The sequence below is a fragment of the Bacteroides sp. 2_2_4 genome (genome assembly GCF_000157055.1).
GTDB classification, from domain to species: domain Bacteria; phylum Bacteroidota; class Bacteroidia; order Bacteroidales; family Bacteroidaceae; genus Bacteroides; species Bacteroides ovatus.
In genome coordinates this window covers 462619-519785 of the sequence record NZ_EQ973358.1, presented here as the reverse complement: position 1 = coordinate 519785, position 57167 = coordinate 462619, and the positions used below count along the sequence as shown (strand labels likewise).

Genomic DNA, 57167 nt, shown 5'->3' with positions numbered 1-57167 from the left:
AACTGCAACAGGAATTACGTACCATGCTGGAAATTATGGAACCGGACTTACTGGTTCCTGCCATCCGCTCTGTACGAAGAAACACCCTAAAGGCTATGAAAGCAAAGAAAAATTGATTATTTTTATCACTTTCATTTCAATAAGTACAAATACGTATTTAGCTGTCAAATAAGAATATGCCTATCAATCAGAGTATATTCAGATGGAATATTTGAGATATACCCGTCACTGAAATCTGAATACCGATACAGAAAGTAAAAAAGGCTACGAGCTTATTAATGATTTGATTTCCCACAGGTCCCAATTTCTGAATGAACCTCTGTCCTTGCGAAAGAAACACATAGAAGATGGCCGCCATACAGATAATGACAAGCGCAATGACCAAATAATTAATTCCGGTTTGCAATAGTTTGCCTTTGACACTGGCGGACGCCATCAAAGTAAAGATAACCGATATGCTGCCCGGTCCGATGCTGATAGGAAACGTGATGGGATAAAAAATCTTCTGCTCTATATTCTTCCATCTGAAACCATCCACATTCTGACTGGCTTCTCCTTTATCAGAAGAACCCGAATCGCCCAACAACTCCATTGCCGTCTTACAGATCAGTATTCCGCCTCCCAACTGAATAACGGGAATAGCCAAACCGAAAATCAATAGAAACAGATGCCCTATCACCAACGTCCCTACACCAATCATTATAAAATTGAACGTCAGTTTCTGAATAGCCGCTTTCCGTTGTTGAGGATCGAGGTCTGTAAAAAATCCATTAACAACAAAACCGTTTCCCAGAGGATTTATCACCGGAAAAAGCGCCATAAACGATGACGAAAATATGATGAGAAGATTACTTAATGACATAATTCCTGTTTTTTGATACTTTATTAATATCTGATACTTATCTAAAACATAAATGGAACGTTATTGTTTTGAGAATATGCTTTTGCGAGATGAATCCGCATCCGTTGGATTCCCTGTAAAAGCAGCTTATAATAAACCTTTAACTAGAAATTAAAATTATGTGTACAAGAGTCGTTTATTCGGGAAAGAATGGAATGGTGGCAACCGGCCGGTCTATGGACTGGAAAACAGAAATGCACAGCAATCTTTGGGTATTTCCCAAAGGTATGGAAAGAAATGGAGAAACGGGAGCCAACTCCCTGAAATGGACGTCCAAGTATGGCAGCGTGGTAACTTCGGCTTTCGAGATTGCCAGTACAGACGGGATGAATGAAAAAGGGTTGGTTGCCAATCTGTTATGGTTGCCCGAAACGGAGTATCCGGTCAGAGATCAAAGTAAACCGGGACTTGCCATTACTGCATGGGTGCAATATATGCTGGATAACTTCGCCACCGTAGACGAGGCTGTCGCTTTCATTGATGAAAACACTTTCCAAGTGGTATCGGACCTGATGCCGGATGGTTCCCGCCTGGCAACCTTGCATTTATCTATTTCCGACGCAACGGGCGATTGTGCGATATTCGAATATACGGGTGGAAAGCTGACTGTTTACCACAGCAAGGAGTACAAAGTAATGACCAACTCCCCTACCTACAACAAGCAACTGGCACTAAACGAATACTGGAAATCAATAGGAGGATTGAGCTTCCTGCCCGGAACCAACCGTCCGTCCGACCGTTTTGCAAGAGCCAGTTTTTATATCAATGCCCTGCCCCAAACAGATGATGTGAGAATAGCCATAGCAAGCGTATTCAGCGTTATCCGTAATACTTCTGTTCCTTATGGCATATCCACTCCCGAATTTCCGGAAATTTCCACCACACAATGGAGAACGGTATCGGATAGTAAGAATTTGCTCTACTTCTTCGAATCAAGTCTGACACCTAATACATTCTGGGTAAACTTACGGGAAACAGACTTGTCGGAAGGAGCTCCGGTACTCAAATTATCTATCGCCAACGGTGAAACTTATCATGGAAATGCAACGAAAGAGTTTAAACCGGCACAGCCGTTCAGATTTATGGGAGTAAAAGGATAAAATTATCCCCGGAAACGATCCATCTGAAGCACATCCCAAAAGTTTTTGTATCTAACTTTTGAGACGTATTTCGATCATTTCCGGGGATAAAATCTGTTTCTTTAACAGCTTGCCATTAATTGAAATAATAAAGGAACACAGCAATTCCTTCAAGTGCTTTTTTCGGTTGGTCTTTTATTTCGATAGCAAACTTGATTTCCGCTTTTGCCACACCACGCAGATTAGTCAGCGAGTGCAAAGTAGTCACCAGACGGATGCTCTGCCCTGACAATACAGCCTGACCGAATTTCATTTTGTCCATACCGTAGTTAATCATCATTTTCAGGTTATTCATCTGGATAATCTGATTCCACAAATAAGGAAGCATAGACAATGTCAGGTAGCCGTGAGCAATCGTGCTATGATAAGGGCTGTCTACTTTAGCACGTTCCGTATCTACATGAATCCATTGATGATCCAGCGTTGCATCAGCAAAAAGATTGATACGTTCCTGCGAGAGTTCCACATAATCGGAAACACCTATCTGTTGGCCTACTAGTTTTTCGAATTCTTCGTACGAATTGATAATTACTTTTTCCATAAGTCTTATCGTTTTTATGGGGGTTATTTACTATTAAATTGGGGACAAAAATAGGAAAAATAAACTGATATGCCACCAAATTTATAAATAAAAGCAAGGAATGAAGTATTTAGGTATGTTTTACAAACCGGAAGCCTGTTTCAGTGCTTCTGTCAGAATACTGTACCCCTTACCATTCAAATGTAAATCGTCGAGAGTCAACTCCAGATTCAGCCTGCCATCCTGCAATAAACGATTGAATACGTCCAGATAGACAATATCTGTTCCCTGCAATTTTTCGTGTATCTTCCGGTTAAGGATCTGGATAAATTTATTCACAGCCGTACTGTAATCATCGTAATCATTACGCGGAAAAATACAGAAAAGATATGTTTTCAGTGAAGGAACGGCAAGAACCGCTTTTACATAACGCTCTACATATTCATCTATATTTTCATCGTTCAACTGATAAATATCATTGGTTCCGAATTGAACAACGACCTGGCAATCGGAAGTGTCTACCGCAAAAGACTCCACATAGGCCAGCCCTTCACCGGGAGCACCATAGTTCAGACATTCCCATTGCGGGAAATAGATATCCAGTGCCCAAAAAGCCATGTGACTGTTGCCAAGAAAGGCAAATTTTGGTTTTTCTTCTATCCTATCCATACAATTTCATTCAAACGTCCACGTTATCTCACTCAAACTCTCAAACAAATATAGAATAAAATTCGCGGATTTACGTTACTTTTGCAAAGGTAATCACATTCATTCATATATATAAACCGATGATACATTTTTTCAAGAAACCCGTTTCTTACCTTGCGTTGCCGGAGAAATTCACTTATCCTTTCCATTATACACCTCATCCATTGTGTGTGTTGGCTGCGGAAGAAGTGAAAGCATATATTGCAAGCCGGAAAGAATGGCAAGAGGAATTGGCTTCCGGAAAGATGTTTGGAGTGTTGATTGTGCAAACGGACAACAGAATAACAAACAACGAAGAAAATCAGATTGGTTATCTTGCAGCTTTCTCCGGCAATCTGGGCGGAAAGAATCTGCATCCTTATTTCGTTCCTCCTGTTTATGACCTATTACAACCGGAGGGATTCTTCAAAATTGAAGAAGAACAGATTTCTGCCATTAATATCCGTATTCGTGAATTGGAAAACAGTAGTTCTTATCTCAATTCAAAAGAGAAATGGAAGATAGAAACGGAACAGGCTAAAGCTGTTTTGAATCAAGCAAAAGCGGAGCTTAAAATGGCAAAGGAGGCGAGAGAGATTCGCCGCCAGTCATCTCCGGAGCTTTCCGAAGAAGAACAAGCCTCCCTGATTCGGGAAAGCCAATACCAAAAGGCGGAATACAAACGACTGGAAAAGGAATGGAAGAAACGATTGGAAGAGCTCGAAACGGAAGTCAGGCACTTCGATATTGAAATAGAACGACTGAAAACCGAACGAAAAGAACGTTCGGCAGCTTTACAAAGAAAATTATTCGAGCAGTTCCGGATGCTAAACGCCCAAGGAGAGGTGAAAGACTTATATACTATTTTTGAGCAAACGGTTCAGAAAGTTCCTCCTGCCGGTGCGGGTGAATGTGCTTTGCCTAAGTTATTGCAATATGCGTATCTTCATCAATTAAAGCCATTGGCTATGGCTGAATTCTGGTGGGGCGACTCTCCTAAAAACGAAATCCGGCATCACGGATATTATTATCCTTCCTGCAAAGGAAAGTGCGAACCGATCCTGCAACACATGTTGCAAGGATTGGAGGTAGACGAAAATCCACTGCTGAATCCTGTTCATGAAGAGGAAGAACTGGAAATCGTGTTTGAAGATGAATGGTTGCTGGTAGTCAATAAACCGGCAGGGATGTTGTCCGTTCCGGGAAAAGCAGAGGACAGAGATTCAGTCTATCATCGTTTGAAGAAAAAATATCCCGAAGCTACCGGCCCCATGATTGTACACCGGCTCGATATGGCTACTTCAGGATTATTGCTCGTTGCCAAAACAAAAGAGGTACATCAGGATTTACAGGCACAATTTGCAAACAGAAGTATCAAGAAACGCTATGTGGCTGTGCTGGATGGGGCGATAATAAAAACAGAGAAGGAGACAAAGCCAATAACAGAGAAAGCTATATTAATAGCAAAGGAAACTGTATCAACAAAAAAAACAGCAAAAGCAGAAAGAACAGGAAATACAGGAAGAATCGAACTCCCTCTTTGTCTGAATCCTCTCGACCGTCCTCGACAAATGGTTAGTAGCGAACACGGGAAAGAAGCGATTACAGAATATCAGATCATCAGTGAGTCTGAAAGAATTACCAGTGAATCTGAAAACACTTTCAACGAATCAAACAGGATTGATGAATCAGAAAAGAGTATCAATGAGTCAAGAAAATACACCCGGATTATCTTCTATCCATTGACCGGACGCACACATCAGTTACGGGTACACGCTGCTCATCCGGAAGGCTTGGGATGCCCCATACTTGGAGACGAACTCTACGGAAAGAAAGCAGACAGACTATACCTCCATGCCGAATATATAGAGTTCCGCCATCCCATATACGGAGACATTCTCTGCATACAGAAAGAGGCCGATTTCCATAAAAAATATGATTAAGCCATGAACCAAATTCTTTTTGAAATGTATATAGGGGTAATTACTAATTTTCAAAAAGAACCTGACTATGGACATCAAATTCCGCATTACAAAGTATTTAGCCGTATCTGCTTTAGCAATGCTGCTACTGGGAGCCTGCTCCAAAAACAATATCTACATCAACTATCCTGACGAAGAAAACAACGGAGGTCCATCCGGCTCCGGCAATGATGACAACAACGGCAACCCGGCCAAAGAGAATGCGCTGATTACTTTCAGTGCTTCCGTAGAAGGACGAAACATCACACGAGCCATGTCCCCCATGGGAAAAGGACTTCAAAGCTGGCTGTGTGCCTATACAGCCAACACATCGAACAATATCACAGGCGCTCCCGTTGCTCAAGGCAACTATGTCACCTCCTCCCCCGGTGTACTGACAGGAAATCTAGGATATAAAATGTATTTGAGCAATGCTATCTATAGCTTTTATGCCGTATCATGCAATTCCACCAGCCCGGCGCCTACTTTCACCAACGGACTATCCGAACCTTTATCCAACGGAGTAGATTATCTTTGGTGGCACGCAGTTCATCAGGACATCGCCAGTTCACAGATAAATATCCCCATAACCTACCAACACGCAGCCACGCAAGTAGTTGTAGCGATCGCCGGAGGAGAAAATATCACTTTAAACAAGATACTTTCCGCTACCATCACCCCACCGAAACCAGGCGCAATCATGGATTTGTCAACAGGTATCATCACTTCGGAAGTCAGCTATGACAAAGCAGCCGATATGGGAATCAACGACTTCACCGTACAATATATCATGTTACCCGTAAAGAGCTCCTCTCCCATGACTTTGACACTGGAGCTGATGGTAAACGGAGAAAGCTTTTCACGTACCTACACCACTCCGCTCACTCCACCCAACAACCTCCTGTCAGCCGGAAATTCATACCTTTTCCGGGCAGTTATCAATGAAAACTCCATCTCATTCGCCAATGTCAGTGTGAAAGAATGGACAGAGGTAGACGAAAGCGGAAACCCGCTATACCCTGTACAAGATTAAAATATCCGAAATAAAATCAAAGCAAACCAGGTTACGCAAGCCACAAACCGGGTTATGCAAACTGCAAGTCGGGTTACGCAAGCCACCAACCGGCAATCATGCCACCGTTTGCGTAACTTGGCTATTTGTAAACACCTGCTTCTTCAACCTGCGATAAACGTAGATAAAGGCCGGCACGAGGAATAAGTCTGCCGCTATCCAAGCCATCGGATCACCGTAGCAGACAGCTATAAAACCGAATACCGGTACGGCATAAAGACTGACAAGAATACGAGCAATCATCTCCGCCACTCCGGAGAACATGGCAAGATTGGTAAAGCCCACTCCCTGAATGGTATAACGCAAGATGCACAACAAACCAAGCATTGGGAAGAACATACAGGAGACATGCAGGAACAACTCCGTATCCAGCAGAATTTCCGTTTCCGACGGGTCTACGAAGATCAACGCGAAATATTTAGCCCCTACCATCAGAAGAAGGAACGTGAAAGCCGCATAAATAATCATCATCAGAGCACTAGCCTTGATTCCCAACCAAATACGTTCCGGTTTACCCGCTCCGTAATTCTGTCCGCTATATGTAGCCATCGCAATGCCCAAACTCTCAAACGTACAGATAAAGAACATCTTGATGCGCATAGCAGACGTAAAGGCTGCCACACACGCCGTTCCCAAGGCATTATTCGCACTCTGAAGCATGATGCTGCCGATAGCCGTGATAGAAAACTGCAATCCCATAGGCACACCGATGTAGAGCAGCGTCTTAGCCAGTTTCGACTGGAACCGGCGTTCTTTCGGAGTACCCTGCAATATTTCAAACTTCCGGTACATATAAATGTAGCAGAGAACAGCCGACAATCCTTGCGAAAAGACAGTAGCAATAGCAGCTCCCGCCACTCCCCAGTCAAGTACCAGAATACAGAACAAGTCGAGAATGATATTCAGAACAGCAGCAAACAGCAGAAACCAGAAAGGCGTCTTACTGTCTCCCAACGCACGGATAATGCTCGAAAGAAGATTGTAGAAGAAAGTACACGGCACACCAATAAACGTGACAAGCAAATAAGCATACGCCCCTTCGAAAATATTCTCCGGCGTACGCATGATCCGAAGAATATCCTCACATAAAATACAGGTGAGAAGAGCAATCACCACAGACATTCCCGCAGCCAGTTTCAGACTGACGGCCACATAACTGCGCATCGTACTGTAATCCCGCGCCCCAAACTTCTGCGCAACGGGTATTCCGAAACCTCCGCAACATCCATTGCAGAACCCGAGAATAAGAAACACCACCGATGTGCTAGCTCCAACAGAAGCTAACGCGTTAATTCCTAAAAACTTTCCTACAATTGCAGCATCAACAAGCGAATACGTTTGTTGCAACAGATTGCCGAGTAAAAGCGGCAGCGTAAACTTTAAAATGAGAGGTAATGCCGGCCCTGCCGTCATTTCTTTAGAAGTTGCCATACGTCTATGTTCTAAAATCGGATGCAAAGATACGGAAAATTCAATGAATTAGTTCTTGATTTGCGTTCCTCTTTTAGTTGACATAAAGCAAAAAAATCAGAATGAGAGCATGAATGCCCCCGGTCTATCGTTTCACCAACCGCTTAGGTGAACCATGCCACGAGCATCCCAGGCAGAAGACTTCTGTCAAATCGAACCCCTCCATCGAATCTTCCGGATATTTGGGAACGACTTCACCATCTTCGAGCACATAAACCAGCAGCCTGTCACCCTGTTCATTCTTCACATACATAGCTGCAATCTTGCATTGCGGACACAATAACTTTTTCATGCTGCAAAGATACAGATTGTTTCCGTCAACCACAAACCCTTCCAACGATGTTTCAGAAGTCCGTTCATGATTTACAGTTTATCTATTCTTCCAGAATCCCGGATAAAACAACAGGAGTACACTAAACAATTCCAGACGTCCCACCAGCATCAGAAAAGAAAGTATCCACTTTGCCAGATCAGGTAAAGAATTCCACGAATATGCAGGCCCGCAAGTTCCCAATCCCGGACCGACATTGCCTATACTCGAAATAACCGTACTGACGGACTCGGAAAAGCCAACTCCCAAAAACAAAAGAGCCGTCCACCCAATCAGGATCAGAACCAGATAAAAAGCAAAGAAAATCAATACGGTAGTTACGATAGAAGAAGACACCGTCTGCTTATTGATACGTACGGGAAGCACGGCATTCGGGTGGAGCAGATGTTTGAACTCATTCCGGATGGCACGCGCCACAATCAGCAACCGCATATTCTTGATACCTCCACTGGTAGAACCCGTACACCCTCCCGAAAGCATCGCAATAAACAACAGTAACCACGTGAAAGGAGGCCACATATTATAATCATCCGTAGCAAAACCGCAGGAAGTATGCACCGTAGACACCTGGAACAATGCTTTCCGGAAAGCCAGTTCCCAGTCATAATGATTTTGAAAGACGAGCGCCAACGTGATAAGAAAAGTCAAGATACCCACTGACGCCAGAAACCAGTGTAACTCTTCATCTTTGAATAAACGACCGACTTTTCCTTTCAAACACATCAGAAACAAAGAGAAGTTGATACTGGAAACAATCATAAAGATAGCCACCACATATTCTATATACGGAGAATTCCAGTAAGATATACTGTTCTGCTTGGTAGAATATCCGCCCGTAGCAGTAGTGGCAAACGACTGGCAAATGGCATCAAACAAGCTCATGCCCCCAAACATCAATAAGACAGTTTCCGAAACTGTCAATACCAGATAAATTGTCCACAACCACTTGGCCATGACATTGATTTTCGGATGGGTACGGTCGTGCGTCACTCCCGTAGATTCAGCAGAGAAGAGTTGCACTCCTCCCGTGGTAAAGATAGGAAGAATGGCAATCGTGAAAAACACAATCCCCAAACCACCGATCCACTGCGTCAGGCTTCGCCAGAAAAGCATACCGTGGGAAAGGGATTCAATATCATCGAGAATAGTAGCTCCTGTAGTGGTAAACCCGGACATGGTTTCGAAAAAGGCATTGGTTATCGTATCAATGCTTCCGCTAAAATAAAAAGGAAGCATGCCGAAAAAGGTAAAAAACACCCATGAAAGAGTGACCACACAATATCCGTCTCTCCGGCTCATCTTATTCTCCGCTCCCCGTCCGTAGAGCAGTAACAATCCGCCTACCACAGCATTGATGATACAGGTGTAAAGAAAGTATTTATAATCACTTTCCCCGTAACCAGCCGACACTCCGGCACAAAGTAAGAACATCCCCAATTCGATGAATAGCAACATACCCAGCACGCGCCCTATCATCTTCCGGTTAATCATGCTATTATTCTTACTCCGAATATACAGACTGTTATCTGAAATGTACTCTTCCATAACTCATGAATTATTTTGTATGTTCCCCTCATAGCCAAGAGTATGCCAAAATGAAAAGGATTCTGATAATTAGCTTGTAATCAATGCAATATTTTTTTCATTTTGAAAAAGTAATCTCTAAACACCCTACCAAAATGAAAGGGTGCTTTTCAAAATAGAAAAAAGAAGAAGGTGTATTTTAACAGAATACGCCTGCATTTCTGCATAATCTTCGCTATCTTTGTCATTCCAAAGTGTAAAAAAGAAAGAGATGAAAGCATCACGCATTGCGCACGAAAAGAAAACGGTAGAGTTGATGATCCGCCTCTATTGCCGGAAAAAAGAAAAAAATACAATTCTTTGTGCCGACTGTGAAGAGTTGCTCCGCTATGCCCACGCACGTCTCGACCATTGTCCGTTTGGAGAGAAGAAGAGTGCATGCAAGGAATGCACCGTACATTGTTACAAACCCGTCATGCGCGAACGAATGCGACAGGTGATGCGTTTCTCCGGACCGAGGATGTTGCTTTATGCACCCTGGCAGGCCATACGACATTTATTGAACCTATAACTTACTAAAAAAATCAGTAATGAAAAAAGCCATTATCATTGGCGCTACCTCCGGCATCGGACAAGAAGTTGCAAAATGTCTGTTACTGGATGGATGGCAAATCGGAGTAGCCGGCAGACGGCAATCTGCTCTCGAAAACCTGCAACGGGCAGCACCGGATCAGATTCAAATTCAAACGTTGGACGTAACCCAGGAAGATGCAGGCGAGAAATTGAATATGCTCATCGACAAGGTGGGCGGCATGGATTTGTTTCTTCTTAGCTCGGGCATCGGTTTCCAGAATACGAATCTGAACATGGAGGTGGAGCTGAACACAGCATACACGAATGTAGAGGGATTTATCCGCATGGTGGATACCGCTTTCATCTATTTCAGGAAAAGCGGAGGCGGTCACCTGGCAGTCATCAGCTCCATCGCGGGAACGAAAGGACTTGGAGTGGCTCCTGCCTACTCTGCCACCAAACGCTTCCAGAACACTTACATAGATGCTCTCGAACAACTTTCATATTTACAAAAACTGAATATCCGTTTTACTGATATCCGTCCCGGATTTGTTGCCACCGACTTGCTCAACGACGGGAAACATTATCCGCTATTGATGGATGCAGCGAAAGTGGGACGTCACATCGCCTGGTCACTGGAGCGGAAACAACGGATAGTAGTGATCGACTGGCGCTACCGGATACTGGTCTTTTTCTGGAAAATGATTCCCCGTTGGATGTGGAAACGGCTGCCCGTGAAAACCAATTAACACCAAAAGCAAACCAGGAAAGAAATAAATGAATAAATAGCAAGACCGGATTACTTCTTTTCCAATATTTCTACTTACATTTGTCTTGTAACATAAACTTATAATCTAACAAAAAAAGATGGAACAAAAATTTTGTCAAAGTTGCGGTATGCCGATAGACGACTCAACTTTTGGAAAAGAAGCGGACGGTAGCAAGAACGAAGATTATTGCCACTATTGCTATGCGGACGGACATTTCACGAAAGAGTGTACCATGGACGAGATGATCGAGCTTAATCTGAATTATCTGGATGAGTTCAATAAAGACTCGGAAGTGAAATACACAGTGGAGGAAGCACGGAAAACGATGAAGGAGTACTTTCCACAGTTGAAGAGGTGGAAACAGTAATTGAGAAATAAAAGGAGCTTTCAGGCATGAATACATATTCAGACCTGAAAGCTTATCTACTTATTTTCTTTTATAAAATCCGTAAAGTTCGACCAGTCTTCTACACGAAACGCACGAAGATCACGAACTGACGCCTGAAACCAAGGAATACGTTTCAAAGCGTCAATTGCACGAAAAAGATTTGCCATATCAGTTTTCTCTGTTAGATATACACTACCCTGCGTATTATAAAACTCATACTGACGCAACACTTTATTTATTTCAAAATAGCATTGTTATAAGGCTCTCCATAATTGGCACGTAGGTCTGTAATGACCATATCAAAGGCTATTGCATACATACATTATCCTCATTTACAGGAATAAAATATTTCTGCTCACCAAAGAAAATACGGTTAAATTTATCACGAATCGCTATAACTAAGCCTTTGAACGGATTATGTTCAATATCAATTACTGTACCCTCTATCCATTCATCGAGTCCCGTTAATCTAGGATCCACTTTTACCTTTTCACCTTCTTTTATCATAACACTATTTTTCTTCATTGATTTCCAATTACAAAGATAATATTATTTCCTTTTCCGACGAATCAAAAGCGAGTATTTAACCATTTATTTCCGGGTGTCTTTCCAACCACTTCACTGCATAAGAGCACGTTGCTTTCGGCTTCATCCCGTTAGCTAATGCATAGGCGTAAGCAGCTTTTACCAAAGCAGCGGCAATCCCCCGCCCTTCAATGGGTTGTGGCACAATTGTGTGGATAATATCAAGAGAATCACCTATCAGGCGATATTGTACAAAGGCGGTGCGACCGTCTACTTCTGTCTTGAACAATTTTTGTTCGGGCTGATGAATAATTTCGTAATCCATAATTTCTGTTGTTTTAAAGTTGGTTTATCGTCCGTTAAATACTTTCGCTAAACAATCTTATATTATTTATTAGGTGCGGATTGCATAAACTGATATATGTATATGCCTGCGATCAGAGTTGCTCGATCCACTTCAACTGGCTCGTATCGTATCCACGACGTTCGGCAGCGGTGACGAGTTTCTTCTTGATTTCTTCCGGCAGTTGGGGTGTACGGCTTAGTATCCAGAGATATTTATCAGTACTGCTGCCTACCAGGGCATAATTGTAATTCTCTTCATCCAGTTCCAAGACATAATAATCAGAATAGAAACTAAGGAAGAAAGACACTTTCAGTTTGCCCGGCTGTGTGGGATCGGGTATTTTGGCGTGTCCGTTGGCAGTCTTGCAGATGTCGTAAGGAGAATTACGTTTGCATCCCCGGTTCTCCACACGAATCATGCCGTCGGGACGGAGCGTGTAAGTAGCCGTGACGTCTACAAGTCCGTATTCAAAACGATTCTCGTAGCGGGCTATTTCATACCAAAGTCCCATATACCGGTGCAAATCAAGAGAGGTAACCGTACTATGGTCCGTACCTCTGAAAAGACGTCCGACATTGGGAATGGAGAAATGAAATCCCGCCTCCGTAAGACGCGTTGAGCGAACTCTCTGGCCAGCAGTCAGGAAAGATGCCGCTTCACCATATAAGATACGGAAAATTCGTTGCGGAGCTACCATCGTTGTCCATGCCCGATAAGCCTTTCCCATCGCACGGGTGAAAGCATATTGCGAGATCTGCTGCGGAGCAACCAGGTTATATACCCCATGTGTCTCTTCGTGAGTGATAAAGAACTCCATTGCACGGCAAAGATCCCGTATCGATATCCACGGAAAAACCTGTGTACCGGGACCGATGGCGGTGGCTATCTTGGTGGCTTGCAAAGGGCGAAGCATCTGCTGCATCGCTCCCCCGTCCGGAGAAAGCACTACGCCGAAGCGTGTAATAACGAGCCTTGTAGGTTCGGGACAGTGTTTCGCCTCTTTTTCCCACGCATAGCAAAGATCGGACAGAAAACCTTCTCCACGGGTACGGGTATATTCGTCCACCTCCGCTTCCGAAGGATAATAACCTACGGCAGAAGCCGAAATCATCAGTTTCGGTTTCGTTTTGACTGCGTTCAAAGCGCGGATAATACGATTGGTTACAACAATACGACTGTTGAAAAGCTCCTGTTTATATTCCGGTGTCCAACGTTTATTGATAGGTGCACCTGCCAGGTTGATGACAACATCACAATGGGTCAGTGTCTGAATCAAATAACCGGACATACCTTCGCGAAACATCGACCTTCCTAGAGGAATGATCCGATGTCCGCCCTTTTCTGTAAGATAATTAGAAAGATGTTTACCTATATATCCGGTAGCTCCGGTCATTGCTATATTCATCTTGATTCGTTGTTTATTTTAACTCTATTAGAAAAACGTATAAAATGCAAGAAAAGTTCTTTGAAAAAAGCAAAATGAGGTTATCTTTGCAAGATAGACGTAAACATTGAAGCATCCAAAAAGGTTATAAAATGAAAAGACAAATGAAAATCAACTATATTCTTACACTTATATTAGTATTTTGCATCGGTGCTTCCATCCCAATATTGACAGGCAGCAGCCAAGTGAACGAACAACATTCCGCCAAATCGGAAGTGCCTTATTGTGTCACTCCGCCTACTGTTCCCGCACAGGTCACCTTCGACGGGGAAACGATCGACCTCCGGCGCTATGACCGCCGCGAACGGATGGACCGCGAGATGATGGCCTTCACCTATATGCACTCCACCACCATGCTATTAATCAAGCGCGCCAACCGTTACTTCCCCATCATCGAACCGATACTGAAAGCAAACGGTATCCCCGACGACTTCAAATACCTGATGGTCATCGAGAGCAATCTGAATAACATCGCACGCTCTCCGGCAGGAGCAGCAGGTCTATGGCAATTTATGCCTGCCACCGGACGGGAATTCGGGCTGGAAGTGAACGATAACGTAGACGAACGCTATCATATTGAAAAAGCAACCGTTGCCGCCTGCAAATACTTCAAACAGGCGTATGCCAAATATGGCGATTGGATGGCTGTCTCCGCCGCCTATAACGCCGGACAGGGACGTATCTCCTCCCAACTTGAAAAGCAGTTGGCAAGTCATGCCATGGACTTATGGCTGGTAGAGGAAACTTCCCGCTACATGTTCCGCCTGCTGGCAGCCAAAGAGATATTCAATAACCCGCAACGTTACGGATTCCTCTTGAAACGGGAACATCTGTATCCGCCTATTCCTTATAAAGAGGTAACCGTCAACACTTCTATCGACGATCTGAACGACTACGCAAAATCACAGGGAATCACCTATGCCCAACTTCGTGATGCCAACCCCTGGCTGCGCGACACTTCATTGAAAAACAAGACCGGAAAGACATACATTCTCTATATTCCTACACAAGAGGGAATGTATTACAACCCGCAAAAGACCGTTGCCTACAATAAACAGTGGGTCATCGACTAAAAAGGCTTTTTCTTTAATTCCGGCCAAACACTATTGATATGAAACTGAAAGAAAGAATCCATCGTTTTTTGCATGACGAGAAACTGAAACGAAAGTTATACGTCATCATCTTCGAATCGGACACCCCTGCCGGGAAATTGTTCGACGTGATTCTTATCGCCTGTATTCTGGTCAGCGTATTGCTCGTCATCATCGAAAGCCTGAAAGGACTTCCCACCTATCTGACGACTCCGTTCGTCATTATGGAATTCCTTTTCACCGGCTTCTTTACTTTCGAATACCTGACGAGAATCTACTGTTCACCCCGTCCCCGGAAATACATATTCAGCTTTTTCGGTATCGTAGACTTACTGGCCACATTGCCTCTTTACATCGGTCTGCTCTTTCCGGGCGCCCGCTATCTACTCATCATCCGTGCCTTCCGCCTGATACGTGTGTTCCGCGTCTTCAAGCTTTTCAACTTTCTGAATGAGGGGGAACGGCTGCTCACTGCCTTGCGTGAAAGTAGTAAGAAGATTGCAGTGTTCTTCCTGTTTGTCGTCATTCTGGTGACTTCCATCGGAACGCTAATGTATATGATTGAAGGAACGCAACCCAACTCCCAGTTCAACAATATCCCGAACAGCATCTATTGGGCTATCGTCACCATGACTACCGTAGGTTATGGAGATATTACTCCCGCCACCGGCCTCGGAAAATTCCTTTCCGCCTGTGTCATGCTGATCGGTTACACGATTATTGCCGTACCCACAGGTATCGTATCTGCCTCCATGATGAAAGAGTATAAACGCAGGAGAGACAAAGAATGTCCCAACTGCCATCGCTCCGGACACGAAGATAATGCAGAGTTTTGCAAATATTGCGGCCACAGCCTAAACCCATCCGAAACCAAAGCGGAAGAGAAATAAATCCTCTACGATCTACGCCGGACGAAATGCTCGAATAAGACAATGAAAACGCATCCCACAGCATAGCAGGCAATATCTCCCCAATCGAACGTAGAACCCAGCACAATTCGGGCTACGCGGTTCGTGACACCCAATGTTTCCACCAGCTGGAAGTATTGCAAGACTTCTACAAAACAGGCAAAAAGAAAGACATAAAACGGCATCCGCGGAATCCCCGTCGGCAGAAAGATACGTACAAAGCTATATACCAGCACTACAACCAGCATATCTCCGACATAGGGACGTATGAAACGGTCGCGCACATACAAAGCTATCAACACCTCCATACAGAAGATCACCAGAAAGCTGATTATATAAAAAATTCTTTTCTTCATTATTTGCTCGGTCGCGGGATTAAACATTTATTTGAATCTGCGAATATACGATAAAATGAATTGGATACGTTCAAATATTACTAAATGATTGATACAAAAAGGGGAAATAATTGTATATTTATGGTCCTAAGCATTTTTCCACAAACAATAAAAAACAGAAAGGAGATTGAACACATGATGTTGAATATGGATTTTGTAATCCGTTTATTGGTCGCCGGAATACTGGGAACCATCATTGGACTGGATCGTGAATACCGTGCCAAAGAAGCCGGATACCGCACTCATTTTCTCGTGTCGCTAGGTAGTGCTTTGATTATGATTGTTTCCCAATACGGATTTCAGGAAATTATAAAAGAAAGTAGTGTCACACTCGATCCCAGTCGGGTGGCGGCACAGGTTGTCAGCGGTATCGGATTTATCGGTGCAGGAACCATCATCTTTCAAAAACAGATTGTACGCGGATTGACTACCGCCGCAGGAATCTGGGCAACAGCAGGTATCGGCTTGGCGGTAGGTGCAGGAATGTACACCATCGGTATTGCCGCCACGGTGTTAACCCTCGTCGGACTGGAACTACTTAGCTATCTATTTAAAAGCATCGGAATGAAAAGCTCGATGGTTTCTTTCTCAACTCCCAACAAAGACATACTGAAACAGATAGCGGACAGATTCAACTCTAAAGACTACCTGATAGTCTCTTACGAGATGGAAACGCAACACACGGGTGAAACAGAATATTATCAGGTTACGATGGTTATCAAGTCGAAACGAAATAATGATGAAGGGCATCTGCTTTCGCTGATACAGGAATTTCCGGATGTAACGGTGCAGCGAATTGAATAGTCAGACTTTCGCTCCTCTCCCAAAATGGAAATCTACTTTTGCTTTTCCGTCAGATACTTCCAATAACGTACAGGCATATCCTGCCTGTGCTTCCTCGGATTCATGCGTTCTTTGATACAAATGGCCTTGAAATATGTCTTCCAAAGTTGTTGGAAAAGCTTCTCATCCTTGTCCATCAGACTTTCGTCCAGCATCCCCGTAATCAAATGGGATTCACGACTGTCATCATCAAACGAGATAGTCGTCACCTCCTGCAAGTCATAATAAAATCCGTAACGGCGTTTCATGTCGTAAATAATCCACTTCTGATCGGCAAAACGGTCTTTGAAATGGTGAACCGTCAGCGGGAGCGCATTATACTGCGGTTCGAAAGCGGCAAAGAATGTACCGTCGGCAGCTTTCTGGAAACGGACAAACTGCATCAGGTGCACACGTTCGCCATCCACCTTCTTCCATATTTGCACCAATTGCAAAACGTCCGGATCACCAAAATTGGTTTCAATGGACCGGGGCGCGTCGATCGCTTTACGGATATAACGAAAAATAAGCATCCCTACTTCCGGAAGTTCCGACAGCCAACTTTGCGTGAGGCACCCCAAAGCGGAAGAGGAAACTTTCTTCTGTAATCCCCGCCACACACGCCCGGCCTTTTCTTCATCGGTCACTACCGTATGCAGCTCATCACAAAATAAAGGCAAAGCATCTCCTTCCGACAGCAAAGCATCGGGGAAAGTCTTGCGGAAATAGGCGTCGAACACAGCCGTCAGCAGACCATCAAAGGTTTTATCGTAAATATAAACACTAAACATATTTACTATTAGACAATTTACGATTTACTATTTAAGTTACTATTAGACAATTTACAATTGAATTTACTATTAGACGATTTACGCTTGGTATCACTTTTGAATAGTAAATTGTCTAATCGTAAATTATTCTTATTCGCCAAAATCAAGCAACAACTGGCGTTCATCCACTTTCTTTTTTGGTTTCGGCAACAATAAGCTGCGCACTCGTTGCGGAGAAAGTTCGTTCACCGTCTGCATCTGAAGAGGCAGTTCTTTGCAAGTGATGAAATATTGCGCTTTCTTCATCACCACTCCTATCTTCTTCAGTTCATAAAATCCCAGCCGCGAAAAACGACGGGAAGCAACAATCAGTTTCGCCGACTTCACCCCTACTCCCGGCACACGGAGCAACATTTCGTAGTCTGCCTTATTGATGTCAACAGGAAACTGTTCGGGATGGCGCAAAGCCCACGAAAGTTTCGGGTCTATTTCGAGATCGAGATCCGGATAGGAATCATCCACAATTTCATCTACCTTGAATTGATAAAAACGCAATAACCAGTCAGCCTGATAGAGCCGGTTTTCACGTACCAGAGGCGGCTGTTTCAATGCCGGAAGGCGCTTATCATACGTATTCACGGAAACGTAGCCCGAGTAATAGACACGTTTCATGGTGGGGCGCCCATAAAGTGCCGACGAAAGAAAAAGAATATCTTTATCCGATTCGGAGGTAGCTCCCACAATCACCTGGGTACTTTGTCCCGCAGGTGCGAAACGCGGTGCGTGGCGAAACTTCTGCCGTTCTTCTTTACTCTCCAACACGCCTTGTTGAATGTATTTCATCGGAGCAAATACGCTTTTATGGTCTTTTTCCGGTGCAAGCAGTTTCAAATTTTCTTCTTTGGGAATTTCGACGTTGACGCTAAGACGATCGGCATACAATCCGGCTTCATTCACTAATTCGCGACTGGCTCCGGGAATACTCTTGAGATGGATATAACCGTTAAAACGGTACACTTGCCGCAAATCTTTGGCTACACGCACAAGTCTCTCCATTGTATAGTCCGGATTACGGACCACTCCGGAGCTAAGAAACAGCCCTTCGATATAGTTACGACGGTAGAATTCCATTGTCAGCTCCACCAATTCCGAAACGGAAAAGGTAGCGCGGGGAAGATCGTTGCTACGACGGTTGACGCAATAGGCACAATCGTAAATGCAATAATTGGTAAGCATGATTTTCAATAGCGAGATACATCGACCGTCCTCGGCAAAACTGTGGCATATCCCCCATCCTCCCACAGTGTTTCCCAGCGTTCCCGGCTTATTGGAACGCACCGTACCACTGGAAGAACAGGAAACATCGTACTTGGCAGATTCTGCAAGTATCTTCAGTTTAGCTAAGACGTTTTCGTTCATCATTCCCGATCTTGATTCTTTTCGCAAATATACGATTTAATTTGAGATGCGTATAGAAGAAAAAAGTTTGCCCCCTACAAATTGCAAATAAATCATTTAAAAGAACCACAAAAATATAAAAAGCCCGGACTTACATCTTGGGAGACATCTCTTTTCTAAAAAAGCGATTCACCCAAACGAACCGCTTTTTATGCTATAAATAATTGCCACTATCCGTACTAAAACAATAAAAAGTCATTCCGCATTAAAACAAAAAGAGGGCATATCGCTTCACGATATGCCCTCTTTTTCAATATCCTAGTAGTCTTCTAAATTATTTTTTAGAAGCTTCCAAAGATGCTTTACGGAATTCTTTCATTGCTTTTTCGATTTCCAAAGAAGCTTTACGAGCGCGAGTTCCTGCTGCTTTGTTACCGTTTTCGATCTGTGCGTTAGCATCTTTTGAGAAGTCAGCATAAAGAGCTGCTACCTTTTCTACCAATTCTTTCATAATCCTTTTATTTTTTTCGTTAATAATGTGCCGCAAAAATACACTGTTTCCCGAAATAAAAGCATAAAATCAATATTTTTTTTGAAATAATCTTCGAAAAATATCTAAAAAAGGGGCTTTTTACCTTTTTTACCTACCTTTGTAGCCATGAAACTGCTTACAGATACCGATTATATACATGCACTGATTGCTGAAGGAGAGCACCAGCAACAGGACTTTAAATTCGAAATTTCCGACGCACGCAAAATAGCCAAAACACTTTCGGCCTTTGCCAACACGGACGGAGGACGATTACTTATTGGCGTTAAAGACAATGGTAAAATCGCAGGAGTACGCTCCGAAGAAGAAAAATATATGATTGAAGCCGCCGCACAACTTTATTGCGTGCCGGAAGTGGAATATTCTCTGCAAACATACATAGTGGAAGGACGGCAAGTGTTAGTGGCAACCATCGAAGAAACTCCACATAAACCGGTTTACGCCAAGGACGAAACCGGAAAACCCCTAGCCTATCTCCGCATCAAGGACGAAAATATTCTGGCAACTCCCATACATCTCCGTGTATGGCAACAGAGCGATAGCCCCCGTGGAGAACTCATCCGCTACACCGAACGTGAACAGCTCCTGCTCGATCAACTGGAGCACGGAACTTTACTCTCACTCAACCGTTACTGTCGACAAACCGGACTTTCACGACGTGCCGCTGAACATCTGCTCGCCAAATTTGTTCGTTATGATATTGTGGAACCTGTATTCGAAAATCATAAATTTTACTTCCGAATAAAAGACGAATAACCACAAACAATGCTTTATACTTAATACTTAACTATGACTTTTATCAACGAGATTAATGACATACTTTGGACGTATATTCTAATTATTATGTTATTAGGATGTGCTGTCTGGTTCAGCATACGGACACGCTTTGTACAATTTCGCATGATCCGGGAAATGATCGTGCTGTTAAGCGAATCCGCCGGCAAAGGAAAACAGGGAGAGAAACATGTATCTTCTTTTCAGGCATTCGCTATTTCTATCGCCAGCCGTGTGGGTACGGGGAATCTTGCGGGAGTGGCTACTGCCATTGCCATCGGAGGTCCCGGGGCTATTTTCTGGATGTGGGTCATCGCACTGTTAGGGGCTTCGAGTGCTTTCATAGAGTCTACTTTGGGACAATTATACAAAATACGCGGAAAGGATTCGTTCATCGGAGGACCTGCTTATTATATGAAGAAAGGGTTGAAACAACCGTGGATGGGAATGCTTTTTGCCGTATTAATAAGCATTACTTTCGGGTTTGCTTTCAATTCTGTACAGAGTAATACGATCTGTGCTGCGGCAGAGCATGCTTTTGGGTTCAATCATATTATATTGGGAGGTGTGCTGACTTTGCTGACATTGCTTATCATCTTTGGAGGTATTCAACGCATTGCCCGCGTCAGCAGTATTATCGTGCCTGTTATGGCTTTGGGATATGTAGGGCTGGCACTGGTTATTGTTGCACTCAATATCACTCATTTACCGGGTGTTATCGCACTGATTGTCAGCCATGCTTTCGGTTGGGAGCAGGCATTGGCAGGAGGAGTTGGTATGGCATTAATGCAGGGCATCAAGAGAGGACTTTTCAGCAATGAGGCCGGTATGGGTTCGGCCCCGAATGCGGCTGCCACGGCTCATGTCAGCCATCCCGTAAAACAAGGGTTGATACAGACTTTGGCGGTATTTACAGATACATTATTGATATGTACCTGTACGGCTTTTATCATCCTCTTTAGTGGGGCTCCTCTGGATGGTTCGGCTAATGGAGTGCAGCTGACTCAACAGGCGTTGACAAACGAAATAGGTTCTTCGGGCAGTATCTTCGTTGCCGTAGCTCTTTTCTTTTTTGCTTTCAGCAGTATTCTGGGGAATTATTATTATGGTGAGGCTAATATCCGTTTTATCACTCACCGGAAATGGGTACTTCATGGTTACAGGATATTGGTGGGTGGTATGGTACTCTTCGGTTCACTTGCCACATTGGATATGGTATGGAGCCTGGCAGATGTCACGATGGCGTTAATGGCTATCTGTAATCTGATCGCTATCCTTTTCCTCGGAAAATATGCTATCCGTCTGCTAAATGATTACCGCGCGCAAAAGAAAGCTGGCATCCAAAGCCCTGTTTTTAAGAAAGAGACAATGCCGGACATCGAAAAGGACTTGGAATGTTGGTGAAAACCAACTGTTTTTGTACCTTTGCACGCAAATTGACAGATGGTAGTTATGTTATATACCTTCCACACGCTCAAATAGTAAATTGTAAATAATAAAATTGTAGAGATAACAATGGGCTTATTTGGTTTATTCAAGAAAAAATCCGATGAAACGAAAGTCGGCAATGTAGAAGATTTCATATCACTGACACGGGTGTATTTCCAGTCAGTTATCGCCACAAACCTCGGTATCACTAATATCCGCTTCTTGCCGGACGTAGCTAACTTCAAACGTTTGTTTAAAGTTCCTACTCAAAACGGTAAACTGGGATTGGCCGAAAAATCTGCTGCGCGCAAAATGCTGATGCAGGATTATGGGTTGAACGAGAACTTCTTTAAGGAAATCGACTCTTCCGTGAAACGTAACTGCCGCACTCAAAATGATATTCAATCTTATTTGTTCATGTATCAGGGATTTTCCAATGATCTGATGATGTTGATGGGAAATCTGATGCAGTGGAAGTTTCGTATGCCGTCGATCTTTAAGAAGGCTTTGTATGGTATGACACAGAAAACGGTACACGATGTTTGTACCAAGACAGTGTGGAAGGCTGATGATGTGCATAAAACGGCTGCGACTGTTCGCCAGTACAAAGAGCGTTTGGGATACTCTGAACAGTGGATGACGGATTATGTGTATAATATTGTTCTTCTTGCCAAGAAGGAGCCGAAACGGAAGAACGACGACACGGAAACGAAAAAATAAGTCGCTTTAAATGTTAGAAAATCGTAAAGATTAATAGGATAGAAAAAGCGGGGGTTTTGTACCTCCGCTTTTTTTGTTATCTTTATGTACTTTTTTCTTTTGTCTTGATACAAAAGAAAAGTACCCAAAGAAAAATCAAGGCTGCGCCTGCCCGGCTACTCCGGTTTCATTCCCGTCTAAAGGGTAGAAACTCGCTTCGCTCAAACAGTCTGCCCTTCTTAACGCCGGTAATAAAACCTTCGCTTGACGCCGTGCAGACGAGGCCGGAGGAGGACCATGCGGTATGGTAGTATATTATAATAATTAAAAAATAGAGAGATTGCTTATGAAACAAAAGAAAATGCTTGCGCTTACTTTTTCACAGTTGAAACAAATCTATAATCAAGAAATTCCGGAAGTGGTGGAGATAGCTGATAAGAGCTCTTCTGTGGAAGAGTTCAAGGCTGGGATGCTGCGTTTTTTGGAAATTTGCAGGATAGAAAATGAGGCTGCGGAGGAGGCGAGGGAGCAAATTCGACTCTTACTCGATTATGATGGACAGAATGTCCATGAACTGTCTACTGGACAGGATATGTCAGTACAGACGATTCGGTTGCTTTATGAGTTTCTGACGGGAACGTTGGAAAATATGGAGATACCGACGGATTTGTTTATTGAAATTTTCCAGATGTTTAAACGGTTGAAGGGAGAGGTTGTGCCTTTACCATCGCCACAGCGTATCAAAAGTAGGAATGACCGGTGGGAAACGGGATTGGATGAAGAGGTACGTGAAGTGCGGGATGAGAATAAGGAGCGGATGTTGCACTTGTTGATTCAGAAGATTGAAAACAGGAAGTCGAAGCCTTCGGTGCGTTTTCACTTTGAGGAGGGAATGAGTTATGAAGAAAAATACAGGTTGGTCAATGAGTGGTGGAACGATTTCCGCTTTCATTTGGCAATGGCTGTGAAAAGTCCGGGCGAGTTGAATCGATTCCTGGGAAATTCACTTTCGTCAGAGACTATGTATTTGCTTTATCGTGCCCGGAAGAAGGGTATGCCGTTCTTTGCAACTCCTTATTATTTATCGTTGCTTAATGTAACGGGATATGGGTATAATGACGAGGCTATTCGGAGTTATATTCTGTATTCTCCACGTTTGGTGGAGACGTATGGAAATATTCGCGCGTGGGAGAAAGAGGATATTGTAGAAGCCGGGAAGCCTAATGCTGCGGGATGGCTTTTGCCGGACGGGCATAACATTCATCGGCGGTATCCGGAGGTGGCTATTCTCATTCCTGACACTATGGGACGGGCTTGCGGAGGACTTTGTGCTTCTTGTCAGCGTATGTATGATTTTCAGAGCGAGCGGTTGAATTTCGAATTTGAGTCTTTACGCCCGAAGGAATCATGGGATCGTAAGTTGCGTCGGTTAATGGCTTATTTTGAAGAGGATACGCAATTGCGGGATATTCTTATTACAGGAGGCGATGCGCTGATGAGTCAAAATAAAACGCTTCAGAATATTCTGGATGCGGTGTATCGGATGGCGGCACGCAAACAAAGGGCGAATCTTGAACGCAAGGATGGAGAGAAATATGCGGAATTGCAACGGGTACGGTTGGGGTCACGTCTGTTGGCTTATTTGCCGATGCGTATCAACGACGGGCTGGTTGATGTTCTGCGGGAATTCAAGGAGAAAGCATCGGCTATCGGTGTGAAACAGTTTATTATACAGACTCATTTCCAGACACCGCTGGAGGTTACTCCTGAAGCTAAAGAAGCGATCCGGAAGATTCTTTCTGCGGGATGGATTATTACGAATCAGTTGGTATATACGGTGGCTGCTTCACGTAGAGGGCATACGACCCGGCTTCGTCAGGTGCTCAATTCGTTGGGGGTGGTATGTTATTACACTTTCTCGGTAAAGGGATTCAATGAGAATTATGCAGTATTTGCACCCAACAGTCGTTCAATGCAGGAGCAACAGGAGGAAAAGATTTATGGCCGTATGACACCGGAACAGGCGGAGGAGTTATATAAGATATTAGAGACGAAAGTAGGAACAGAAGAGGAGCCTAAAGAGGATGTTGCCAAGCAATTAAGACGCTTCATGAGAAAGCATCATTTACCTTTCCTTGCCACTGATCGCAGCGTATTGAATTTACCGGCTATCGGTAAAAGCATGACTTTCCAGTTGGTGGGACTAACTGAAGAAGGAAAACGAATTCTACGCTTCGAACATGACGGTACTCGTCATCATAGCCCGATTATCGATCAGATGGGGCAGATTTATATTGTAGAGAATAAATCGCTAGCTGCTTACCTGCGCCAGTTAGCCAAGATGGGAGAAGATCCGGAAGACTATGCTTCTATCTGGAATTATACGAAAGGAGAAACCGAACCTCGTTTCAGTCTTTACGAGTATCCTGATTTCCCCTTCCGCACAACAGATAAAATGAGTAATTTAAGTATTAAGAATTAGGTATTAAGTATTAATCGACAAGCATCAACTAACAAGTATTAATCAACGCCTATCAAGTATAAACCAGCGGCTTCGGTAATACTTATTACTTAATACTTGTTTCTACTACTTGTTTCCTACTCTTTTACCCGTATTACTATATTTGCAATAATTGCAGTTAGGCCTCCGGTGGTAATCCCTGAAGAGAAGATACTTCGAATTGCTTCCGGGGCTTGTTGTAATACGTCCGGCATTAGTTCTACCCCTAAGCCTAAGGAGAGGCTGACTGCTAATACCAAAGTTTCTTTACGGCCTATTTCTTGTGAGGAGACAATACGGATTCCCGCCGCTGCTACTGTGCCGAACATTAGTAAGGTTGCACCGCCCAGTACAGGATCGGGCATTAAGGAAAATACGGCACCTACGATGGGAAATAAACCCAAAAGGACGAGCATTGCTGCGATATAATAACCAACATAACGGCTGGCTACTCCGGTCAGTTGGATAATACCGTTGTTTTGTGCAAAGATGGAGTTTGGAAAAGAGTTGAATACACCGGCGAGAAAGGAGTTGAATCCATCTGCCATTACTCCACCGGAAACCCGTTTCAAATAGGAATCTCCTTCAATGGGAAGTCCGGAAATCATAGAGTTGGCAGTTACATCACCTGTTGCTTCAATGGCAGTTATCAAGTAAACCAGACCAATGGCTATAAAAGAAGACACATTGAAATCAACACCATATTTAAAAGGCTGGGGAATATTAAAACTCATCAGCATTTCCACATTCAACGCACTCATATCCACTTTTCCCAGAGCAAATGCCAAACCATAGCCAAGGCAAAGTCCGAGTACAATGGAACTCATACGCAGGTATTTGTTCCCGCAACGGTTGAAAAACAAGACGCTAAGAAGTACCAGTGCTGCAATAGACAGGTTTTCCCACGTAGCAAACGTACCATTATCCATAGCTGCATATCCGCCTCCGCAAGATACGATACCTACCTTTATCAGACTCAATCCGATAAGCAGCACGACAATACCGGAAACCAGCGGAGTGATAATATTACGCAGATATTTGAATGTGCGGCTGACAATCATTTCGATAGGCGCAGCAGCCATACAGGAACCGAAAATTAACGGTAATCCGCCTACCATCCCTGTGGCAATGATAGGGCCGATAAAAGAAAAACTGGTTCCCTGGATGCAGAGCAGTCTTGCTCCTATCACACCAAAGCGGCGGCATTGTATAAAGGTAGATACTCCCGAAGCAAAAAGAGACATGGAAACCAGAAAGCTTGTCTTTTCTACATCAAGTTTCAAGGCACTTGCGATGATAAGCGGAGGTGTAATGATCGCTACGAAAATAGCCAAAAGATGTTGTAAAGCCGCAAACAAGGCGTCTTTAAAAGGGGGACGGTCTTCTACGCCGTAGATTAAATCAGTTTTCATTTAACAGGGTTTCTATATATTTTTTTAAGTTCCGCAGAGGGATAAACAGAGATTATTCTGAAGTCCGGCTTCTTTTAGTCCGACTTTTTTTAATTCTATTTCTTATAATCCGTTTTTTAGTTCAGCGTCCATTTCAGAGCGAGTGTCGGGATAACATAAAAGCCATCACGACCGCCGAAGTTATTACTCAATTCGACTTCGGAGCCAACACTAAGATTGAAATTTTTATTTACTCCTTTGATTTTGTTTAGGTTTACCCAGAATTGTGGTTCGGAGAGAAAGATAGTCTTTCCATAGTTGGTTTCTTCGCGCCACCAGTCGGCAAAGCCGGAGAAAGTGAGCAGATTGCGGCAGAAATTCACGTACCACGTACCTGTCAGCTGGAAGTTGTTGGGCGATTGGTGTTTCTGAATATACTTATACATAGCAGTCAGCGTAAAGCCTTTGGAAAAGGAAGCATTATTAAAAGTGTAGGTAGCTCCTGCCAGATAAGCATTTTTATAAGACATGCCTTTCGATAATCCACCGTTATATTCAAGATGTGCAGAGAAAGGACCTTTCCAGAATTTTAGTTCACGGGCTATTTCCCAATAAGCGGAAGCGACACCCTCGGAAGTGTAATCCATATCAACAAAGAAATAAGTGCTTCCCCAAGTATCAGGATGAAACTTCTCCACAGTGGAGGTGAACAGCGGGCGACCTTGCAAATCTTTATCATACAAAGAACGTCCGAAATCATAATGTAGCTGAATGTTTTGCGCCTGCAATCTCGGTACGCCAGAGAGCAACATACAAAGGAAAAGAGCAGAGATAATCTGTTTCATAAGTAAATGTGTTTAAATGAAGATGCAAAAATAGTTAAAGCTACACATATAAGCACATTACTTCTGTCTTTTTTTATTCCAGGTTATTATTTCCCGTATCCCACCAGAGTCTTGTACCTCCATGGTCATCTCCGCCTAAAGCCTCGACAAGAGCAGAATATTGCTCCGGGTCTTCTGTCTGCAATGTACCTGGGAAATTAAGACGGCGCACCATGATCTCCGTGTCGATGCATCCGCTCCTACTATGATTGAATCGAACGGGAAATAAACGGGGATATCCCGTTCGTCTTTGTTCGGCCCAAGCTTCGCAACCTTCCGGGAACATGGCAATCCACTTCTGCGTGATAATCTTCTCCAGTTTTGTCTCCTTATCATCCTGCGGATTCCATTTGGGAGTGACTTTACAACGCGCTTCTATATTATTTTCTTCATCATAAGTGTCTATAAAGTCGGAAGCTGTCAGCTCACTTTTCAGGTAATCCTCCACCCCATAAATTCCCCATTGATGAAAAGAGGTAGTTACGCCGTTCCGGTAACAAGCTTCTTCATCTTCATCGGTCCACCCGCGCAAAGCGGCTTCGGCACGCAGAAACCAGACTTCCGAAGCAGTCATCAGAGGCGCATCGGTGCTTTGCAGGACAAACAGCTTCGACAATCCGGAATAATGACTATGAGCAAAACATGTCCCTTGACGAATTCCACGATATTGTCCTTTCAAAGCTTCATCCGTACAGTGTTCGAAATAAGCTCCAAGACGAGGATCATCATATCCGACCAAGATTGATTCCATGTTAGCACTCATGTAAGTTTCATTCCACACACGGTTAAGTTCTCCCAATGGATTGGTATATCCGGATTTGGTAGAAACGATTGCTCCGCCTGTTTCCGCTTCAAAGAAGCCATAATCGTTTTCTTTTATTTTCTGTATTTCAGCACAAGCCTTATCGGGAGCAACAGAGGCAATACGCATTGCCAACCGCAAACGCAACGAATTGGCAAACTTCACCCAGGAAGCGTATTTCCCATCCAACAAAATATCAAAACGTGCAAATCCATTGGATTCCGGTTTCTCATCTATATAGTTGGTGAGAGCAACTACAGCAGAATCGAGTTCATTGAAAAACTCATAATAGACATCCTCTTGTTTATCCGGACGGTAATGTTTTTCGGCATTAGCAAAATTCTTATAAATGATAGGACCATAATAATCCGTCACACGATGCATCGCTTCCACCTTTAATATTTTCGTTATCCCGAACAGAGCAGGATGTGTATTTCGGGTAGCATTCTCCGACTGATATATCTGTGGGAAAATATAAGAATACATGTGTGTCCACATGGCGCTATTCCAGCCGTCCTGCATATTATAATCGGAATTATGCGAGCCCCCGTTCAGAGGTTTGCCGTCATGCATATACCCACTGAACATGTCCGCGTTCAGATTCTGTATCAGTTGGAAAGACCAGTTCTTTCCTTTTCCGTAGTCGTAATTAAAATAAATACCTTGCTGAATAATTCCCAAACGGATTCCATAGCCATTGTCATCAATAATCAAGTCATCATCCGTGATACCGGACAAATCGGTATTGTAATCACGGAAATTACCGGTACAAGCTACAGAGAACAGCAATAACCCCAACAAATATAGATATACATATTTTCTCTTCATTTCTCTCTCCTGCCTTTAAAATTCACATTTCAGAGTAAAGCCCAGACTACGGGTCGTAGGCATTCCGAACACTTCAATTCCTTGATTATCATTTCCGGTAGAAAGTACCAGATCCGGATCAAAAGGAGCTTTCTTATACAAGAAACATAGATTGCGAGCTACAAACGAAAGCTGAACATCTTTCAGTACCTTCGTTTTCTGTATCCACTTCTTGGAGAAATTATAGCTCAATGATACTTCACGCAACCGTAAATTCGTAGCATCATACATATAATATTCCGTCACCCCGGCACGCCCGCCTACTATTTTATAGAATCCTTTCACATTGTCTATACGCTGACCGTCGAGCATTACATATCCCCTGTCACGCGCATCGGCCGTTATTTCAGATACTCCATAAAGATCCATTTCCGCCTGTGTCTGCGAAAGGACTTCACCTCCGTAGCGCCAATCAAGCAGAAAATAAAGGGTGAAGCCTTTGTAAGAGAATGTATGATCCCATCCCATCATAAAGACAGGGTTGGCATTTCCTACTTTCACCGTATTCCCATCGCCCTCCACCAATGGAAGTCCTTTATTATCACCCTCTGTTTCGTAAACGATATTGCCTGCATCATCACGCACAAAAGCCTTACCATATATATCACCGATAGAACCGCCTTTAATAAGTTTCATGGCATAGCTGGAAGAAAAACTGGTAGGCCCGTAAATCATTTCTTTCAGATCTTCGTGCAACTTCACTATCTTATTCTTATTGGTAGAGAAGTTTACAGAAGTTTTCCAGTTGAAATCAGGAGTTAATACGGGAGTTCCATTCAGTGTCAATTCCCATCCCCGATTCTGGATATTTCCGGCATTTACATATCGGTAAGCATACTTATCACCTGCAAGTGCGGGAAGTTTGAAGAATTGATTATAAGTATTGGTACGATAATAAGTCAGATTAACCCCTAAACGGTGTTGAAAGAATCGCCATTCAGTTCCAAATTCGATGGCATGAGTCATTTCCGGCTCCATTTCCTTGAAAGGTGCGGCGTCATTCGCCTGTATCTCGCCACCGGCATTGATCTGCGAAGAGGGATTAGTGATAAATGGAGGAATATCATTCCCTACTTTACTATAAGCGCCACGCAATTTTGCGAAAGAAACCCATTCGGGTAACTTCACCCATTTATCAAGTAGCATGGAAAGCCCTACAGAAGGATAAGCGAATCCGGATTTTTCATGGCTGGTATAAGACAAGGTTGACGCCCAGTCATTACGGGCCGTCAAATCAAGAAACAATTTTTCCTTATAACCGATCTGTGCCGTACCGAATATAGATTGCAACTGACGGCGTTGATCTATTCGCTGGTCAATACTGGCAGAACTGTTCATGACGATATTGGCAATATTAAACACATTAGCAAACTTCAAAGATGCATTTTTCGAATCATATCGGGTAGAATTAACGACTTTATCATTTATACTACCACCAATCGCCGCATCCAGTGTAAAATCCCCCCAGGTTTTCTTCACCATCGCCATGACATCACCATACATCTGGGTTTCCTGATAATCCATCTCGATATATCGTCCGTTCGCTCCACACAGGGCGGTGGCAGTAGACGCATAGAATTTCTGGCGTAACTTGTCCGCCCAATAATCCATGTTTCCACGGGCTTGAATCGTCAGCCAATCATTTACCTTAAAGTTTGCTGAAAGAGAAAGGATAATGCGTGTACGTGTTTCTTTACTTTGTATGCGGTTCGTTATCCAGTATGGATTCTGTTCGAAGTCTTCGGTAAACGTATGCCAATTCTGCACACCCAGTTTCCGTTCTTCGTCATAGGTTTCAAAATGATCTTTATAATAAGACAAATCCTCCCCACGAGGAAAACGATAGAGCCCTACCAACGGATTCATATAGAAACCTCCCGACACCGGCTTATTCTCGACGGTCTGTTTCATCACATTCACACTACCGTCCAGTTTCAGACGTTTGTCGAACATGGTAGCCGTCTCACGCAAGTTTATATTATGCTTTTTCAGTTTATTCTTGTCGATAATCCCCTTTCCGGTAGTATTGGCATAGGAGAAATAAGTTTGCAGGTTTTCATTTCCATAACTGATAGATACGGAAGTCATCGATGTCAATCCGGTACGGAAAAAATCATCCAGATTATCATAAGCCATCAGATTCTCTTTCTCTCCCCAGCTGTCTACCACATCACTGACACCATAACGATTCTGCATTTTAGGCATACTGAATGCTTTCTCGAAAGTGAGTCCTGTAGAGAAATTAATATTCCTTTGTCCGACAGAGTTGCCTTTTTTAGTCGTGATAAGAATCACTCCGTTAGCAGCCATGCTACCATATAAAGCCGCAGCAGGAGCACCTTTCAGAATACTGATGCTTTCTACATCTTCCGGATTCAGATTAGAGATTCCGTCTCCTCCATCACGATTCCCTGCATTCGCCGTACCACCAATAGCCGAATAAGCCTGTTCGGAAGAGGTATTCGACATCGGCACTCCATCTATTACATAAAGCGGTTGATTATCACCGGATACCGAACGGATTCCCCGGAGACTGACTTTTGCGGAACCGCCCATACCGGAAGAGTTTTTGTTGATTTGCACACCGGCAGCTTTTCCCGCCAGAGCAGCAATCATATTTACTTCTTTGACACGGTTCAGTTCTTCTCCCTTGATTTTTTGCACAGAATAGGCCAATGTAGCTTCATCCTTTTCAAGTCCCAAGGCCGTTACGATGACATGTTCAAGCATCACCGCATCTTCCTGAAGACGTATTTCAAGCACATTCCGACCTGCCACATTGACTTCTACAGTCTTATAACCCACAAAAGAAACTTGTAAGACAGCACTATCCGGCACAGACAAAAAGAATTTTCCATCAATATCGGTCACAGTACCATTGGCTCCCCCCTTTTCGCGTATTGTAGCACCGATCAGTGGTTCACCATAGATATCAATTACACGCCCTCTCACGGTATTATGATCAGAAGGAACTTCTATCGTCCCTCTTAACGCTTGTTGCTCCGAAGCATAACAATTTCCTCCCTCCAGAAAAAACAGGCCTATTAAGAAGCAACTCACAAAAACTTCTTTTTTCAATGATATAATAAAATATTGTTTGTTCATCACGCCGCAAAAATAACTAATTATTTTAAATCTAGCATTTTTTCTCATTGATTTTGAAGGAAATAAACATTATCACTATTTTTGTACGAAATTAAAATGAAAGAAATTATGGAAATCGAAATACATCCGTTAGAACCGTTTCTCCCAGCGAAATCAAAATTACTTATGCTGGGAAGTTTTCCGCCACAGAAAAAACGTTGGTCTATGGAGTTTTACTACCCGAACCTAAACAACGACATGTGGCGTATATATGGAATCTTATTCTTTAATGATAAGAATCACTTTCTGAATTCGACACTAAAATCGTTCTGCCGCGAGCAAATCATAGACTTTTTAAACGAAAAGGGGATTGCCCTATTTGATACCGCTTCATCCATTCGTCGGTTGCAGGATAATGCATCGGACAAGTTTCTTGAAGTAGTGGAAGCCACCGATGTTGCAGCATTACTGCGGCAGCTTCCCGAATGCAAAGCAATCGTCACTACGGGCCAAAAAGCAACGGACACTCTCCGACAGCAATTCGACATAGAAGAACCCAAAGTAGGTGATTACTCCGAATTTGTTTTCGAAGGTCGTGCCTTGCGACTATACCGGATGCCCTCATCATCAAGGGCGTATCCATTAGCATTGGACAAGAAAGCAGCCGCTTACCGGATTATGTTTCAGGATTTACAGATATTGAAGTGAAGTTCAAGTATTAAGTATTAAATATCAAGTATTAAATTATAAATGAATATGGCAACATTATTTTTGCAGTACCCGGCATGCAGCACATGCCAAAAAGCCAAGAAATGGTTAACAGAAAATAACATTGAGTTTACCAACCGCTTAATCGTAGAAGAAAATCCTACGGTGGAAGAATTAAAGGCATGGATTCCGCGCAGCGGTCTGCCGGTGAAGAAATTCTTCAACACGAGCGGATTAGTATATAAAGAGCTGAAACTAAGCGAGAAGCTACCTGCAATGAGTGAGGAAGAACAGATAGCACTATTGGCAACCAACGGTAAATTGGTGAAACGCCCATTGGTAGTGACAGACAGCTTCGTTCTGGTCGGTTTTAAGCCCGATGAGTGGGAAAAATTAAAATAATTCAAAACTTATTTACCCGAATGTTTGGAGATTCAGAAGTTTCTACTACCTTTGCAGCCGCAAACGCGGGAGTAGCTCAGTTGGTAGAGCACCGGTCTCCAAAACCGGGTGTCGGGAGTTCGAGCCTCTCCTCCCGTGCAGAGTTAAATAGCTGTAAGTAAACAACTTATGGCTATTTTCCGTTTATAGGTCGGACAAGTACCGGACACTTTATTTAATATGAATGTTTAATTGTACTACGTTTCTGTTTACAAAAACGTAGAAAAAAATGTGTTCAACGAAAAGACAGGGTGCCTCATTAAATAGTATAATACCCTACACTTTGCCCAAACTTCACACCGGGAAAAATTGGTATATTGATTTCAAAGCTTACGATCCTTTGGAACAAAAAATGAAACGAAAAAAATACATGCTGGATAGCATAGATAAAATTAGTGTCCGGAAAAAGAGGGCCACGGAATTAATCGCAAATATAAGCCGGCAACTCCTATCCGGTTGGAATCCATGGGCAGATACTTCAAATTCCCGCCAATATACATTATTCGATGATGTTGTGGAATTATACAATAAATATCTAGTTAAATTCCATAAGTCCAAAGTGTTTAAAGAAAGTACTTTTACGGACTATAAAAAAAGAATTAGGGTATTATCAGAATACAACAAAAAGCGTTTCAATCCTATAATATATATTTATCAGTTTGATAAGACTTATGCAAGTGATTTCTTGGATTACATTCTTATTGATCGTGATTCGTCAGCTCGCACAAGGAATAATTATCGCACCTGGTTATCATCTTTTGGTAGCTGGTTGTTAGAAAAACAGTATATAGACAAAAATCCCGTAGAAAATATCAAATCATTATCGGAAGACAAAAAGAAACGAGACGCATTGTCCGCTAATGATCTACAAAAGCTTAGAACATATTTAGAGAAAAATAATCCGTACTTTCTCCTACTTTGCCAGTTTGCATATTACACCCTTATTCGTCCAGATGAGCTGTCAAATATTCAATTATCCGATATCTATATTAAGGATCAAAAAGTATTTATTCCTTCAAGTATATCTAAAAACCGCAAAGACGGTATGGTAGGATTAAACGATATTTTAATAAAATCTATGCTCGAACTCAAAATATTCAATTATAGCAATGATTGTTACTTATTCGGGAAAGATTTCAAACCCTCAAAAGAGAAATCGACACCACGTACTTACAGGACTTATTTCAATAAAGTACGTACGTTACTTAAGTTCCCTGATTCTTACCAATTTTATTCCCTAAAAGATACTGGTATTCGTGATTTGGCAAATTCAGCCGGGATCGTCATTGCACGCGATCAAGCAAGACATTCGGATATTTCTACCACAAACAAATATCTAAAAGGAGAAGCGTTGCCAGTGCATGAAGAAACAAAACATTTTGAAGGACTTTTCTAAGAACAATAATTCTATCATAACCTCCCGCTAGTAACTTGATCTTTACTCTATGACTTGCTTTTCCAATAAAAAATCTATATCTTTGTAAAAGTTGTATATAGGGTATATTCCGATGAGATGCCTGAACATACCCTATATTTATGGTTTTATGGTTGCATCTTCTGTCGTGATGATAGGAGATGCTTTTTATTTACATAAGCGAACAAACCTGAAGAAGCCCGGTACAAATTATCCGGTTATTTGTTTTTCTGATAAGAATATGTATATTTGCATGAATTGCTTACCATAGGATTCAAACAAGAGTCTTTATTTAACTTATGTTTGTTATTATGTTTGTAAAAAGCATCTTCAGTCAGTGATGATAGAAGATGCCTTTTTGTATACCTTCCCGAAATGTCCATATTGGATTGCTTCCGGACATACATATCAAGGTAGTTTTGTAAGTTCGATTAAATTCATTCCCGGCCTGTAACCCTGAACGGGTGCTCCTTCCTGCCATGCCGCAAAATCTATGTCTCCTTTAGTGGAAACGGTAAACTCAAATTCATTATTATACTGGTTATTTCCTTTACCTGTGAAACCTACTGTTCCGACATTTGCCTTTGCCAACTGTATTTCCCCGGCAAATACGCCATAATAGGAATTGACCCTGTATTTCTCCTCCAACAAGAAATTATTAGCGGGGGAATAGAGAATTCTTGCCTTATAGTTCCCGGCCGGAAGGTTCAAGGAAATCCTTAACTTCCTGCTGCCATCAGTAACATTATTCATGGATGACTGACATCTCAGAAATGTCTGTGCAGGGTATATTCCGTCATCATCAGCCGTAGTATCGCAACTATAGTTATTCGCACTGTTATCAGCGAAAACACCATTGGCCACGTATTTACCAGAATTGTAATTTATATACCACGGCAGGAGGTTCCCCTGGCTATCTTTCAGTTGTCCGGCTTCATAGCCATGATATATGGCCATTACCGTCTGGTTAATGGTGTCCCCGTTGACAACAGGATAATCCACATTATTGTTAGTCGTGCCGTTAAAGGCTATCAATGCTTTAACCGGGGGGGCCGTCAGGCTGATGGAATCCTGTACGACACCCGATTCTGAAACCGTGTTCTTCATCTGCGCATAAAGCGTCTTACTGCCCACTGAAGCAAATTTATAAGTAACACCTTCTTTCCATGCCAGCCAATTTGCAGACGTTAACTCTGCTGCTGTTTCCGCCAACCTGTAATGTGTTGGAGTCCCCTGACTGACTTCAAATGAGACAGGCACGGTATAGCCGGCAAAAGCTTCTTTTCCATCCGCCAGTGTTATGCCTGCCAGGACAACAGGCTGTACCACCAAAATCGAATCAGACTTGATTGAAGATTCCGTAGTCTCATTTCCGACCTGCGCATATACCGTTAAATTGCCATCCGCTATTTTTGAGTCATATTGAACTGTCGAACCAGCCCACACAATCCACTCTGCACAATCAGACAAATCCGCCTGCCTGCCGATCTTGTATTTAGTGATGGCATTCAGCGTCTCAAACTTAACCGATACAATACCGGAGTCCGTGCTGGCATCACCATTGTTGATAGTAATACTGTTCAACCGTGCCGTAACAGTATCTATCAACTCGATGGCGGCTGATCTGGATACCGTTTCAGTAGTGACATTTTTCAATTTTGCATACAGTATTTTGTTGCCATAGGATGCGGATAGTTGCACTATCGGATTTTCAGTGAATTCCACCCATGTAGCACCTGTAAATGATGGACTTTCAGAAATCATATAATGAGTCGGGTATCCGACATAACCAAATGCCACATTCACATTCCTTTGTATCGTAGAGGCGGCCCCGTCATTAATAGTGATGCCGTTAAGGGTCAGTGTCGGCTCAAGCAGCGTTATTCCGTCGGATAACGTTCCGGTTTCCCCGTATACGTTCTTCAACTTGACATAAACCGTTTTCGCGTTGAATCCTTCTGACAACTCAAATGTCGGATTCGCGGCATATTCAACCCATGACGCTCCGACAAAACCGGCATTCTCGCTGGCCATATAATGCGATGGAGCCTGTCCACTGTATGTTATGTTCAGTGTCACATTCTTCTCTTGAGTGAATTCCTGCCCGGAGTTGATCACAAACGAGTCGAGTACAGGTGGTGACACCCATTTATTGATTCTCGCCAGATAAGGTTCTTTCAAACCGTCCTTCAGCATCTGTACAAAATAATAGGCGTCGTCATAAGCGTATTCCGCATTATAATCAGCTTCAAAAGCTTCCACATATTTGTTCACACGTTCCATCAGCAACGGGTTGAAGTCGAGGTTGACCAGCAGCTTGCCGTCATTCATAGCGAATGAGGTTCCATACACATTGTCACCGGATGTTACAGACACTCCCTCCAAAGAAGAAATTCCTGATATGAGCACGGACAAATCCCTGAAAAAGAAATTAGCCCCTTTAGGCACATACATCCTATAACGTACCCCCGTTTCCGTTACACTCTTTACAGACAGCGTGTTTTCCCTCATATACCAGTATTCGAAGAACTCCTCCAATGTCGGGAACCAGAGGGAGTCATTCCCGATGTCCCCGTAAAGTTCATGTATCTTCTTTATCAGTACGGATTCCCAGTGTGAACTGCGGTGGGCCGAACCGATGAGCCAGTATATAGTGTTCCGATCCGCTGTGGTATTGACCCCGGAAAGGATATCCAGCAGGTCCTGTGCATACTTCGGATTGTCATTATCCGAAGTCATGTCATTCCCATAGGCGAACAGACGTTCTACGGTCACATCCTCCTTAGACAATGAAAAATCCGGCTTGAAAGGATACACCTTCCTTATGCTCGGGTCGCCCGCCTGGGCTGTGATCATCTGCACGGTGTCATTGCCACGGCAGAATCTGATATACTTATGATCCCCGTTCGGTTCAACCATCAGTTTGGGCACACGTCCGACATATTCCCTGAACAACGCCACGGTATCCGACATACACTTGTCAAACTCCTCCTGCGTGTTTACCGTATCAATCTCATAGCCAATCAGGTCATGGTAGGCGCACATGAACCCGAAATCGAAATAGAACTTGAACTCCTTCTCGGAGGTCCACGGCCAGTGCATCCCGACATCCTGACCGATATACTGGTCTTTCAGCTTGTCAGCCCAGGCGGAGACGGTCGTGGCGTACCGGCGTTTCACGCCGGCACCGTCCGTGCACTGGGCAAAATGTTCCGGATAATAGCCGCCTGAAACATAGCGGTCAAATTCGGGATTTCCCTGCATCCCCAAATGATAACTCAAAACACGTCCGTCAGGAAGTTTGAATTCTTTAGCAACCAACCGTTTATTGATGGCAGAGAAAATATACTGATAAATGGCGTAACTGTCATCCGTGATGTAGCTGAATGCCATTTTCTTGTTGAACTTCAAAGGGGGGATTTCCAGAGATACGGCCGACTTATCCACAGAGCCCGGGAGTACTATGTCAAATTCCACCACGTCTCCAAAAAACTTGCAATACTGGACATGAAGCAGGCCGGACACCTCCTCGCTCACATCATCCTTGCATCTGACAGCCACACAGGACTGTAGCTGCGCGTTTATGTAGTACCGCGTAATCTCATAACTGAAGTTGAAGAATTCCCGATTCACACCCTTTCCCGATGAAATGACAAAAGAGTCAATATTGGCGTAAATGCCGAATCCAAGCGGTTCATCCGCTATCACATACTCTTTTGTCACACCCGAGATACGAGGCAACTCCTGGAGCCTGACGCTTCTTTCATATATGTCTATCTTGTCACCCCCCATATTATATACGCCGGCCTTGTGCTCGGAAGGCGATATTGTCAGCGGTTTGGAGGTCTTTTCATTGACAGCCTGTTCCACCTTTTCATCGATACGGCCGGTAGCGAGCGCCAGCTCCAGTTTCATCCCGTCACGGTCTATCTGCAATGTGCTTATATCCTCGGAACAGCTGGAAATATCCTGGGACAGACTTTTCAGTTCCCCCCAAACGGAACCGTCCTCACTCTGTGAGCCATCCTCCCTGCCGATACGGGCGTTGATATCAGCCAGCAATGCGGCCAACGAATCACTGTCTTTAAGCCCGTTCAGAAAATTAAGAATTTCGTTAAAATTGTCGATTGCCTGGGAAGCATTATTACCGACAAGTCGGTCGATACGTAAAGAAACGGCATCTATAGCCTTCTGCAATGCTGCATCGGCGGCAATGCGGGAGGCTTCCTCCGCCTGGATTTCTTTACTTTCGGAAACCTTTTTCAAGTTCACGTTCAAGTGATCAAGAACCGCCGCCACCATTTGGTTAGTAACGCTTTCCGCGTCCTCCGCGGTTTCAATGACTATAATAAGATCATCGATATACTCCTGTGTTGCCATATAGATACATTAATTAAATTGTTTGCTGAACTCTTTGGAATGAACCCGCGGTTTCCGGTAGCCGCTTTCCGTGATTTCTCCCGTCCAGTTGGACTCCTTGTCGGCAAACGTGAGCTTTAACGTCACGTTCTGCGGCGCGTCCGGACGGACACGGTAAGAAAACTCTTCCACCGAAGGAATTACTTTGATCTCTTCCCGGCCGTAACCTGCCAGGTAGACATCATCGGAGGAAAGCAGGTCAAGAAGAAAGCGTATTTCCTGCGGGCGTCTGAATCCCGTCTTAATCGTTACGACTTCCTGTATCTCCGTCCGTATGCGATCCGAATAATAATCATCGGTAATTTCATCGTAACGCCGGAAAACAGCGTCTTCGTCTTCATCCATGCCGGGAGTTACGCTCGCCTCGCCTTCCAGGGAAAACACCTCGTAAACCCCGTAACTGTTCAGGAACCGGAGCCGGTAATGCTCGCGGACCGTCGGGCTTTGCTCGATCCCGATCCGGCAGGCGAACGTTTCACCGCTATACACGTCAAAAAGGTTGCCCAGTACCCCGTAATCGGTAAAGAATTTAAGTCTTACGGCCTCCAGGTTCAAGGCGCAAAAGTTCTCTACCCGGCCTGGCACTGCAAGGCTTTGCCCGGTAAGAAGTTCCGTTATTTTCAGCTCATGCTCCGGATAGATGAAACAGAGCGGGTAAAGCTCCGTCTCGCGCATCGTTATACGCCAGTCGTTGCTCCGGGTGGTAAAGAAGAAATTACAGGATTCATTCAGAAACTTCAAGGAAAAGATATTATTACCCTCTTCATGCAGCTTCTTAAAAGCCCGTTTGCCGATACCTCCACGCCAGGCGGCTAAAACCAGGGTTTCCGTTTCCGCTTCTTCATTCTGCATGATAATCATGATAGTAGCCTTGTTGTACCAGCCGGAGGAAAGGTTTATCAATATATCACTACTTCCACTTAAAACGGGGATATCCTCAAACACTGTTTCCAGAACTTCGGCAATATTTACCTTGAAACTTCCGTTACCGTTGCCGGTAAATAAAGACCTCCGGTATTCAAAGTTTAAACAGTGCATAATATTATACGTCACCATAGAAGTAGTTTCTACCGAAAGATAGACTGGATTTCTGGTAAAGGCGTTTTCCGTCGGGTCGATGCTTGCTGTCAAACTCATAATTCAAAGGTGTTAACGATGAATATTCCGTTAAACTCACTCTTATTTTCAAGCCCGGAGAGGAAACGGTCGCGCTGATCCGTGGGAGACGTCAGGAACTTGTAAAAGTCCGAGAGCCGCCCCGCATGGTTTTCCCTCCAAAGCTTATAAAGCTCCGTCACCTGTGAAGAAGACGGGGCAAGGATGATGTTATTCTGCTTTTCCATGGTGCAAAAGTTGGGTTTATCAAAGGAAGAATAAAGGACGGGATTAACCGGAATAGACAACAGAAACAAAAGTATCTGTATATTCAAATTCGGATTCATACGTAACATCCCGATATGTACCGGGAGTAAAACTTCCAGGCTCGTAGTAAATACTTATTATTGCTGTCGCTTTACATTTATAGTTCCTTTGTAATGTAATTCCCGCTTCCTGGGGATAGTTTTCAACCAAGTATTTATCATCATTACGAGTTGTATATCCGTCAAGCGAGTAAGTTATTGATTTCATTTCGTTCACAGCGGTCGGCCTTTTGTTCCATTCATCCCTCGCCTGTTGTAAAATCCTGTTCCTTTCATTTTCTTTGGCTGTTTCTATATTTGAACTTATAAATTCCCACGTAAAAAGCCTGGAACCAAAAACGGGTGTTTCCTGTTCCTTATCCAAATCGTACGGACCAATCAACCGGAGTGTTCTTAATGTCAGATCAACGGGTACAATCTTATTTGCCGGAAGAGAATAAGAAAGCCCGTCAAAAAGTAAATATTGTCCTCGAAGTATTACCGGTGTTAAGATATCCATACCCGTAAGCCGGTGAACCGGTAACAAAACGTTTGCCTCTATCTTATTGAATGAATGTCTTAATATAGCGTCGTATTTCCTCCAGAAGTTAAAAAACAGGCCATTATCATATTGAAAAAATAGCGACATTGTATGCTTGCTTCCGTCTCTTAATATAACCTCTTCGGCGTCAGAGGTGTAAGGTAACACAGAACCGAAAGGATATTTACTATTTTGGGAAGACGTAAACGCAAACACGAAGGATAACGGTGTTTCCACCTTCTCCGAGTCTTCATCGTTATTATTAGAGGAAGTTTTAAGATACGTGTAACGGTGCACGTAATCAGCAAGATATTGAGGGGAAAGAATATCATTCGGGGCAAAATCCATTGGAACGCATTCGTCGTCGCTGGTTAATTCGTTATCTTCGATATTGTCGGTTTTCCGATCCCAGGAAAAGAAACTCGATGAAGAATAAGTAAGGCGGTTATTATCTTCATCCCATTTAAACCACCGTCCTGTTGTTTCCTCATAATTTAGATGTATCACCCTTTTAGATACATCAACTTTAGTTAACCTTGCGACTTTCTGATCTTTCAAGTAATCTTCAAGTCTTTCAACAGAGGGGGCCGCACCGGTAAAGGAAGTTTTGGCCGATAACTTCATTTGCCGGGCCGTTTCATAAGTTATTAAAGGTTCGTCTGTCAGGCTACGGGATAAATCAATGTCCGGAACATCATCCACAATATCCCGGATCAGTCTTAAAGTGGCCGTTTTCGTATCGGAAGAAACATTATAAACCAGTCCGAAACGCACATAAAGGGCGTTTAAAAAGTCCTCGACCGTACAATCCGGCATCAAATCCGCGTAAGAAAGTTTTCCTTTAACACAACAGTCGGCCGCATTATTCAGGATTACCAAGTTATAAAGTTGTTTATCTGTTTTAAAAGGATTTTCCATTATTGTATATCCAAATTCGGAAAAAACAAGTTCCAGTACACGCCATACATATAAAAAGGCTGTCACGCCGTAACCTTCCGGAAGTGTTACTGCAGTCGGAGTTCCATTTACTAAAAAAGTTTCTGTTCTTGCTTGATAACGTAACCGATAAACTTTGCTTCCTTCTGATACAGGTGTGATATAGTTCAAGTATTTAGGGTAAAACTGATTATCTTTCGAATCGTTACCGGTCATAATCTGAAATACGGCATAATCAGTCTGATAACCTCCTAAAACTTGTTGCAAATGTGCGCAAAGAGAATTAACGCTGCTATACTCCTTCACTGGTAATGTAATAGCATTTAATTTTTTTGCTTTCCATGCGCTGTAGGCTTCCGAATTGTCAAAGCCGATGTTAAGGGTAATACCTTCTTTTTTACCGGCGGAAACAATATTTATCTTCCCGGTACGTTTATATGCTCCGTCCAATACCGTACATGCCTGATCTTCATTCATCGGCTTTATACCCATGTCGAGACGGTGAGCAAAACCGGTTATTTTAGCATTGTTGCCGGTACATGGAACCGTGACCGGTACGGTTTGCGATCCCCGGTCGTTCATGACGGGGGATTTCTCGTCAATCTGTACGGTAAAGTCACCCCCTAAATCCAGATAACCTTTGTTCGTCTTAATCTTTAGCATAATGATTACTTATTTTCCGCGTGTAAAGGTGTCGCGGGCGTTATCTATAGTTTCTTTGGCCTTCTCCAAATCCTGGTAAACGATATAGGCCTTTATCAATTTGATAGCCTCACAGGAGGCGCGAAGCTCCTTTGCCGCTTCCAGGAACTCCCGGTAGAAAGAATCACCTGCAGGGGAAGTGACGTAACCGCCTTCATAATATTCACCCGGATTCTGTGGTAACGGGTTGGCATTGGTACGCTGCCGCCTGATCGCTTCGATAGTGCTAACGGCGTCGATTACTTTAGGATTATTCATTTCCGGCTGTGGTACCACATATTCCCCCTTATGAACCACGCCGGCCACTTCATAACGCCCGCCGGGACCGGTGTAACCGCCTTCATAATACCCACCACCGGAAGAACCGGAAACAACACGTTCAGCCGTGGCGGTCTTGCTGCCGGTGGTGTTTTTCAAGGACATATTTTTGATCCTGTCCCGTTCTGCCTTGGCCGATGCAAGCTGGGCCACACCGGTAGCCGCAAGCATTACTGCAGCAACGGTTCCGGCAATCGGCCCGAGGTCCGCGTACGCCTTCATAATCGAAACGGCTGTATCTGCTATGATCTGGGAACACTTGATAGCAAAGTTTACATCCGCGTACTTCTTTTGAATCTCCAGTTTCTTGTTTTCCTTCTCTTCTTCCAGGGCGGCAGTATCTTCCCCGTTGTTCTCGGCTTCCTGTATGAGAACATCGTATTTTGCTTCCACCTGGTCGATTTCGGCCTGCTGAATGGCTTCCACCATGGAAGAGGAAAGACCGGAATAATAGTCAAAGAATTTTTTAGCGTTATTCATCTGCATTTGCAGCTTTTTACGCTGGTATGTCTTTTCATCTATTAATTCCTGATCGTGCAGATTCTTTAACAGGGCCAGTTCATTCTGGTATTCCTGTGCCCATGATACGCCGATCTGGGATTGAATCTGGTATAAACTATTCTGGTATTCAAATTCAAGCTGGCTAATTTCCTGCTGTTTCTGTTTCTCCAAACCAACGGTAGAAATTCCCGCCTGCCTCGCTATCTCAATTATAGCATTATAAGTCGTTTCTACATCCTGAACCTGCTTCCGGTGTGCTTCCTGCATACCGGTTATTCCTACCGGAACGGAAGTTATTTCACGTACTTTTTGGGCAATGGCCGCCCGATCACGCAATAACTTCATTTCAGACTCACGCACGGCGTCGGCCGCTTCCGTCGCTGTTTCTATACGTTTCTGTTTGCCGGTAATTTCCAAAGCGGCAATATCATTCTGGTAAGTACGGTTTATCTCCAGAAGTTCTGCGGCGTGCTCCGCTTCAACTTCCAGCATATAGGCGTCGGCGGCTTCCTGCGTTATTCTCTGGTTTAATACCGCTTTTTCCATGGTGTCCTTCTGGACGTTGTAATAGGCAGTTTCGATCTTTAACCGTTCATCCCGTTTCTCCTGTGCCAGTTTTATACGGGCGTCCTCCTGCTTGCCGGTTTCCGTAAAAATGGCCGTCTGCGCTTCCGTTTCGAGCTTGTGGATTTCATCGAGTAACTTCTTCTTTTGGGCCGGCGTTTTTGCTTCCAGCTTCTGGAGGGCGTCAATACGTTCCCGGTAATAGCGAAGGTTTTCCGCCGTCCCTTCAAGAATATACTGGGCTTCCGTCTTATTTTCCTTTTCCCGGTTCTCTTTGATTAGAAGCATACGTTTTTCGTGCTCGATCTCCAGAGGCTTTAATGTGGCGGCCGTTTCCGTATTTTTGTACTCCCCGGCTTCCACTTTCTTTTTGACCTTCCCCAGTTCGTTTAAACGTTTTATTTCGGCGTCGATACGTTCTATTTCCTTGTTTTTCTTGGCGATATTCGCTTCGCTGTCTTCCGCCCATTGCTCCTGAACCTTTTTCTTTTCGGCCTCCAGTTTCTTTATAAGGGATGTTTCAGTATTTATATTTTCTTTATTGGTCCCGGTTAATGAAGTGGCCGTCGCCTCTGTTTTTAAGATATCATTATTGATCTGGGCGATTGCTGATTCTATACCGGCCAAATCCTTCTGTGTCGTCTGTAGGGCTTTCAACTGGTTAGCCTCTTTTTCCGTACCAAATAAACGGCTTATTTTAGCGGTAAGACTGTTCCGGTTATATCCTGACAATGTATTTTGCTGGCGGGTGTCCCAGTAAGCGTCGCTTTGCTCTGATTCCTGGCTTTCAAGATTCCTTTTTTTCTTGTACAATTCTTCCAGTTCCTCCTGGTAAGCTTTCAACTTGATTTGTTTTTCCAAGGAAACTAAATATTGATCTATAGCCTCCTTGTTGTTGTTTATGAGCCTGCCTTCTTCATTCAATTCCGCATTATAATCCGGTATCAGTTCTTTTAATTCAGCGAGCCTTTGTTTACGGGTGTAGTTGGAAAGGTTCTCGTCATTGATAGCAGCTACAAGAGTTTTTATTTTTGCTTCCTGGCTGGCATATTCTTCATTCACTTTCTTTACGACTTCCTGGTGGGCCTTCATCGCCGCCGAAGCCTGTTCCGTCTTCTTTGCAAGCTGGTAGATAGCAACACCGGCTGCCACGAGTAACGCGAGCAGGGCCGTATATGGATTCTTCAAAAGTTCGATCCTCATTAACCGAAGGGCGGCGGTACATCTTTTAATATTCAGGTGCAGCAATGCCTGGGCCGCCGCATAAGCCAGAGTAGCCGCCCGGCTGATATAAAGCTGTACGGCGTGCGCTTTCTCTGCAACGACCGAAGCAAGGGTCGCCGTTTTAAAACGGGCGTGCCACATGGTAGCGATTTTCAGTCCTCCATAGTAGGAAACCAAATAAGCGGTAACGGTATAAGTGACAACACCCCATTTATTAAACATGTCGATCATACCACCCACACCTTCCACCATAAGCGTAACAAGGTCTATTAAATCCCGGAGAATACCCTTTGATTCATAGAAACGTAAAACTACCCCTTCAATAGTTGAACTTAGCCGGTTTAATGCACCCTGAACGTTATCACCCATTTCTTCGGACATAGCATTAAAGGCGTCTTCCGCACCTGTTACCGCATCGCAAAGTGCCAGCACGGTATCGGTACCGTTAAGGAAAGTGTTAAACGCTGCAACGGAACGTTTATCGGTCAGTTCAAGGGCCTTGTTCAAGTCTATTCCTTCGCTGTTTAGTTTTTTAAGTCCCTTTACCAGATCATCCAGGTTGTTAACCGGACCGCCAAGAGCAAGCGCGAGTTTGCCGCTACTGTCAGCCAGGTTAAGCAAAATATTACGTGTTGCCGTCGCTGCCGATGAAGCGTCGAAACCGCTGTTTGCCAAAGCTCCCAAAAGGGCGGTCGTTTCCTCGATTGTGAATCCGAAAGAATTAGCAACCGGGCCGACGGTAGACATTGCACTATTCAGGTATTCAAAATTCAGGGCCGAAGACGTTGTACCTATTGCCATAGTAGAAAGTGCCCGTTCCGTATCTTCCGCATCAAGGTTGAAAATACGCAATGTTGCACCGGCAAGCGTAGCAGCCGAGGCAAGATCAGTGTCCACAGCCTTAGCGAATTTCAGCACGGAAGGCGTCATCGCTTTAATATCCTCTTTAAAAAATCCCAGCTTGGCAAGCTCTATCTGAAGTTCCGTTACCTGTGCGGCCGTATAAGAAGTAGTAGCACCCAGCCGGCGCGCTTCATCTGTTAAATCCTTGATACTCTTTTTCGTGGTTCCCAGAATAGCGGCCAAAGTACTGTTTTTCTTCTCGAACTCTATAATAGTACTGATCGCATCCCTTAGCCCGCCGACAATCTGTCCGGTTATCATTGCGCCGATAGTGACAAACACACCGGCCAGAACCGTTTTTATCTTATTCAGGGAAAGAAGGGAACCGCCGAAACCTTCCGCCTTTTTCGTGGCCTGCCCGTATGCTTTCTCAACTTCTTTCAGTTCCTTCTCCAGGGCGGCATATTTTTCCGGCTGCAAGGATTTCACCGTATCGCGAAGCTCTTTCCGCAAGGCGTTTGCCTTCCTTGCCAGCTGGTTGGCACTCATGGTGGTTTTATCCAGCCGTTTCTCACATTCGGCAATCTTCTTGTTATTCTCGCCGATCGTCTTATTATTTTCTTTCAGTTGCTCATCAAGCCTTTTCCATTGTTTACCGCCAGCTTTCCCGGTGGCGATTAAATCGGTCATAGCCTTTTTTATCTCCTTATTGCTATCCCGGAGCTCCTTGTTCTTTTCTGAAAGATTATGTATTTCCTTCTGCGCATCGGAGGCGTTCAGGGTTAACACCCATTCGATATAGTCAGGTTTTAATTTTGCCATAAGAGTAAATTTTATAAGGCAAAATTATCCTGGTGTAAAGTGGCGGAAAAGGACACAAAAAAAGCCCGTAGAACCATTCTACAGGCTTATTATACTAAGAAGAAAGTATTTTATCTCTTAAAGGTAAAATCCGAAGGATCAAAACATTCTTTATCCTTAATTGTTGCCCGATCTATCATCCAGCAAATGTACCAGGTTAGAGGAACCGATATAAGAGGCGTCACGATAAAGGAAAGAAAGGCAAAAGCAAGCCACCCGGATAAAGTAGCCGGTTTATGCTTACATCCTACGAAAAAAAATATTACCAGGAAAAAGCCGATCAAAAATAAAATATCTTCGTATGTCATACAATCATCGTTAGTTCTTTACCGATATCTTTAATAGTATTTACTATTAGGGCCTCCCGTTCTTGTGAGGGCTTTTTTATTCCACTTATATATTGAGACATAAGGCTTTGACTTATTCCCATACGTCGAGCCACCGCAGAAGCATTTAGTTCCGGGTGAGAAATAAAAATCCGATATAAGAAAGTTTCTTCCTTCTTATCTTGAATAGCTAAACAATCATTCATAGGGTCTAAAAATATGCAGCTATACCAATTTCATATAAAAACTCCGGTGCAAGGTCGGCACCATTGGCCCATTCAATAGTAGCACGGGTTAAACCATATTGAACAAATTTTTCCTTATCCAATAACTCCCCGAAAACCTCACCTGTAAGATAAGGTTCCAAATTTACGATCTTTTTACTCCCGTCGCTGAAAGTAACAAGAAGCTCGTAATTCCTAATATAATCCACATCTATAACCCGTAACATAAGCGTTTATTTTAATGGTTCAATTTTATCTATTTTTTCCCCTTTTTGGGCCTTTTCCCAAAGAGAAAGTATTTCTGCCTCGTGCAAGTTAATCCACTCATTTACTTTTGCAATAACTTTAGCTGGAGCCTGACCGTCTACAATCCGATCCAATACGCTAATAGAACATTCATAATCACCATAAGTAAAATGAATATGTGGCGGATTATGATCTTTCCAATAGAGGAATATAATAATACCGAAGAATCTACAAATTTCAGGCATAAACTTTGTTTTATTGGTTACTGAAACAAAGATAGGTAATAAAATCATTACCTACAAATATTTAGGTATTAATTTTATTACCTATTTTAGCGAACTGGCAAACATTTCTTTTATCCTTTCCCTTACATAATCCTGATATTCATATTTAATCTTCCCGAGTGTGTCATGATATAGAATCCCGTATATCTGCCGGTTATAAATCTGGTAATTACCGTGTTTCTTCATATCCAGGAAGCGGGTATATAATGGAAGGTTAGAATGTGCGATTACCCCTTCGCCGTCCGGAATGACCGAATAATTCGGGTTCTGTAGTGCGGCCATTAATGCACCGGATCGCCCTTGTATGATCTCCCCGGTTCCCTGTACTTTCTTACGTTCACGGCCTTTCTGATAAATCCGTTTGGTAGCGATATCCAGTTGGGCTTGAAATATGTCCTGTATTCCACGCCCGATCCGGTTGGTAAAAAAATCCGTTTTAAAATTTTCGGTCATAAGCAATTTGTATTTGTTTTCTATAAAATGTCTGAACTTAGATTTCGCTCAAATTAAAAAGGCGGTAAATGTTAAATTACCGCCTAATTTCAAGATTAAAACTAAAATCTTAAATTATTTCTTAACACTTCCTGTCGGTTTGTCTTTAGTATCATTATTCTTATAAAAAATAGAAGCAACTGATATAATTGTACCTGCACCCATAAATCCAGCAAACCAAGGTTTATCTAGATAAAGAGCATATCCGACAAGAGCTGTCATTACAACAATAGAAAGAAATGCAAAAAACATGCCCCACCAATTTATCCTTCCTTCCCTCCTATCAGCCTTTTTAAGAATATTCAACTTATTATTATCCATTCTATGTCGATGGTCCTGTTCCTTTACAGAAGCTTCAATAAGATAATCGACAATTCTAGGATCAATAGCTTTATATGCAGCCAATTCTTGCGCAGATGGCAAACAATTATCATCGACAGTATAAGTTTGCTCCAATTGTTTACCTATTCCATTACCCGTTGCTACTTGTGTCTCGCGTTGTTTTATTTCTTGCTTACCCATTGTTTAGTACTATTTCATCAAAAGATTTACGAACATCTCCTTCAATTTTCCTTCTGTCTTCCATAAGATTTTTCTTATCATCACTCCTGGTTCCATTCTTTTCCATAATTTCTTTTCTAATTTCAGAAATAGTTCCAGAGTTCTGTTTATAATTTCCTTGGGAAGCATTACGGAATGTTGAAGCACCATTTTTTATAAAACGTCCTACCTCTTTCAAAATACACATACTTACCTCCATTTTTTTATATTGCAAATATAGAAATAAAACATCAATCAAAAGATTTTGTTTCAATAAAATGCAAATAATTAACCAAATTCCCCGTTATTAACTAAAATTTGAGCAGAAAAATCAGCACATCAAAGAACAATCATCATAATAGAAAGCTTGTTTTGCTCATCCTATTATGTTTTAAATGAGAAAGCCAGGCTCCACCCTGCAAACGTCCGGTAAAATCCGGATTCCGGAAGAGTGGAAAGGCTGGTTAAATCCAGTTCCTTAGTGACAGGGCAACCGGTGGCAGAATCTTCTATCAGCATTTGTTTGATACGCTCCATAACCGGCTGCACCTCTTCGATAGTCTCATAAGCCCCTTTACGTTGGGGATCGTACTTGCTCATAAGGAAAATAACGCATAAATTATTTTCCCTCACATTGTCAGCCGAAAGGCTGGCACCCGTTCCCGACGGGATCAGAATAAAGAGCACCGGACATTCTTCTTTAGATAGTCCCTGTATCGTCTTACTCATTTCCTCGTCAATGGTAACGGGCAGCACCTTCTTTATTTCAGGAATACGTTTTTGCACGCCTTCCCAGTATTCACGGTAAACCTTTATATCTATCATATCGTCAATCCCTGATAACGTTTCGCCTCCCATTCACGGCGGATGACAAGCCCCGGAAGAATCTTACCGCCTCCGTATATCCACTTTTTAAACTCTGCCGGTATGGATGAATCATACGCATCTGCTCTGATCTTCTTATAAAGCGTTGATTTCTTTAATTTTCCGATACCTACATTAAAGCAAAAGCTTACTACCGCGTCAAACTGGTACTGTCCCAAATCAAGGGGAAGCGCGTTTACCTGGTTTTCTACCGCCCTGATATCCGATTCAAAGAAAGCGTCGGCCTGGGCCTCGGTGATAACATCACCCGGTTTTACACCGGTCGTATGACCGTAACCGATCGTACATACTCCCGCGGCACATACATACGCTTTCAGGCGTAGCCCTTCAAATTTCTTGATCTTGTTTTTTGTTCCTGTTGTTGTTCTCATTTCTTGTTACGTTTTTGGTGTAAATACTCAAACTTACATTTATACAGATAAAGCAATACATCCCAAAAGGGCGTATCGTCCACCTCCTTCTTATTACCGAACACACCGGAAGCCGCCACTTCAAAGACTATTCCGGTCCAACCGGTTTTATCGTCCGCCTTCCGGTCCTCGGATGCCAGCTTCTGAAACAATATCCGAAAGTCGATAGCTTCACCACCGATATAAACCGGTCCGGAAAGAACCATTTCCCAAACAGCGGAAAAGAAGTTTACCGCATGAATGGCAAGCAAGGAAGGAACGGCCGGCATCTTCTCCGGGTCCTTGTACCGGTAAAGCTTTAACGTAATATCCTGGAAGATTTCATTTATAGCCGGATCGTCTTTTTCTGCTGCCGCCTGCTTGCTTTGCTGCAACAAATCCAGGCAATCACAAAAGTTACCGAAAGTAAGACCGTTCAGCATGTCACCGACACCATGCCAGCCCCCGAAATCCTGCATCAGGTTACGACCGGTTTTCAGAATGGGCGTAACGATCCGCTCGCCCTCCTTACCGGTTGTATAAGAGAAAAAGCCGTCCAGCTTTTCCAGTTGGCCGTCCAGCTCCCGGATGATCTCACGCCGGTACATGGTGTAATCCGCTTTCATGCCCAGAAGGAAAGAAAGCCATTTTACGCGGAACTGTCCGGGGTTGATCGTACCGCGGTTCATCAGTACCGACAATATAAGAAACTGCCGGTACTGCTCACTGTTGACTTCATCCAGGCAGGAAGGCACCTCTACCGTCTTACTATTATATGTAAACTTCTCCATGTCCGGACATTAAAAAGTTATTCCTTTGGATTGTACGGTAACACCCGGTATATAATAATCCACCGTTTCCGACTGCGCATCCAGTTCCCTAATGATATCCTGCAATACATCCAGATAAGCCGCCGCGTCCTGCTCCAGACTGTTAGCAACCGATTGCCGGGCCTCTTTTTCCGCCCGCAATTTATCCCGTACGGTTGTGCTCTGCTGTACTTGTACGATTCCACTTGGCAGAACTTCCACCGGTAAACGTTCAACGGCCTTTTTTATAGTGAGAAGTGCAAGCGGGCGGCGTACATACTCCAGCAATTTCTCCGTTAAAACGGTATCGCCTTCAATCAGTTTATTATAACGGTTCCGGGTGATAACAGGTATTATCTGCCCGTCCTGAACTTCCCGGATCATAGGAATAAGCACCAGGAAAAGCCGGTGACTACCGATATTGTAATATTCATCGAACGTTTCCTTATTCTGGATTAGAAGCCGGTTTATAGCCTTTTTCTTAATGCCGTTCATCCAGAAATCAAACTTTTCGCGGTCCATTAGCTCCACCAACGCGTCTACAGCTTCATAAGCCAGGTTCCGGATATTCTCTTCATCCTTGAACTCCTGTAAAGCGGTCATGCCCGTTTCATTCTCTCCCAAGTGTTTGCCACGTCCGGCCGTTCCGTGTTGTGCGTCCAAAGTGGGAATGACCTTTAACCAGGTAAACATCGCCACCGCTTGCTGCATCAGCCGCAAAGTTTCCGCCATACCGTCCGGTTCCGTAACGTCCGCATGATCTTCACGGTAATACTTATCTACCGCGTCTATGGGTTCCGTTCCGATGATAGCCTGTAAATCTCGAATCCCCAGCGGTATAATAGGTTCCCACTTGGTAAAATCAAGATCATTATCGATCAGGCCCAGGACACGGACTATTTCACCGGCCCCGTCACTACCTTTATTAAATAACTTCGTCATTTGCTCGATCTCTTTTTAGGGTATATGGTTTCCAATTATCAAAATCCTTTGTGAAATTGTTTATTTCATCGTAGAACTCCTTATAAAAGCGAGCCAGCCCGGTATCTATCGTTATACAGGTCTGCTCCGTGTGCGGATTGGTGTTCACATTGGCCGAGCTTTCTATTACAAAATCAAAAGCGTTACCAAAACCGGCCATTACTTTAGCATGGTTACGGAAGATGCAGACACGTGATCCGAAACGTTCCGCCACCTTCTTTAGGTATAAATAAACATCCGCGTAGGAACCTTGAAAGATTTCACCTACATAAAAATCTGCGTGCCCTATGTCTTTTCTCTCCAGCCATTTCTCCACCTCCTTAACATCGGTAATTGCCATACACCAGGTAGAAATCAGAACATATTCCACCGGCTGCTGCTTCACGATCACACGAAGATAAGTAAGGCTGTCAACGTCCCCATGACTGATACAGTGATAAGACGCCCCTTTCTCAAAATGCCAGGGCAAACACTCTTCCAGGTGCAGCTCCGATTTTATCCGCCGGTCAAAATGAACGTTTTTCGTCCGGCGTGCCTTTATATGCTTGTCCGAGATGTTGTCGGCACGGTTCTCTTCCGGTTGCCGGTCGCTTACCGGTTCTTCCGGTACATCTTCCGCTTTCGGTGTGAAAAACAGACTACGCATTTTCTTTCATACGGTTAGAGGGTGAAATATTCTGTTCCGCTTCCACTATGGTACGATAAAGCCCTACTTTCGTTACGGTACCCGGAAAGTTGGCATTAATATACTGCTGTAACGGTTTACAAAGGATCATGTCCGGAATAGCCGTTTCGGAAGCGTTATACACTTTCAGGCTATATAATTTTTCCGATCCGGAAGAAAGCTTGTTTTCTATAATCAGGTTTGAAAGTACCGGATCAAGACCGAAGCCGGAGGTGGCGGCCGCGTCCGCCTTATTTGATATCTTAATTTGGGCGTCCACATAATCCTTTATCTTCTTATCCAGCGGTTCCACCGTCCAGCCCTCAAAGTTATTCGCTTCCGGATTCCAGAATTTGGTCGTGTGCATGTATTTCCCGGCGTTCTGCCTTCCGGTAATGTTGGAGGCGAATTTCTCCATAGCTTCGTCCTTGAAATCTTCCAGCATCTGGGCCATGTATTTCTCGCCCGTACGCTCGCAAACCTGTTTTATACGTGCTTCCGCGCGGTCCCAGTAAGACTGCGGCGATTCGATATGCAGGGAAATGGCCGAAGCGTTTTCGTTATAGGCGATCAGGATAGCGGCCAGACCGCCGGCAAGCTCCAGCCAGTCAAGCGCACCCAGAAAACGCGGCGTACTCATGAAATCCTTGCAAAAGGAATAGATATTATAGTATTTCACGGAAACCGGATATTTGAACGGGTGGCCCGGATCAAAGACCGGGTAACGGTAAGTATAAGCCGGATCAGGATAAGGAAAGTCGCCCACAAGTACTTCCTGCGGTTCATCCTCACCGTCGGGAGGATATACCAGGCGGGCCTTCTGGTAGGGAATATGTTCCAGCCGTACCAAACGCCCGGGATTGCCCACACGTGGCGCACGGTTCCGGACAAACTTTATAAAAAAGCCCTGCATGTGTGTTAAGTCTACGAGTGAGCGGTGAAGAACCGTCGTGTAATCCCACGACTCCAGGTCGGCGGTTATTTCCGGATCGAGTTTCCAACGCCGGTAAAAACGGTTATTCTCTTCGTCGATTGCATCCTCATACAGCCGCGGGCCTTCTCCCCACTGCAAACCGGCTATTTTACCCATAATGCCTTCACCGGCGTAGAATTTATCCAGTAAACGCATGACCTCGCCCGGCATGTCGTTATTGTCACCTATGGGAACGATAAAGGTACCGTTTACGCTGATCTTACGCGAAAAGAAAGCCCCCCGCCGGTTTAACTGGATGCTGGAAGGTTCCCAACCTTTACCGCGTCCACCGATAGAAAAGGAGATCAACCCCTTGTCAGTGCCGGTATCTATAATTCCAAAGTTACCACTTCGTCTTATTTCCATAATCTTAAATCGTTATTCTTTTCCCGTTGAACTCCATTACCAGACATTCCCAGCAATTCATCGGCCGGCCCGTTGCGGTGTCCGTCAGGAATAGTTTATAGCTTGAATTTTCGATGCTTTCATCCGTCGCCTTTTTCCTCAAACGGGCGGCCGTGAGTATCACCATGTCGCCGCCGTCCCGCGTCTGACGGTTCCATTTCCGGAACTTGATAGAAAAGGTCCCCCCGGAAATGGTAATCCGCTTCATCTGTTCTACCGCTACATAAAGGTTCATTTTTTCCATAGCCGGCGGACAAAGTTTTTAATACTGCTCCAGTTATCATGTACTAGGCAGAAGGATAGAAAGAAAAACATGAATTTTAGGAACGTCCATAGGCTACACCCGTTTGTAGTCTTTTCTTTTTCCTGGCTTTGTTGCTTAACGTCGAATTTACGGGTAACGGCTGTTTCCGCCTGACTGGTAGTTTCCTTATGATCCCGGAGGGAACTGCTTTGATTCTTTCCAGTTCTTTTTTCAGTTTTTCGGTTACTGAAATCAATTTCTTTAATTCTTCCGAGGCTGTCGTAGTCGATACGGATATGCGTACTATCTTCCCGGTAAACGTTAAGTACGTGCTCCTCATGGCTCGAATCTCTCCGCGCAAGTTCAATAACTCCGTCAGTAGTTGTTTGTTTTTCTTCTCCAGTTGCTTCTGTAACCGTTTTTCGTGTAACAGAGCGAGGAGAACGACAACTGTAAAAACAAGCTGCAAAACAAATAAAAATAAGTAGGTGTACGATTCCATGTCTCATGTTTATTAGGTCGTTAATTATTATTAGTGTCAAAAGTGATAGATTTACGATTCTGACAATTCTTCACCCCGCAAAGGAACGGTTTCATGATATCCATTACACGGGCGTTCTGCCTGATATCCTTTTCCATTTCGTTACATTTCTGCTGGAGTTCCCGGTACTGGCTCTCTACATCGTCGATCCGCTGTTTCAGTTCCTTACGGTCATTCTTCATATCCTCGATCAGTCCCTGGTAAACCTCCTGTACTGACTTCATGGCGTCAGCTTCCGCCTGTTTACGGGTATATCGGAGAGTGAATAGCCATGTCAGGCCACCCGTGCAAAGAGCCGTAATAATCGCTGTAATTATCGTTTCCGTCATATTGGTAGAGTTAAAATGTTACATTATAGTCCGGACGATACATACATGCGTCAAATAACCCGCCACGATCCCGGCCAGGTCTGCCAGAATATCCTTCCAGTCCCATTTATTACAAGGGGACATTTCATCCCCGTATTCCTTACCCAGTGAAGCGCCCAGGGCAAAGGGAACACCATAATTACCCAACAGGGCACATATAGCGTAATTAATTCCGAAATGCTTCCATTTGTCAGTTCCTATTTTCATAATTTGAATCATTGGTTACTGCAAAGGTGGGAAGAACGGAAACGGACGAAAAGGACATAAAAAAGAGTGCCGGGAACCACCCCGGCACAAACAAACCCTAACCTGGGACTTAAACCCAACGGCTGCCTTTTCAGCCGGTATGCTAAATTATTAATATTAAGGATTAGACAGCTTTTCGATGTCTTTTTTCATCATACGTAAAGTTCTGATTCTTTCTACTATTTTTTCAGCGGAAAGAGGTTCGCCCCCTTCATCGGTCAAATCGTCGATCGTTTCCTCTATTACTCGTATGTAACAAGCGGAAACCGGCTCCGTCTTAACTTGCCACTGCTTCAATATTTCGGCACTTTCATCTGTTATATGTGCGCCGTTTACTTCTATGTCTTTCATAACAAATCTTTCTTTAAACGTTTTTAATCGGTGTAGTCTCTAAGGTAGTGAAATCAATTATTCCGGCCTGCCGGTATATCCCGAGGGCGACTTTTCTAAACCGTTCATAATTACGTCTATCAATGGGCGATAACTGCCACCTCTTCATGTCTTTCATCAAATCCGGTATATTATTAGCACTATTATACATACAGTTGTTTTTACCGTACTCGTGATGAAGTGATACAGACTGAAAATCACCGGAAAAAACAACCAACCGTAAACGTTCAAGTTCGAGGAAAGCAAACTCATTGTTAACCTTCTCCACCTTGTATGCTCTTAGTTCAATGGAAGGCGCACCGTATTCACGTCTAACGAAAAATAGGATATCAGAATTATTTGTATTCATTTGGCACCTCCTTTTAAGTCTTCTAATTTAATATGTGAAATACTTGTTATACTTTCCAGTACCCCGTCGCATATACTTTTAACCCTTAATCCGCGGGAACCGTCTTTTTTGGGTAAATTCAGGTGATAATACGGGCGATTCCTCCAGAATGTAATCCGGAAAATCCAGCCACGAACTTTAAAAGTAGCATTACTTATTTTATAATCAACCTGTACCAGATCACCCGGTTTAAATTTACTTTCTTGTAGAAACATCCCCTGTATTTCTTCCTGTTCCTTCTTTATTTCCTCAATTCTTTTATCATTGTTTTGTAATTGGGTAAGTAACACTTGCTGATATTCAGTATATATCATTCGGCACCTCCTTTCTTTTCTATCTGGGGACGCTCTGAAAACCTATATATTCTTTTAACCCGGTAAATAAAAAAATAGGCTACAGGCTTGTCACAGCCGTTATTATGTGTTTTAGTGTCCTGATCTATGTGAATAAATCCGATGCCGGAAGATATTTTCAACGGCATTGTTTTAGGGTATTTCTCGTTCAGCTCCTTTACCTTTGCTTCCAGTTCAGTTTTAAAAGCATCGAAGGAAATTTCGTCAGGGCAAAGCGTATTACCAAACTGGTTTGCAAACTCTGCCATTTCAGCACATTTTCGATTCTGTGGCTTATACTCGTTAAGCTCTATAAAATAGGATGTCATTTTCGGCCTCCTTTCTGTACCTTCTTTGCCCGGTACACACAAACAACTGCACCGATAACAGCCGGCGGAAAGATAAAGGTTAGACAGAACCAGGCAATAGCAGATAAATAATAAGCATCGGAAGCCGAGTTTACGGAACAATCTTTTTCCAATTCCTGAAAATAACGATGTTGGATCGTGTTTACGTCCGTGCTACCAGTACGGAACGAAGGCACGTAGCTTGTG

60 protein-coding genes, 1 tRNA gene and 1 pseudogene (1 of these 62 running past the window's edge) are annotated in these 57167 nt (G+C 43.5%); 18 read left to right on the top strand and 44 right to left on the bottom strand.

Features of this window, described 5'->3' with window-relative positions:
- On the top strand, nt 1-116 hold the final stretch of the coding sequence (locus BSCG_RS17355) for a hypothetical protein (RefSeq protein WP_008775624.1). Its footprint begins 409 nt before the window's first position; 116 of the gene's 525 nt are visible here — the last part of the coding sequence; the start codon falls outside the window, past its left edge; it ends in the stop codon at nt 114-116.
- Between the two features lie 71 nt (nt 117-187).
- On the opposite strand, the gene BSCG_RS17360 is transcribed toward BSCG_RS17355, so the two are convergent.
- Nucleotides 188-862, bottom strand: a complete 675-nt coding sequence (locus BSCG_RS17360) for a MarC family protein (protein ID WP_008775623.1) — start codon at nt 860-862, stop codon at nt 188-190.
- 158 nt (nt 863-1020) lie between these two features.
- On the opposite strand from BSCG_RS17360, the gene BSCG_RS17365 reads away from it, so the two are divergent.
- Entirely contained in the window at nt 1021-2001 is a 981-nt protein-coding gene (locus tag BSCG_RS17365) for a linear amide C-N hydrolase (protein ID WP_004325101.1), read from the top strand.
- Nucleotides 2002-2116: 115 nt separating this feature from the next.
- Here BSCG_RS17365 and BSCG_RS17370 read toward each other — a convergent pair whose 3' ends face one another.
- Nucleotides 2117-2581, bottom strand: a complete 465-nt coding sequence (locus tag BSCG_RS17370) for a MaoC family dehydratase (RefSeq protein ID WP_008775622.1) — start codon at nt 2579-2581, stop codon at nt 2117-2119.
- A gap of 120 nt (nt 2582-2701) precedes the next feature.
- Entirely contained in the window at nt 2702-3229 is a 528-nt protein-coding gene (locus tag BSCG_RS17375; RefSeq protein ID WP_008775621.1) for an SGNH/GDSL hydrolase family protein, read from the bottom strand.
- Nucleotides 3230-3348: 119 nt separating this feature from the next.
- On the opposite strand from BSCG_RS17375, the gene BSCG_RS17380 reads away from it, so the two are divergent.
- On the top strand, nt 3349-5190 hold the full coding sequence (locus tag BSCG_RS17380; protein WP_008775620.1) for an RluA family pseudouridine synthase: 1842 nt from the start codon (nt 3349-3351) through the stop codon (nt 5188-5190).
- Between the two features lie 67 nt (nt 5191-5257).
- On the top strand, nt 5258-6241 hold the full coding sequence (locus tag BSCG_RS17385; protein WP_008775619.1) for a fimbrillin family protein: 984 nt from the start codon (nt 5258-5260) through the stop codon (nt 6239-6241).
- A gap of 96 nt (nt 6242-6337) precedes the next feature.
- On the opposite strand, the gene BSCG_RS17390 is transcribed toward BSCG_RS17385, so the two are convergent.
- The 3 genes from BSCG_RS17390 to BSCG_RS17400 all read right to left on the bottom strand — a co-directional run bounded on the left by BSCG_RS17390 (nt 6338) and on the right by BSCG_RS17400 (nt 9626).
- Nucleotides 6338-7711, bottom strand: coding sequence for an MATE family efflux transporter (locus BSCG_RS17390; RefSeq protein ID WP_004314776.1), 1374 nt, complete (start codon nt 7709-7711; stop codon nt 6338-6340).
- A 124-nt stretch (nt 7712-7835) separates the two neighbouring features.
- Nucleotides 7836-8042, bottom strand: coding sequence for a hypothetical protein (locus tag BSCG_RS17395; RefSeq protein ID WP_007750505.1), 207 nt, complete (start codon nt 8040-8042; stop codon nt 7836-7838).
- 78 nt (nt 8043-8120) lie between these two features.
- Entirely contained in the window at nt 8121-9626 is a 1506-nt protein-coding gene (locus tag BSCG_RS17400) for a TrkH family potassium uptake protein (protein ID WP_004301980.1), read from the bottom strand.
- A gap of 250 nt (nt 9627-9876) precedes the next feature.
- Here BSCG_RS17400 and BSCG_RS17405 point away from each other — a divergent pair, with 250 nt between their 5' ends.
- The 3 genes from BSCG_RS17405 (at nt 9877) to BSCG_RS17415 (ending at nt 11315) form a co-directional block, all read left to right on the top strand.
- On the top strand, nt 9877-10176 hold the full coding sequence (locus BSCG_RS17405; RefSeq protein ID WP_004304816.1) for a nitrous oxide-stimulated promoter family protein: 300 nt from the start codon (nt 9877-9879) through the stop codon (nt 10174-10176).
- A 19-nt stretch (nt 10177-10195) separates the two neighbouring features.
- On the top strand, nt 10196-10927 hold the full coding sequence (locus tag BSCG_RS17410) for an SDR family NAD(P)-dependent oxidoreductase (protein ID WP_004308271.1): 732 nt from the start codon (nt 10196-10198) through the stop codon (nt 10925-10927).
- Between the two features lie 118 nt (nt 10928-11045).
- Complete coding sequence (locus BSCG_RS17415; RefSeq protein ID WP_004301976.1) at nt 11046-11315, top strand: zinc ribbon domain-containing protein; 270 nt, start codon at nt 11046-11048, stop codon at nt 11313-11315.
- 56 nt (nt 11316-11371) lie between these two features.
- Here the strand turns inward: BSCG_RS17415 and BSCG_RS17420 are convergent.
- From BSCG_RS17420 to BSCG_RS17435, 4 genes and pseudogenes are all read right to left on the bottom strand, one after another.
- Nucleotides 11372-11655 (bottom strand): annotated as a pseudogene (locus BSCG_RS17420) (virulence protein).
- A complete protein-coding gene (locus BSCG_RS17425) occupies nt 11643-11861 on the bottom strand; it encodes a hypothetical protein (protein ID WP_004301974.1) in 219 nt (72 codons plus the stop codon). Before BSCG_RS17425 ends, BSCG_RS17420 begins: the two are co-directional and overlap by 13 nt.
- 58 nt (nt 11862-11919) lie before the next feature.
- Nucleotides 11920-12186 (bottom strand): GNAT family N-acetyltransferase, encoded by a 267-nt coding sequence (locus tag BSCG_RS17430; RefSeq protein WP_004301973.1) that lies wholly within the window; start codon nt 12184-12186, stop codon nt 11920-11922.
- Nucleotides 12187-12298: 112 nt separating this feature from the next.
- The gene (locus BSCG_RS17435) at nt 12299-13612 is read right to left on the bottom strand and encodes a TIGR01777 family oxidoreductase (RefSeq protein WP_004301972.1); all 1314 of its coding nucleotides are present in this window, start codon (nt 13610-13612) and stop codon (nt 12299-12301) included.
- Between the two features lie 131 nt (nt 13613-13743).
- On the opposite strand from BSCG_RS17435, the gene BSCG_RS17440 reads away from it, so the two are divergent.
- Both BSCG_RS17440 and BSCG_RS17445 read left to right on the top strand, forming a co-directional pair.
- Complete coding sequence (locus BSCG_RS17440) at nt 13744-14724, top strand: lytic transglycosylase domain-containing protein (RefSeq protein ID WP_004308272.1); 981 nt, start codon at nt 13744-13746, stop codon at nt 14722-14724.
- A gap of 38 nt (nt 14725-14762) precedes the next feature.
- Nucleotides 14763-15632, top strand: coding sequence for an ion transporter (locus tag BSCG_RS17445; protein ID WP_004304811.1), 870 nt, complete (start codon nt 14763-14765; stop codon nt 15630-15632).
- A 5-nt stretch (nt 15633-15637) separates the two neighbouring features.
- On the opposite strand, the gene BSCG_RS17450 is transcribed toward BSCG_RS17445, so the two are convergent.
- Nucleotides 15638-16006, bottom strand: coding sequence for a DUF2809 domain-containing protein (locus tag BSCG_RS17450; protein ID WP_004308273.1), 369 nt, complete (start codon nt 16004-16006; stop codon nt 15638-15640).
- Nucleotides 16007-16180: 174 nt separating this feature from the next.
- On the opposite strand from BSCG_RS17450, the gene BSCG_RS17455 reads away from it, so the two are divergent.
- A complete protein-coding gene (locus tag BSCG_RS17455) occupies nt 16181-16849 on the top strand; it encodes an MgtC/SapB family protein (protein WP_004308274.1) in 669 nt (222 codons plus the stop codon).
- Nucleotides 16850-16881: 32 nt separating this feature from the next.
- Here BSCG_RS17455 and BSCG_RS17460 read toward each other — a convergent pair whose 3' ends face one another.
- The 3 genes from BSCG_RS17460 to BSCG_RS17470 all read right to left on the bottom strand — a co-directional run bounded on the left by BSCG_RS17460 (nt 16882) and on the right by BSCG_RS17470 (nt 19546).
- On the bottom strand, nt 16882-17658 hold the full coding sequence (locus tag BSCG_RS17460; RefSeq protein ID WP_004308275.1) for a TIGR03915 family putative DNA repair protein: 777 nt from the start codon (nt 17656-17658) through the stop codon (nt 16882-16884).
- A gap of 129 nt (nt 17659-17787) precedes the next feature.
- Nucleotides 17788-19056 (bottom strand): putative DNA modification/repair radical SAM protein, encoded by a 1269-nt coding sequence (locus tag BSCG_RS17465; protein ID WP_004304808.1) that lies wholly within the window; start codon nt 19054-19056, stop codon nt 17788-17790.
- Nucleotides 19057-19369: 313 nt separating this feature from the next.
- Nucleotides 19370-19546, bottom strand: a complete 177-nt coding sequence (locus tag BSCG_RS17470; protein WP_004301965.1) for a histone H1 — start codon at nt 19544-19546, stop codon at nt 19370-19372.
- Between the two features lie 147 nt (nt 19547-19693).
- Between BSCG_RS17470 and BSCG_RS17475 the strand changes: the two genes are divergently transcribed.
- From BSCG_RS17475 to BSCG_RS17490, 4 genes are all read left to right on the top strand, one after another.
- Nucleotides 19694-20341: a helix-turn-helix domain-containing protein gene (locus BSCG_RS17475; protein ID WP_004308278.1), complete on the top strand. Its 648-nt coding sequence runs from the start codon at nt 19694-19696 to the stop codon at nt 20339-20341.
- Nucleotides 20342-20374: 33 nt separating this feature from the next.
- Entirely contained in the window at nt 20375-21763 is a 1389-nt protein-coding gene (locus BSCG_RS17480) for an alanine/glycine:cation symporter family protein (protein WP_004325091.1), read from the top strand.
- Nucleotides 21764-21874: 111 nt separating this feature from the next.
- Entirely contained in the window at nt 21875-22507 is a 633-nt protein-coding gene (locus BSCG_RS17485) for a hypothetical protein (protein ID WP_004301962.1), read from the top strand.
- Nucleotides 22508-22832: 325 nt separating this feature from the next.
- Complete coding sequence (locus BSCG_RS17490; protein ID WP_004308282.1) at nt 22833-24968, top strand: KamA family radical SAM protein; 2136 nt, start codon at nt 22833-22835, stop codon at nt 24966-24968.
- A gap of 116 nt (nt 24969-25084) precedes the next feature.
- Here the strand turns inward: BSCG_RS17490 and BSCG_RS17495 are convergent, their stop codons facing one another.
- The 4 genes from BSCG_RS17495 to BSCG_RS17510 all read right to left on the bottom strand — a co-directional run bounded on the left by BSCG_RS17495 (nt 25085) and on the right by BSCG_RS17510 (nt 32035).
- Complete coding sequence (locus BSCG_RS17495; RefSeq protein WP_004304803.1) at nt 25085-26398, bottom strand: nucleobase:cation symporter-2 family protein; 1314 nt, start codon at nt 26396-26398, stop codon at nt 25085-25087.
- 116 nt (nt 26399-26514) lie between these two features.
- Nucleotides 26515-27222 (bottom strand): DUF5020 family protein, encoded by a 708-nt coding sequence (locus BSCG_RS17500; RefSeq protein WP_004308283.1) that lies wholly within the window; start codon nt 27220-27222, stop codon nt 26515-26517.
- Nucleotides 27223-27295: 73 nt separating this feature from the next.
- The gene (locus BSCG_RS17505; RefSeq protein ID WP_008775615.1) at nt 27296-28891 is read right to left on the bottom strand and encodes a SusD/RagB family nutrient-binding outer membrane lipoprotein; all 1596 of its coding nucleotides are present in this window, start codon (nt 28889-28891) and stop codon (nt 27296-27298) included.
- Nucleotides 28892-28906: 15 nt separating this feature from the next.
- On the bottom strand, nt 28907-32035 hold the full coding sequence (locus tag BSCG_RS17510; RefSeq protein WP_032849444.1) for a SusC/RagA family TonB-linked outer membrane protein: 3129 nt from the start codon (nt 32033-32035) through the stop codon (nt 28907-28909).
- A gap of 108 nt (nt 32036-32143) precedes the next feature.
- Between BSCG_RS17510 and BSCG_RS17515 the strand changes: the two genes are divergently transcribed.
- The 4 genes from BSCG_RS17515 to BSCG_RS17530 all read left to right on the top strand — a co-directional run bounded on the left by BSCG_RS17515 (nt 32144) and on the right by BSCG_RS17530 (nt 34559).
- Complete coding sequence (locus BSCG_RS17515) at nt 32144-32722, top strand: uracil-DNA glycosylase family protein (protein ID WP_004320682.1); 579 nt, start codon at nt 32144-32146, stop codon at nt 32720-32722.
- A 48-nt stretch (nt 32723-32770) separates the two neighbouring features.
- Nucleotides 32771-33124 carry an arsenate reductase family protein gene (locus tag BSCG_RS17520; RefSeq protein WP_004308288.1) on the top strand — a complete coding sequence of 118 codons (354 nt, stop codon included), beginning with the start codon at nt 32771-32773 and terminating at the stop codon, nt 33122-33124.
- Between the two features lie 65 nt (nt 33125-33189).
- A tRNA-Trp gene (locus tag BSCG_RS17525) sits at nt 33190-33262 on the top strand.
- Between the two features lie 130 nt (nt 33263-33392).
- Nucleotides 33393-34559 (top strand): tyrosine-type recombinase/integrase, encoded by a 1167-nt coding sequence (locus BSCG_RS17530; RefSeq protein WP_008775613.1) that lies wholly within the window; start codon nt 33393-33395, stop codon nt 34557-34559.
- 426 nt (nt 34560-34985) lie between these two features.
- Here BSCG_RS17530 and BSCG_RS17535 read toward each other — a convergent pair whose 3' ends face one another.
- From BSCG_RS17535 to BSCG_RS17660, 26 genes are all read right to left on the bottom strand, one after another.
- Nucleotides 34986-38957 carry a hypothetical protein gene (locus BSCG_RS17535; RefSeq protein ID WP_083793654.1) on the bottom strand — a complete coding sequence of 1324 codons (3972 nt, stop codon included), beginning with the start codon at nt 38955-38957 and terminating at the stop codon, nt 34986-34988.
- 9 nt (nt 38958-38966) lie between these two features.
- Complete coding sequence (locus tag BSCG_RS17540; protein ID WP_008775610.1) at nt 38967-40133, bottom strand: hypothetical protein; 1167 nt, start codon at nt 40131-40133, stop codon at nt 38967-38969.
- Nucleotides 40130-40339 carry a hypothetical protein gene (locus BSCG_RS0127425; RefSeq protein WP_004318206.1) on the bottom strand — a complete coding sequence of 70 codons (210 nt, stop codon included), beginning with the start codon at nt 40337-40339 and terminating at the stop codon, nt 40130-40132. Before BSCG_RS0127425 ends, BSCG_RS17540 begins: the two co-directional genes overlap by 4 nt.
- A gap of 43 nt (nt 40340-40382) precedes the next feature.
- Complete coding sequence (locus tag BSCG_RS17545) at nt 40383-42536, bottom strand: hypothetical protein (RefSeq protein ID WP_008640107.1); 2154 nt, start codon at nt 42534-42536, stop codon at nt 40383-40385.
- A gap of 9 nt (nt 42537-42545) precedes the next feature.
- Entirely contained in the window at nt 42546-46847 is a 4302-nt protein-coding gene (locus BSCG_RS17550; RefSeq protein WP_032849442.1) for a phage tail tape measure protein, read from the bottom strand.
- A gap of 343 nt (nt 46848-47190) precedes the next feature.
- On the bottom strand, nt 47191-47418 hold the full coding sequence (locus tag BSCG_RS17560) for a helix-turn-helix domain-containing protein (protein WP_004303369.1): 228 nt from the start codon (nt 47416-47418) through the stop codon (nt 47191-47193).
- Between the two features lie 5 nt (nt 47419-47423).
- Nucleotides 47424-47663 carry a DUF2442 domain-containing protein gene (locus BSCG_RS17565; RefSeq protein ID WP_004318202.1) on the bottom strand — a complete coding sequence of 80 codons (240 nt, stop codon included), beginning with the start codon at nt 47661-47663 and terminating at the stop codon, nt 47424-47426.
- A gap of 6 nt (nt 47664-47669) precedes the next feature.
- On the bottom strand, nt 47670-47975 hold the full coding sequence (locus tag BSCG_RS17570; protein WP_004303371.1) for a DUF4160 domain-containing protein: 306 nt from the start codon (nt 47973-47975) through the stop codon (nt 47670-47672).
- A gap of 33 nt (nt 47976-48008) precedes the next feature.
- On the bottom strand, nt 48009-48419 hold the full coding sequence (locus BSCG_RS17575) for a hypothetical protein (protein ID WP_032849441.1): 411 nt from the start codon (nt 48417-48419) through the stop codon (nt 48009-48011).
- 114 nt (nt 48420-48533) lie between these two features.
- Nucleotides 48534-48980: a DUF2335 domain-containing protein gene (locus tag BSCG_RS17580; RefSeq protein ID WP_008775605.1), complete on the bottom strand. Its 447-nt coding sequence runs from the start codon at nt 48978-48980 to the stop codon at nt 48534-48536.
- Nucleotides 48973-49218 carry a hypothetical protein gene (locus tag BSCG_RS17585; RefSeq protein WP_032849440.1) on the bottom strand — a complete coding sequence of 82 codons (246 nt, stop codon included), beginning with the start codon at nt 49216-49218 and terminating at the stop codon, nt 48973-48975. Before BSCG_RS17585 ends, BSCG_RS17580 begins: the two co-directional genes overlap by 8 nt.
- Before the next feature lie 164 nt (nt 49219-49382).
- Nucleotides 49383-49823 (bottom strand): hypothetical protein, encoded by a 441-nt coding sequence (locus BSCG_RS17590; RefSeq protein ID WP_008775603.1) that lies wholly within the window; start codon nt 49821-49823, stop codon nt 49383-49385.
- On the bottom strand, nt 49820-50254 hold the full coding sequence (locus BSCG_RS17595) for a lysozyme (RefSeq protein ID WP_008775602.1): 435 nt from the start codon (nt 50252-50254) through the stop codon (nt 49820-49822). Before BSCG_RS17595 ends, BSCG_RS17590 begins: the two co-directional genes overlap by 4 nt.
- The gene (locus tag BSCG_RS17600; RefSeq protein WP_008640098.1) at nt 50251-51063 is read right to left on the bottom strand and encodes a hypothetical protein; all 813 of its coding nucleotides are present in this window, start codon (nt 51061-51063) and stop codon (nt 50251-50253) included. The genes BSCG_RS17595 and BSCG_RS17600 overlap by 4 nt, the downstream gene beginning before the upstream one ends.
- Nucleotides 51064-51072: 9 nt before the next feature.
- Entirely contained in the window at nt 51073-52023 is a 951-nt protein-coding gene (locus tag BSCG_RS17605; protein WP_008640097.1) for a DUF6712 family protein, read from the bottom strand.
- Nucleotides 52007-52708, bottom strand: coding sequence for a hypothetical protein (locus tag BSCG_RS17610; protein ID WP_008775601.1), 702 nt, complete (start codon nt 52706-52708; stop codon nt 52007-52009). Before BSCG_RS17610 ends, BSCG_RS17605 begins: the two co-directional genes overlap by 17 nt.
- Nucleotides 52701-54065: a hypothetical protein gene (locus tag BSCG_RS17615; RefSeq protein WP_008775600.1), complete on the bottom strand. Its 1365-nt coding sequence runs from the start codon at nt 54063-54065 to the stop codon at nt 52701-52703. The genes BSCG_RS17610 and BSCG_RS17615 overlap by 8 nt, the downstream gene beginning before the upstream one ends.
- 4 nt (nt 54066-54069) lie before the next feature.
- Nucleotides 54070-54348, bottom strand: a complete 279-nt coding sequence (locus BSCG_RS17620) for a hypothetical protein (RefSeq protein ID WP_008775599.1) — start codon at nt 54346-54348, stop codon at nt 54070-54072.
- 76 nt (nt 54349-54424) lie between these two features.
- Nucleotides 54425-54850, bottom strand: a complete 426-nt coding sequence (locus BSCG_RS17625; RefSeq protein ID WP_083793653.1) for a hypothetical protein — start codon at nt 54848-54850, stop codon at nt 54425-54427.
- Between the two features lie 20 nt (nt 54851-54870).
- Complete coding sequence (locus BSCG_RS17630; protein ID WP_008775597.1) at nt 54871-55218, bottom strand: hypothetical protein; 348 nt, start codon at nt 55216-55218, stop codon at nt 54871-54873.
- Nucleotides 55219-55236: 18 nt separating this feature from the next.
- On the bottom strand, nt 55237-55464 hold the full coding sequence (locus tag BSCG_RS17635) for a hypothetical protein (RefSeq protein WP_032849439.1): 228 nt from the start codon (nt 55462-55464) through the stop codon (nt 55237-55239).
- A gap of 156 nt (nt 55465-55620) precedes the next feature.
- Nucleotides 55621-55854 (bottom strand): hypothetical protein, encoded by a 234-nt coding sequence (locus BSCG_RS17640; RefSeq protein ID WP_004303384.1) that lies wholly within the window; start codon nt 55852-55854, stop codon nt 55621-55623.
- A 13-nt stretch (nt 55855-55867) separates the two neighbouring features.
- Complete coding sequence (locus BSCG_RS17645) at nt 55868-56242, bottom strand: hypothetical protein (protein WP_008775595.1); 375 nt, start codon at nt 56240-56242, stop codon at nt 55868-55870.
- Nucleotides 56239-56595, bottom strand: coding sequence for a hypothetical protein (locus BSCG_RS17650; RefSeq protein ID WP_008775594.1), 357 nt, complete (start codon nt 56593-56595; stop codon nt 56239-56241). The genes BSCG_RS17645 and BSCG_RS17650 overlap by 4 nt, the downstream gene beginning before the upstream one ends.
- Complete coding sequence (locus BSCG_RS17655; RefSeq protein WP_008775593.1) at nt 56592-56942, bottom strand: hypothetical protein; 351 nt, start codon at nt 56940-56942, stop codon at nt 56592-56594. The genes BSCG_RS17650 and BSCG_RS17655 overlap by 4 nt, the downstream gene beginning before the upstream one ends.
- Nucleotides 56939-57167: hypothetical protein (locus BSCG_RS17660; RefSeq protein ID WP_032849438.1), on the bottom strand; the 229-nt coding region annotated here is incomplete at its 5' end. The genes BSCG_RS17660 and BSCG_RS17655, both read right to left, overlap by 4 nt.

Bases quoted from the DNA above. Each gene is read 5' to 3' on its own strand.
- BSCG_RS17360 (WP_008775623.1), bottom strand. From the start codon at position 862: ATGTCATTAAGTAATCTTCTCATCATATTTTCGTCATCGTTTATGGCG.
- BSCG_RS17365 (WP_004325101.1), top strand. From the start codon at position 1,021: ATGTGTACAAGAGTCGTTTATTCGGGAAAGAATGGAATGGTGGCAACC.
- BSCG_RS17370 (WP_008775622.1), bottom strand. From the start codon at position 2,581: ATGGAAAAAGTAATTATCAATTCGTACGAAGAATTCGAAAAACTAGTA.
- BSCG_RS17375 (WP_008775621.1), bottom strand. From the start codon at position 3,229: ATGGATAGGATAGAAGAAAAACCAAAATTTGCCTTTCTTGGCAACAGT.
- BSCG_RS17380 (WP_008775620.1), top strand. From the start codon at position 3,349: ATGATACATTTTTTCAAGAAACCCGTTTCTTACCTTGCGTTGCCGGAG.
- BSCG_RS17385 (WP_008775619.1), top strand. From the start codon at position 5,258: ATGGACATCAAATTCCGCATTACAAAGTATTTAGCCGTATCTGCTTTA.
- BSCG_RS17390 (WP_004314776.1), bottom strand. From the start codon at position 7,711: ATGGCAACTTCTAAAGAAATGACGGCAGGGCCGGCATTACCTCTCATT.
- BSCG_RS17395 (WP_007750505.1), bottom strand. From the start codon at position 8,042: ATGAAAAAGTTATTGTGTCCGCAATGCAAGATTGCAGCTATGTATGTG.
- BSCG_RS17400 (WP_004301980.1), bottom strand. From the start codon at position 9,626: ATGGAAGAGTACATTTCAGATAACAGTCTGTATATTCGGAGTAAGAAT.
- BSCG_RS17405 (WP_004304816.1), top strand. From the start codon at position 9,877: ATGAAAGCATCACGCATTGCGCACGAAAAGAAAACGGTAGAGTTGATG.
- BSCG_RS17410 (WP_004308271.1), top strand. From the start codon at position 10,196: ATGAAAAAAGCCATTATCATTGGCGCTACCTCCGGCATCGGACAAGAA.
- BSCG_RS17415 (WP_004301976.1), top strand. From the start codon at position 11,046: ATGGAACAAAAATTTTGTCAAAGTTGCGGTATGCCGATAGACGACTCA.
- BSCG_RS17425 (WP_004301974.1), bottom strand. From the start codon at position 11,861: ATGAAGAAAAATAGTGTTATGATAAAAGAAGGTGAAAAGGTAAAAGTG.
- BSCG_RS17430 (WP_004301973.1), bottom strand. From the start codon at position 12,186: ATGGATTACGAAATTATTCATCAGCCCGAACAAAAATTGTTCAAGACA.
- BSCG_RS17435 (WP_004301972.1), bottom strand. From the start codon at position 13,612: ATGAATATAGCAATGACCGGAGCTACCGGATATATAGGTAAACATCTT.
- BSCG_RS17440 (WP_004308272.1), top strand. From the start codon at position 13,744: ATGAAAAGACAAATGAAAATCAACTATATTCTTACACTTATATTAGTA.
- BSCG_RS17445 (WP_004304811.1), top strand. From the start codon at position 14,763: ATGAAACTGAAAGAAAGAATCCATCGTTTTTTGCATGACGAGAAACTG.
- BSCG_RS17450 (WP_004308273.1), bottom strand. From the start codon at position 16,006: ATGAAGAAAAGAATTTTTTATATAATCAGCTTTCTGGTGATCTTCTGT.
- BSCG_RS17455 (WP_004308274.1), top strand. From the start codon at position 16,181: ATGATGTTGAATATGGATTTTGTAATCCGTTTATTGGTCGCCGGAATA.
- BSCG_RS17460 (WP_004308275.1), bottom strand. From the start codon at position 17,658: ATGTTTAGTGTTTATATTTACGATAAAACCTTTGATGGTCTGCTGACG.
- BSCG_RS17465 (WP_004304808.1), bottom strand. From the start codon at position 19,056: ATGAACGAAAACGTCTTAGCTAAACTGAAGATACTTGCAGAATCTGCC.
- BSCG_RS17470 (WP_004301965.1), bottom strand. From the start codon at position 19,546: ATGAAAGAATTGGTAGAAAAGGTAGCAGCTCTTTATGCTGACTTCTCA.
- BSCG_RS17475 (WP_004308278.1), top strand. From the start codon at position 19,694: ATGAAACTGCTTACAGATACCGATTATATACATGCACTGATTGCTGAA.
- BSCG_RS17480 (WP_004325091.1), top strand. From the start codon at position 20,375: ATGACTTTTATCAACGAGATTAATGACATACTTTGGACGTATATTCTA.
- BSCG_RS17485 (WP_004301962.1), top strand. From the start codon at position 21,875: ATGGGCTTATTTGGTTTATTCAAGAAAAAATCCGATGAAACGAAAGTC.
- BSCG_RS17490 (WP_004308282.1), top strand. From the start codon at position 22,833: ATGAAACAAAAGAAAATGCTTGCGCTTACTTTTTCACAGTTGAAACAA.
- BSCG_RS17495 (WP_004304803.1), bottom strand. From the start codon at position 26,398: ATGAAAACTGATTTAATCTACGGCGTAGAAGACCGTCCCCCTTTTAAA.
- BSCG_RS17500 (WP_004308283.1), bottom strand. From the start codon at position 27,222: ATGAAACAGATTATCTCTGCTCTTTTCCTTTGTATGTTGCTCTCTGGC.
- BSCG_RS17505 (WP_008775615.1), bottom strand. From the start codon at position 28,891: ATGAAGAGAAAATATGTATATCTATATTTGTTGGGGTTATTGCTGTTC.
- BSCG_RS17510 (WP_032849444.1), bottom strand. From the start codon at position 32,035: ATGAACAAACAATATTTTATTATATCATTGAAAAAAGAAGTTTTTGTG.
- BSCG_RS17515 (WP_004320682.1), top strand. From the start codon at position 32,144: ATGGAAATCGAAATACATCCGTTAGAACCGTTTCTCCCAGCGAAATCA.
- BSCG_RS17520 (WP_004308288.1), top strand. From the start codon at position 32,771: ATGGCAACATTATTTTTGCAGTACCCGGCATGCAGCACATGCCAAAAA.
- BSCG_RS17530 (WP_008775613.1), top strand. From the start codon at position 33,393: ATGTGTTCAACGAAAAGACAGGGTGCCTCATTAAATAGTATAATACCC.
- BSCG_RS17535 (WP_083793654.1), bottom strand. From the start codon at position 38,957: ATGGCAACACAGGAGTATATCGATGATCTTATTATAGTCATTGAAACC.
- BSCG_RS17540 (WP_008775610.1), bottom strand. From the start codon at position 40,133: ATGAGTTTGACAGCAAGCATCGACCCGACGGAAAACGCCTTTACCAGA.
- BSCG_RS0127425 (WP_004318206.1), bottom strand. From the start codon at position 40,339: ATGGAAAAGCAGAATAACATCATCCTTGCCCCGTCTTCTTCACAGGTG.
- BSCG_RS17545 (WP_008640107.1), bottom strand. From the start codon at position 42,536: ATGCTAAAGATTAAGACGAACAAAGGTTATCTGGATTTAGGGGGTGAC.
- BSCG_RS17550 (WP_032849442.1), bottom strand. From the start codon at position 46,847: ATGGCAAAATTAAAACCTGACTATATCGAATGGGTGTTAACCCTGAAC.
- BSCG_RS17560 (WP_004303369.1), bottom strand. From the start codon at position 47,418: ATGAATGATTGTTTAGCTATTCAAGATAAGAAGGAAGAAACTTTCTTA.
- BSCG_RS17565 (WP_004318202.1), bottom strand. From the start codon at position 47,663: ATGTTACGGGTTATAGATGTGGATTATATTAGGAATTACGAGCTTCTT.
- BSCG_RS17570 (WP_004303371.1), bottom strand. From the start codon at position 47,975: ATGATTTTATTACCTATCTTTGTTTCAGTAACCAATAAAACAAAGTTT.
- BSCG_RS17575 (WP_032849441.1), bottom strand. From the start codon at position 48,419: ATGACCGAAAATTTTAAAACGGATTTTTTTACCAACCGGATCGGGCGT.
- BSCG_RS17580 (WP_008775605.1), bottom strand. From the start codon at position 48,980: ATGGGTAAGCAAGAAATAAAACAACGCGAGACACAAGTAGCAACGGGT.
- BSCG_RS17585 (WP_032849440.1), bottom strand. From the start codon at position 49,218: ATGGAGGTAAGTATGTGTATTTTGAAAGAGGTAGGACGTTTTATAAAA.
- BSCG_RS17590 (WP_008775603.1), bottom strand. From the start codon at position 49,823: ATGATAGATATAAAGGTTTACCGTGAATACTGGGAAGGCGTGCAAAAA.
- BSCG_RS17595 (WP_008775602.1), bottom strand. From the start codon at position 50,254: ATGAGAACAACAACAGGAACAAAAAACAAGATCAAGAAATTTGAAGGG.
- BSCG_RS17600 (WP_008640098.1), bottom strand. From the start codon at position 51,063: ATGGAGAAGTTTACATATAATAGTAAGACGGTAGAGGTGCCTTCCTGC.
- BSCG_RS17605 (WP_008640097.1), bottom strand. From the start codon at position 52,023: ATGACGAAGTTATTTAATAAAGGTAGTGACGGGGCCGGTGAAATAGTC.
- BSCG_RS17610 (WP_008775601.1), bottom strand. From the start codon at position 52,708: ATGCGTAGTCTGTTTTTCACACCGAAAGCGGAAGATGTACCGGAAGAA.
- BSCG_RS17615 (WP_008775600.1), bottom strand. From the start codon at position 54,065: ATGGAAATAAGACGAAGTGGTAACTTTGGAATTATAGATACCGGCACT.
- BSCG_RS17620 (WP_008775599.1), bottom strand. From the start codon at position 54,348: ATGGAAAAAATGAACCTTTATGTAGCGGTAGAACAGATGAAGCGGATT.
- BSCG_RS17625 (WP_083793653.1), bottom strand. From the start codon at position 54,850: ATGGAATCGTACACCTACTTATTTTTATTTGTTTTGCAGCTTGTTTTT.
- BSCG_RS17630 (WP_008775597.1), bottom strand. From the start codon at position 55,218: ATGACGGAAACGATAATTACAGCGATTATTACGGCTCTTTGCACGGGT.
- BSCG_RS17635 (WP_032849439.1), bottom strand. From the start codon at position 55,464: ATGAAAATAGGAACTGACAAATGGAAGCATTTCGGAATTAATTACGCT.
- BSCG_RS17640 (WP_004303384.1), bottom strand. From the start codon at position 55,854: ATGAAAGACATAGAAGTAAACGGCGCACATATAACAGATGAAAGTGCC.
- BSCG_RS17645 (WP_008775595.1), bottom strand. From the start codon at position 56,242: ATGAATACAAATAATTCTGATATCCTATTTTTCGTTAGACGTGAATAC.
- BSCG_RS17650 (WP_008775594.1), bottom strand. From the start codon at position 56,595: ATGATATATACTGAATATCAGCAAGTGTTACTTACCCAATTACAAAAC.
- BSCG_RS17655 (WP_008775593.1), bottom strand. From the start codon at position 56,942: ATGACATCCTATTTTATAGAGCTTAACGAGTATAAGCCACAGAATCGA.